The 57,671-nt window shown below is 52.9% G+C and carries 34 protein-coding genes and 1 pseudogene (1 of these 35 running past the window's edge); 28 read left to right on the top strand and 7 right to left on the bottom strand.

Features of this window, described 5'->3' with window-relative positions; genetic code table 11:
• The 14 genes from QJQ48_RS22075 to QJQ48_RS22010 form a co-directional block, all read left to right on the top strand.
• On the top strand, positions 1–2,629 hold the 3' portion of the coding sequence (locus QJQ48_RS22075; RefSeq protein ID WP_346293414.1) for an amino acid adenylation domain-containing protein. The gene continues 752 nt to the left of window position 1, outside the view; the window shows 2,629 of its 3,381 coding nt (coding positions 753–3,381); the start codon falls outside the window, past its left edge; the stop codon is at positions 2,627–2,629.
• A gap of 52 nt (positions 2,630–2,681) precedes the next feature.
• A complete protein-coding gene (locus QJQ48_RS22070) occupies positions 2,682–7,220 on the top strand; it encodes a type I polyketide synthase (RefSeq protein WP_346293413.1) in 4,539 nt (1,512 codons plus the stop codon).
• 82 nt (positions 7,221–7,302) lie between these two features.
• On the top strand, positions 7,303–12,930 hold the full coding sequence (locus QJQ48_RS22065; RefSeq protein ID WP_346293412.1) for a type I polyketide synthase: 5,628 nt from the start codon (positions 7,303–7,305) through the stop codon (positions 12,928–12,930).
• Complete coding sequence (locus tag QJQ48_RS22060) at positions 12,927–16,265, top strand: amino acid adenylation domain-containing protein (protein ID WP_346293411.1); 3,339 nt, start codon at positions 12,927–12,929, stop codon at positions 16,263–16,265. The genes QJQ48_RS22065 and QJQ48_RS22060 overlap by 4 nt, the downstream gene beginning before the upstream one ends.
• The gene (locus QJQ48_RS22055) at positions 16,262–20,806 is read left to right on the top strand and encodes a non-ribosomal peptide synthetase (protein ID WP_346293410.1); all 4,545 of its coding nucleotides are present in this window, start codon (positions 16,262–16,264) and stop codon (positions 20,804–20,806) included. The genes QJQ48_RS22060 and QJQ48_RS22055 overlap by 4 nt, the downstream gene beginning before the upstream one ends.
• A 67-nt stretch (positions 20,807–20,873) precedes the next feature.
• Positions 20,874–21,632: a class I SAM-dependent methyltransferase gene (locus tag QJQ48_RS22050; RefSeq protein WP_346293409.1), complete on the top strand. Its 759-nt coding sequence runs from the start codon at positions 20,874–20,876 to the stop codon at positions 21,630–21,632.
• A 51-nt stretch (positions 21,633–21,683) separates the two neighbouring features.
• Positions 21,684–23,084 (top strand): aspartate aminotransferase family protein, encoded by a 1,401-nt coding sequence (locus QJQ48_RS22045; RefSeq protein WP_346293408.1) that lies wholly within the window; start codon positions 21,684–21,686, stop codon positions 23,082–23,084.
• 38 nt (positions 23,085–23,122) lie between these two features.
• On the top strand, positions 23,123–23,428 hold the full coding sequence (locus QJQ48_RS22040) for a hypothetical protein (RefSeq protein ID WP_346293407.1): 306 nt from the start codon (positions 23,123–23,125) through the stop codon (positions 23,426–23,428).
• 59 nt (positions 23,429–23,487) lie between these two features.
• On the top strand, positions 23,488–23,838 hold the full coding sequence (locus QJQ48_RS22035; RefSeq protein ID WP_346293406.1) for an MbtH domain protein: 351 nt from the start codon (positions 23,488–23,490) through the stop codon (positions 23,836–23,838).
• Between the two features lie 127 nt (positions 23,839–23,965).
• The gene (locus QJQ48_RS22030) at positions 23,966–24,244 is read left to right on the top strand and encodes an MbtH family protein (protein WP_346293405.1); all 279 of its coding nucleotides are present in this window, start codon (positions 23,966–23,968) and stop codon (positions 24,242–24,244) included.
• A complete protein-coding gene (locus QJQ48_RS22025; protein WP_346293404.1) occupies positions 24,174–24,635 on the top strand; it encodes a hypothetical protein in 462 nt (153 codons plus the stop codon). The genes QJQ48_RS22030 and QJQ48_RS22025 overlap by 71 nt, the downstream gene beginning before the upstream one ends.
• Complete coding sequence (locus QJQ48_RS22020; RefSeq protein WP_346293403.1) at positions 24,635–25,216, top strand: siderophore biosynthesis protein; 582 nt, start codon at positions 24,635–24,637, stop codon at positions 25,214–25,216. The genes QJQ48_RS22025 and QJQ48_RS22020 overlap by 1 nt, the downstream gene beginning before the upstream one ends.
• Positions 25,217–25,299: 83 nt before the next feature.
• Positions 25,300–26,490, top strand: a complete 1,191-nt coding sequence (locus QJQ48_RS22015; protein ID WP_346293402.1) for a tyrosinase family protein — start codon at positions 25,300–25,302, stop codon at positions 26,488–26,490.
• Entirely contained in the window at positions 26,471–27,226 is a 756-nt protein-coding gene (locus QJQ48_RS22010; RefSeq protein ID WP_346293401.1) for a thioesterase II family protein, read from the top strand. The genes QJQ48_RS22015 and QJQ48_RS22010 overlap by 20 nt, the downstream gene beginning before the upstream one ends.
• Positions 27,227–27,461: 235 nt before the next feature.
• Here QJQ48_RS22010 and QJQ48_RS22005 read toward each other — a convergent pair whose 3' ends face one another.
• The gene (locus tag QJQ48_RS22005; RefSeq protein WP_346293400.1) at positions 27,462–28,850 is read right to left on the bottom strand and encodes a nickel/cobalt transporter; all 1,389 of its coding nucleotides are present in this window, start codon (positions 28,848–28,850) and stop codon (positions 27,462–27,464) included.
• Positions 28,851–29,386: 536 nt separating this feature from the next.
• A complete protein-coding gene (locus QJQ48_RS22000; protein WP_346293399.1) occupies positions 29,387–30,310 on the bottom strand; it encodes a LysR family transcriptional regulator in 924 nt (307 codons plus the stop codon).
• A 126-nt stretch (positions 30,311–30,436) separates the two neighbouring features.
• On the opposite strand from QJQ48_RS22000, the gene QJQ48_RS21995 reads away from it, so the two are divergent.
• The 4 genes from QJQ48_RS21995 to QJQ48_RS21980 all read left to right on the top strand — a co-directional run bounded on the left by QJQ48_RS21995 (position 30,437) and on the right by QJQ48_RS21980 (position 39,935).
• A complete protein-coding gene (locus QJQ48_RS21995) occupies positions 30,437–31,327 on the top strand; it encodes an aspartoacylase (RefSeq protein ID WP_346293398.1) in 891 nt (296 codons plus the stop codon).
• A gap of 146 nt (positions 31,328–31,473) precedes the next feature.
• Entirely contained in the window at positions 31,474–34,275 is a 2,802-nt protein-coding gene (locus QJQ48_RS21990) for a CHAT domain-containing tetratricopeptide repeat protein (protein ID WP_346293397.1), read from the top strand.
• A 284-nt stretch (positions 34,276–34,559) separates the two neighbouring features.
• Positions 34,560–35,516 (top strand): glycoside hydrolase family 16 protein, encoded by a 957-nt coding sequence (locus QJQ48_RS21985; RefSeq protein ID WP_346293396.1) that lies wholly within the window; start codon positions 34,560–34,562, stop codon positions 35,514–35,516.
• Positions 35,517–35,738: 222 nt separating this feature from the next.
• Positions 35,739–39,935: a CHAT domain-containing protein gene (locus QJQ48_RS21980; RefSeq protein ID WP_346293395.1), complete on the top strand. Its 4,197-nt coding sequence runs from the start codon at positions 35,739–35,741 to the stop codon at positions 39,933–39,935.
• Positions 39,936–40,081: 146 nt separating this feature from the next.
• Here the strand turns inward: QJQ48_RS21980 and QJQ48_RS21970 are convergent.
• Positions 40,082–40,171: pseudogene (locus tag QJQ48_RS21970) on the bottom strand (transposase-like zinc-binding domain-containing protein); the annotation flags it as partial.
• Positions 40,172–40,358: 187 nt separating this feature from the next.
• Between QJQ48_RS21970 and QJQ48_RS21965 the strand changes: the two are divergent.
• From QJQ48_RS21965 to QJQ48_RS21955, 3 genes are read left to right on the top strand one after another with little or no spacing between them, the layout of a single operon-like run.
• A complete protein-coding gene (locus QJQ48_RS21965; protein ID WP_346293394.1) occupies positions 40,359–40,544 on the top strand; it encodes a hypothetical protein in 186 nt (61 codons plus the stop codon).
• A 7-nt stretch (positions 40,545–40,551) separates the two neighbouring features.
• Entirely contained in the window at positions 40,552–40,815 is a 264-nt protein-coding gene (locus tag QJQ48_RS21960) for a Uma2 family endonuclease (RefSeq protein ID WP_346293393.1), read from the top strand.
• A gap of 2 nt (positions 40,816–40,817) precedes the next feature.
• Entirely contained in the window at positions 40,818–41,135 is a 318-nt protein-coding gene (locus tag QJQ48_RS21955) for a Uma2 family endonuclease (RefSeq protein WP_346293392.1), read from the top strand.
• Between the two features lie 6 nt (positions 41,136–41,141).
• On the opposite strand, the gene QJQ48_RS21950 is transcribed toward QJQ48_RS21955, so the two are convergent.
• Positions 41,142–44,723: an NB-ARC domain-containing protein gene (locus QJQ48_RS21950; protein ID WP_346293391.1), complete on the bottom strand. Its 3,582-nt coding sequence runs from the start codon at positions 44,721–44,723 to the stop codon at positions 41,142–41,144.
• Between the two features lie 310 nt (positions 44,724–45,033).
• Between QJQ48_RS21950 and QJQ48_RS21945 the strand changes: the two genes are divergently transcribed.
• From QJQ48_RS21945 to QJQ48_RS21925, 5 genes are all read left to right on the top strand, one after another.
• Positions 45,034–45,210, top strand: a complete 177-nt coding sequence (locus QJQ48_RS21945; RefSeq protein ID WP_346293390.1) for an NfeD family protein — start codon at positions 45,034–45,036, stop codon at positions 45,208–45,210.
• 308 nt (positions 45,211–45,518) lie between these two features.
• Positions 45,519–46,661 carry a pentapeptide repeat-containing protein gene (locus QJQ48_RS21940; RefSeq protein WP_346293389.1) on the top strand — a complete coding sequence of 381 codons (1,143 nt, stop codon included), beginning with the start codon at positions 45,519–45,521 and terminating at the stop codon, positions 46,659–46,661.
• Positions 46,662–46,837: 176 nt separating this feature from the next.
• On the top strand, positions 46,838–48,028 hold the full coding sequence (locus tag QJQ48_RS21935) for a hypothetical protein (RefSeq protein ID WP_346293388.1): 1,191 nt from the start codon (positions 46,838–46,840) through the stop codon (positions 48,026–48,028).
• A 219-nt stretch (positions 48,029–48,247) separates the two neighbouring features.
• Positions 48,248–50,563 carry a hypothetical protein gene (locus tag QJQ48_RS21930; protein ID WP_346293387.1) on the top strand — a complete coding sequence of 772 codons (2,316 nt, stop codon included), beginning with the start codon at positions 48,248–48,250 and terminating at the stop codon, positions 50,561–50,563.
• Positions 50,550–53,399, top strand: coding sequence for a COG1470 family protein (locus QJQ48_RS21925; RefSeq protein WP_346293386.1), 2,850 nt, complete (start codon positions 50,550–50,552; stop codon positions 53,397–53,399). The genes QJQ48_RS21930 and QJQ48_RS21925 overlap by 14 nt, the downstream gene beginning before the upstream one ends.
• Before the next feature lie 359 nt (positions 53,400–53,758).
• Here the strand turns inward: QJQ48_RS21925 and QJQ48_RS21920 are convergent, their stop codons facing one another.
• A complete protein-coding gene (locus tag QJQ48_RS21920) occupies positions 53,759–54,022 on the bottom strand; it encodes a hypothetical protein (RefSeq protein WP_487247703.1) in 264 nt (87 codons plus the stop codon).
• Between the two features lie 160 nt (positions 54,023–54,182).
• Between QJQ48_RS21920 and QJQ48_RS21915 the strand changes: the two genes are divergently transcribed.
• Both QJQ48_RS21915 and QJQ48_RS21910 read left to right on the top strand, forming a co-directional pair.
• A complete protein-coding gene (locus QJQ48_RS21915) occupies positions 54,183–54,482 on the top strand; it encodes a BrnT family toxin (RefSeq protein WP_346293384.1) in 300 nt (99 codons plus the stop codon).
• Positions 54,479–54,688, top strand: coding sequence for a hypothetical protein (locus tag QJQ48_RS21910; RefSeq protein ID WP_346293383.1), 210 nt, complete (start codon positions 54,479–54,481; stop codon positions 54,686–54,688). The genes QJQ48_RS21915 and QJQ48_RS21910 overlap by 4 nt, the downstream gene beginning before the upstream one ends.
• Before the next feature lie 288 nt (positions 54,689–54,976).
• Here the strand turns inward: QJQ48_RS21910 and QJQ48_RS21905 are convergent, their stop codons facing one another.
• Both QJQ48_RS21905 and QJQ48_RS21900 read right to left on the bottom strand, forming a co-directional pair.
• Entirely contained in the window at positions 54,977–56,683 is a 1,707-nt protein-coding gene (locus QJQ48_RS21905) for an eCIS core domain-containing protein (RefSeq protein ID WP_346293382.1), read from the bottom strand.
• 97 nt (positions 56,684–56,780) lie between these two features.
• Positions 56,781–57,671 (bottom strand): ATP-binding protein (locus QJQ48_RS21900; RefSeq protein ID WP_346293381.1); only part of this gene is annotated, 891 nt, incomplete at its 5' end.

The following is a 57,671-nucleotide window of genomic DNA, read 5'->3' as shown; positions in this document are numbered from 1 at the left end:
GCCCAGCGATCGCCCGCGCCCGGCAGTGCCAACGTTTCAGGGGGCAAAGTATCCTATCACCTTCGCCAAGCCGCTATCTGATGCCCTCAAAAATTTGAGTGTGCAGTCCGGTGTCACCCTGTTTACGGTCTTGCTAACCGCCTTTAAGATTTTGCTGCAGCGCTACAGCCATCAGCACGATATTGTCGTCGGCACCGACATTGCCAACCGCAATCGGGTTGAAACCGAAGGGCTGATTGGCCTGTTGGTGAATACGCTGGTGTTGCGCACCGACTTAACGGGCGATCCCACCTGCTTAGAGCTGCTGCAGCGGGTGCGGGACGTGCTGCTGGGCGCGTATGCCCATCAAGATTTGCCGTTTGAGCGTCTCGTTGCGGCCCTGAATCCAGAGCGGAATCTGAGCCAAATGGTGCCGCTGTTTCAGGTCAAATTTGATTTGCAGTTGGCCCCTTTACCACCGTTGTCCCTGGGCGAGCTAACCGCTCAGCCCCTGGCTTTTGACAACGAAACGACGAAGTTTGAGCTACGCCTCAACCTATTCGACTCAGAGGCAGGGCTGCGAGGCCAGGTTGAGTACAGCACCGATCTGTTTGAGCGCTCGACTATCGCCCGACTGGTCGGCCATTTCCAAACGCTACTGGAAAATCTAGTTGCCTGTCCTCAACAGCGCCTGTCTGAACTGTCACTCCTGACGCCCGCTGAGCAGCATCAGCTCAAAATTTGGAACCAAACGGCTACTGAATACCACAGCCTAGACTGCCTGCATCAGCAGATAGAGCGGCAGGTCGAGCAAACGCCCGCCGCGATCGCCCTCAGCTTTGCCAATCAGCATCTGAGCTACCGAGAACTCAACAGCCGCGCCAACCAGCTCGCCCACTACCTACAAGCACAGGGCGTCCTGCCCGATACGCCAGTGGGCCTCTGCTTCGAGCGCTCTTTGGACCTGGTCGTCGCTATCCTAGCCGTCCTCAAAGCGGGTGGGGCCTACGTGCCACTCGATCCTAGCTACCCCTCCGAGCGCCTCGCCTTCATGCTCCACGACAGCCAGGTGCCGCTGCTGCTCACCCACAGCCAGCTCGTTGCAACTTTACCAAAGCATTCAGCCATCACTATTTGCCTGGATCAGGGCTGGCCCGCGATCGCGGCTTTACCTACAACCAATCCCACTAGCGCCGTCACCCCGGCCCATCTGGCCTACATCATCTACACCTCTGGCTCCACCGGCCAGCCCAAAGGGGCGATGAACACCCACGGGGCGCTGAGCAACCGCCTGCAGTGGATGCAATCTGCCTACGGACTAACCACAGCGGACTGCGTACTGCAGAAGACTCCTTTCAGCTTTGATGTCTCGGTTTGGGAGTTTCTCTGGCCGCTGATGGTGGGTACGCGGCTGGCGATCGCTAGGCCAGAGGGCCATAAAGACAGCGCTTACCTGGCAGAACTAATTGAGCAGCAGCAGGTGACGACGCTGCACTTTGTCCCCTCCATGCTGCAGGCGTTTCTCGAAGCACCCGATTTAGAGCGTTGCGCCTGTGTGCGCCGGGTCATCTGCAGCGGAGAAGCGCTGCCGGTGGCGCTGCAGGAGCGCTTCTTGGAGCGGCTGTCAGCAGAGCTGCACAATCTCTACGGCCCGACTGAGGCGGCGATTGACGTGACCGCTTGGCCGTGTCAGCCAGAGCCAGAACTGACGAGCGTACCGATTGGCAAACCGATTGCCAATACGCAGATTTACCTGCTGGACAGAGCGGGGCAGTCAGTGCCGGTGGGCGTGCCAGGCGAGCTGCACATTGGCGGCGTGGGGCTAGCGCGGGGCTACTGGCAGCGGGCGGCGTTGACGGCAGAAAAGTTTGTGCCGAGTCCATTTGCTCAGACTGAGAGTGGGTCCAGGCTGTATAGAACAGGAGACTTGGCCCGCTATCGCCCGGATGGAGCAATTGAGTTTTTGGGCCGTCTGGATTATCAGGTGAAGCTGCGGGGCTTCCGCATTGAGCTGGGCGAAATTGAAGCCGCTTTAGCGCAGCATCCCGAAATTCGAGAGACGGTTGTCACCGCCTCAAACGACAGCTCCGGCTATCAGCGCCTAGTAGCTTATGGAGTGTATGATGCCTCGGCGTTGTCCACATCAGCCCTGCGCGATTTTCTGGCTCAGTCCCTGCCGGACTATATGATTCCGTCTGTCTTTGTCCCGCTCGACACTTTGCCCCTGACTCCCAGTGGCAAGGTTGATCGCCGGGCCCTGCCGCCCCCTACCGAGAGCCGTCCTGACCTCAAGCCAGATTACGTCAAACCTCAGACCGAGCTAGAACAGGCGATCGCCGCAATTTGGCAGGAGGTGCTGCAGTTAGACACCGTCGGCATTCATGACAACTTTTTTGAACTGGGGGGTCATTCCCTGCTGCTGATTCAGGTCAATACGCAGCTCCGGCAGCAGTTGCAGGCAGATCTCTCTGTTCTCGACCTGTTTCGCTATCCCACCATTGAAGCGATCGCGACTCATCTCAACCAGCGCCAGCGAGAGACTACACCATCTGATCAATCTGCTGTGCCCTCCAGTGTCAGTCGTCAGCTAGAGCAGCGCCAGCAGGGCAAACAGCGGATGCGCCAGCGACGGCAAAAACGCCTCAAGTAATCCCCCAACTGATGTCACGGCGCGATTGCCGATTATCTGTTTTTTGTGTTTTATGAGTGACTCAACCTCCCAACCTTTAGCCAGCGCCACTAACGGCCTAGAAATTGCTGTCATTGGTCTGTCTGGACGCTTTCCAGGCGCTCAAAATGTGGCGCAGTTTTGGCAGAACCTGTGCGATGGCAAAGAGTCCATCACTTTCTTTGCCCCTGAGGAGCTAGAAGCCTCTGTTACAGGCACCTCTCCGGTAGAGCATCCCAACTATGTCAAAGCGGGCGGCGTCCTAGCTGATAGCGATCGCTTTGACGCGGCGTTCTTTGGCTTTTCTCCTCGCGAGGCCGAAGTGCTCGATCCGCAGCATCGCCTTTTTCTGGAATGCGCCTGGGAAGCGCTAGAGGATGCGGGCTACGACTCGCAGCGATATGAAGGGCTGATTGGGGTCTATGGTGGTTCTCGCCTCAGCAGCTATTTGCTAGCCAATCTGTTGCCCAATCGCGATCGCCTGTTGCAATCAGTCACGCCTAACCAAATTTTGCTGGGGAACGATCCGGGCAATTTAACCACGCGCGTTTCCTACAAGCTCAATTTAGAAGGCCCAAGCTGCACTGTTGAAACCGCCTGTTCAACCTCTCTGGTGGCGGTACATCTGGCTTGTCAAAGCTTGCTCAATGGTGAATGTGACATGGCTTTGGCAGGCGGTGTGGGTATTTCATCCCAGCAAAAAAGCGGCTATCTCTATCAGGAAGGAGATATTTTGTCTCCTGATGGTCACTGTCGCGCCTTTGATGCTCAAGCACAGGGAACCGTAGGCGGCAACGGAGTCGGGATTGTTGTCCTCAAGCGTTTAGAAGACGCGATCGCCGATGGTGACTGTATTCGAGCAGTGATTAAAGGCTCGGCAATTAATAATGACGGAGCGGCCAAAGTCAGCTATACGGCTCCCCGAATCGATAGCCAAGCCAAAGTGATTCAAGCTGCCCAGGCGATCGCGGAGGTTGACGCCGCCGCGGTGACCTATATCGAAACTCACGGTACTGGGACAACGCTGGGCGACCCGATTGAAGTGGCGGCGCTGACTCAGGCTTTTCAAACTCAGACCGCCCAGACCGGCTTCTGTGCTCTGGGGTCGGTGAAAACCAACGTGGGCCATCTAGGCGTCGCCGCTGGCGTGACGGGCCTGATTAAAACTATCCTATCGCTGCAGCATCAGCAGATTCCGCCTAGCCTGCACTTTCAGCAGCCCAATCCCAAAATTGATTTTGCCAACAGTCCCTTCTATGTCAACACGACCCTCACGCCTTGGGACAGCCCGACTCGGCCCCGGCGGGCGGGGGTCAGCTCCTTTGGCATGGGCGGCACCAATGCCCATGTGGTGCTTGAAGAAGCTCCTCGCCTACCCGCCGGGGGATCTCGATCTCATCAGCTCCTCCTCTTGTCAGCCAAAACCCCCTCGGCCCTAGAGACAGCCACCGCCAACTTAGTGACCCACCTACTGCAGCATCCCCAGCTCCCGCTGGCTGATGTGGCCTATACGCTACAGGTCGGGCGGCAAGCCTTCGAGCACCGCCGGGTTGCCGTCTGTGAGGACAGAGAGACTGCGATCGAGGTCTTGAAACACTCCGATTCATCTGCCATCTGGACGCAGCAGGCGGCCTCTGCTCCGCAGTTGGCGTTCATGTTTCCCGGTCAAGGATCCCAGTATGGGGATATGGGACGGGATCTTTATGCCTCTGAATCATTATTTCGCGAACAGATTGATCGGTGCTGTCAGCTCCTGCGACCTCATCTCGACGTTGATTTACGTCAAATTTTATTCACCGAGCACGCGCTCTTGACCCAAACTCGCTATACGCAGCCAGCCCTGTTTGTGGTTGAGTATGCGCTCGCTCAGCTCTGGATCAGCTGGGGGGTCTGTCCCCAAGTCATGATTGGTCACAGCATTGGTGAATATGTGGCGGCCTGTTTGGCGGGGGTGTTTAGTTTAGAAGCGGCGCTGCGTCTGGTGGCTATCCGGGGACGGCTAATGCAGCAGTTGCCGCCTGGCAGCATGTTGGCCGTCTCGCTGTCAGAGTCAGCAGTCAAACCGTTCTTAAGCGAAGAGATTAGCTTTGCGGTTCATAACGCCCCGCAGCTCTGCGTTCTCTCTGGAGCCGATGAAGCGATACAGGAGCTGAGCGATCGCCTGACGCACCAGGGAGTTCACTGCCGTCGCTTGCAAACCTCCCATGCCTTTCACTCGGCGCTGATGGATCCCATTCTGGAGCCGTTTGTTACCCAGGTGCAGCAGATAGCCCTGCAGCCGCCCCAAATCCCGTTCATCTCCAACGTCACGGGCACTTGGATTACCGATGCAGAGGCGACCAATCCACGCTATTGGGCTAGGCATTTGCGGCAGCCAGTTCGTTTCAGCCAGGGCATAGCCACCTTACAGTCTGCCTCAGCCTCGATTTTTCTAGAAGTGGGTCCCGGTCGGGTCTTGAGTACTCTCGCTCAGCAAACCCTCTCAGATGCCGCCCTCCCCCCACTCTCTTCCCTGCGCCACCCCAAAGAGTCGCAGTCAGATGTGGCCTTTATTCTCCAGACCCTCGGCAAGCTGTGGTCGCTGGGCGTCATCGTAGACTGGTCACGCTTTTCGGCTCACGAACAGCGGCAGCGCCTCCCCTTACCTACCTATCCGTTTGAGCGCCAGCGCTACTGGGTTGAACCTCAGCCAGCAGTTAGCCCTACGCCCGCTGCGCCCCCGATCCCGAAATCCAGCCTGACGGACTGGTTCTATCTGCCTGTCTGGAAGCAAACGCCGCCTCTGGCGCTGCTCAGATCTCAACCTCCGAAACAGCCCCAAACCTGGCTGCTGCTGATTGAGGCCCAAGGCTGGGGACAGGCGATCGCCCGTCAGCTCAGGCAGCAGGGCAAAACCGTGATTACGGTCACCTGTGGCCAGCAGTTTCAGCGTCTCAGGGATGGGGACTATGTGCTGAATCCGCTGCACCAGCCAGACTATGACAGCTTGATCCAGGCGCTGACGAGAGCAGATCAAATGCCTGAAGCGATCGCCCACGGCTGGTGTGAGACGGCAGCGGCTGCTTCAGAGCAGCTCGGCTTTTACAGCCTGCTATTTCTCACCCAGGCTATTGGGCGGCAAAAAATTGCCAGCCCTGTACAATTGACAATAATTACTAACAACGCCTACGATATCACTGGTGACGAACTGCTCTGCCCTGAGGCGAGTACTGCTTTGGGACTGGCGAAGGTCATTCCTCAAGAATACCCCCATATCACCTGCTACAGTGTCGATATTAGCCAGTGTCAGAAAGCATCAGAGCGATCGCTCCTTGAGCAGCTTACGAGTGAACTAACAGCTCCCGCCGATTTAAGCGTGGCCTATCGCGGTCAGCATCGCTGGGTGCAAACCTTTGAAGCCGTTCCCTTTAATGAGAATAATTCACAATATTTTTTAAGGAAAAATGGCGTTTATATAATCACGGGTGGACTCGGCAAGCTGGGATTAATCCTGGCCCAGCACATTGCGCAGACAGCGGCTGCCAAGCTAGTCCTCATCAGCCGCTCTGGCCTACCAGAGCGATCGCACTGGCAGCAGTGGCTTGAAACCCATTCTGAACCAGACTTGACCTCTCACCGGATTCAGCAAATTCAGCGCCTAGAGCAGCTAGGAGCTGAGGTCTTAACGATTTCAGCCGATGTGGCAGATACAGCACAAATGCAGACGGCAGTTACTCAAGCAAAGCAGCAGTTTGGTCAGATTCACGGCGTCATCCACGCCGCTGGTATCGCCAATGAGCGTTACGGGATTCAAGATTTGACCCCAGCAGCTTGTCAGCGCCAGTTCCAGGCAAAAGTGCACGGCTCACGCCTGCTGATTCAGGTTTTGCAGGATGAGGCTTTAGATTTTTGCCTACTCTTTTCCTCGCTGGCGTCGGTGCTGGGCGGTCTGGGGTTTGCCGCCTATGCCGCTGCCAACAGCTTTATGGATGCTTTGGCTCACCAGCAACGCCGTCGGGGCAGCTTCCCTATCCTGAGCGTCAATTGGGATGCCTGGCAGATCGAGCCGCAAGCAGGTCAGGCGATCGCAGGTTCTACCTTAGGACACGGGATTACGCCCACGGAGGGAATGGCGATTTTTGACCGTCTGCTGCAGCTACCGCGACAGGCGCTAGCTCAGATCGTGGTTTCGACTGGGGCCTTGCAGCCCCGAATTGACCAATGGCTCAAGCTAGCCTCTGTTCGATCAGGGACACCGCAGCCAGCGGCAGCTGCTCAGAGCCTAGAGGGAGCGTCCCGCCATCAAATTGAGCGGACAATCGCAGAAATCTGGCGGCAGGTTTTAGGGGTGAAGGCGATTGGACTGCACGACAACTTTTTTGATCTCGGCGGCAACTCGCTCAGCAGTATTCAAGTGGTTGCGCAACTGAAGCAGCGGTTGAAGGCCCAAATTTCGGTCGTCAACCTCTATGAGTGCCCGACGGTGAGTAAGCTGACGGCCCTCCTGAGACAGGACGACAGCGAAAAGACGCCGCTGGCATCGAGTCTGACACGCGGCCAGAAGCGCCGAGCTAGACAAAAACAGCGCCTATAGATGCTTTTTCCAGACTATTGAGAGTCGCGCGGCTTCGCTCACAGATTGATGAGCAGGCCAGGCTGATACTGAGGATTGAGAAATGAACAGGGCTGAGACACTATCTACCGCTATTGACGATTTAGACATTGCCATTATTGGCATGGCCGGACGCTTTCCAGGGGCAAATACGCTGGAGCAGTTTTGGCACAACTTACAGCACGGCGTTGAGTCTATTTCCTTCCTCAGCGAGGAAACTCTGCGGGCCGCTGGCGTCACGCCTGACCAGTGGAATCAGCCTCACTATGTCAAAGCCAGTTCCAAACTAGACGACATTGAATGTTTTGACGCAGGGTTCTTCGGCATTTCTCCCCGAGAAGCCGAAATTATGGATCCCCAGCATCGCCTATTTTTGGAATGTGCCTGGGAGGCTCTTGAAACGGCAGGCTATGCGCCCCAGGGGTCTATTGGGGTCTATGCCGGGGCCAATATGAACAGCTATTTAATCAACCTGTATTCCCATCAGGATTTGATGGCGGATTTAGGGGAACAGATTACCTTCGGCAACAGCAAAGACTTTATGCCGACGCGCCTCTCCTACAAACTCAACCTGCAGGGGCCGAGCCTAAATGTTCAGACGGCTTGTTCCACCTCGCTGGTGGCGGTACACGTGGCCTGCCAGAGCTTACTGAATCAGGAATGCGACCTGGCGCTGGCGGGCGGCGTTTCTGTCAAGATGCCGCAGACGACGGGCTATCGCTATCGAGAAGACGATATTTTTTCGCCGGATGGTCACTGCCGCGCATTTGACGCCCAGGCGCAGGGCACCGTTTTTGGCAGCGGTGTTGGCATTGTGGTGCTAAAACGCCTGACCGAGGCGATCGCCGATGGTGACTGTATCCAGGCAGTCATCAAAGGCTCGGCCATCAATAACGATGGCTCCTTAAAAGTCAGCTATACCGCTCCCAGCGTGGCCGGACAGGCAGAAGTGATTGTCGAAGCGCTGTCCGCAGCGGGGGTGACCCCCGATACCGTCAGCTATATTGAGGCCCACGGCACGGGAACAGCGATTGGCGATCCGATTGAAGTCCAGGCCCTGACCCAAGCCTTTCGCACCGGCACAACCCAGACCGGCTTTTGCGCCCTGGGGTCGGTGAAAACCAATGTGGGTCATTTGGTCTCGGCGTCAGGGATTGCCGGATTGATTAAAACGGTTCTTGCCCTAAAACACCGGCAGATTCCGCCTAGCCTCCACTTCCAGCAGCCCAATCCCCAAATTGACTTCGCATCCAGCCCCTTTTATGTCAATACCCAGCTCGCAGAGTGGCCGTCTAATGGGGCACCGCGCCGGGCAGGGGTTAGCTCTTTTGGCATGGGCGGCACCAATGCCCACGTGGTGCTGCAAGAAGCCCCGCCCCGCCCTGCTGCCGCGCCCTCCCGGCCTGAACAGCTCCTGCTGCTCTCGGCTAAAACGCCCTTAGCCCTAGAAACCGCCACCCAAAATTTAGCGACCCATCTGCAGCAGGCCCAGCCCAACCTAGCGGATGTCGCCTATACGCTGCAGGTCGGTCGCAAAGCCTTCGATTACCGCCGCATGGTGGTCTGCCAGAATACTTCAGAGGCCGTGCAAAAGCTATCGACCGGTGAGCCGCCGCATGTCCTCAGCCATCATCATGCCTCCGGCTCGCCGCCTACCGTTGTCTTTATGTTTCCGGGACAGGGGGCGCAGCATGTGGCGATGGGCCGGGGCCTTTATCAAACTGAACCAGTCTTTCGCCAGCAGCTCGATCAATGCTGTCAGTTGCTCAAGCCCCATCTATGCTTAGATTTGCGGGAAATTTTGTATCCCTCGGCTGAGGTCAGCCAGCAGGCGGCCACCGATACCTTAGGCCAAACCTGCTACGCTCAGCCCGCCCTCTTTGCAATTGAATATGCGCTGGCTCAGTTATGGATGAGCTGGGGGGTGCAGCCAGAAGCCTGCATCGGTCATAGTTTAGGGGAATATGTTGCCGCTACTCTGGCAGGCGTTTTCACTTTAGAGGAGGCGCTGGCCCTGATTGCCGCTAGAGGTCGGCTGATGCAGCAGCTGCCAGCCGGGGCCATGCTGTCGGTGCACGCTTCTCCTCCTGACTTGCAGCCCTTCCTAGAAAAGCGTTTAACCATCGCCGGTCACAATAGCCCTTCCCACTGCGTAATTTCAGGCGGGGCGGCGGCGATCGCTGAGGCTGAGTCAGCCCTGACCCAGGCGGGCATTCGCTGTCGGCAACTGGCGGTGGGACATGCCTTTCACTCGGCTGACGTTGACCCCATTCTGGATGCCTTTGCCGCTGCCCTGCAAACTATTGACTTGAAGACACCGCAGCTTCCCTTTCTGTCGAATGTCAGCGGTACCTGGATTCGTCCGGCTGAAGCCAGCGATCCGGGCTATTGGGTACGCCATTTACGTCAGTCTGTGCGCTTTAGTGAAGGGCTGACCGAAGTGCTGCGCCAACCCGCTCGCGTTTTGCTGGAAGTTGGCCCAGGGCGGACATTGAGCACCTTCGCCAAGCACCACGCTAAAGAGGCTGTGGTTTTAACCTCGATGCGCCATCCCCAGGACGAGTCAGCCGACCGGGCTGTTCTGCTGCGGGCGTTGGGACAGCTCTGGCTGGCTGGCGGAACTGTTGACTGGGCCGGGTTTTATCGCCAGGAACAGCGGCAGCGGCTGCCGCTACCGACCTATCCCTTTGAACGACAGCGCTATTGGATTGACCGTCAGCCTGCCGCTACCGGCGACACCCCTCAGCCGTCACTGGCTAAAAAAGCCGACATTGCCGACTGGTTTTATGTGCCGCTTTGGCAGCAGTCAGTATTGACGCGCCCACAGCCCCTAGAGGCCGGAACTTTCTTAATTTTTGCCGACGAGTTGGGGCTAGGCGACCAGCTAGCCCACCGCCTGCAGCAACAAGGCCACCGCGTCACAATTGCTCAGCTCGGCGAGAAATTTGAGCAGCTTGACCAGGCTACCTACCAGCTCAATCCGACACAGCCAGAGCAGTACGATCGGCTGCTGCAGGAGCTCTCGGCGAGCGATCGCTGGCCGGATCAGATTGTCCACAGTTGGACGGTAACGGCCTCAGTGCCAGCCAGCCTCACCCTCGATGGCCTCGACGATAGCCAAACGCGCGGCTTTTACAGCCTGCTCTTTCTGGCTCAGGCACTGGGCCGACACAGCCTCAATCAGCCCTTGCCAGTGACGGTGATATCGAGCCATCTGCAGCGGGTGCTGGAAACCGACAGCCTCTGTCCAGATAAGGCCACCCTGCTCGGCCCTGTCAGAGTGATGGAGCAGGAGTACCCCCAGCTCAACTGCCGCAGTGTTGACGTCAGCCTGCCGGCGCTAGACAGCCGCCAGTTTCAGCAGCTTGTCAGCACGCTGCTGGTTGAACTACAGGCTCAGCCGCGCGATCGCTGCGTTGCCTATCGCGGTCAGCAGCGTTGGGTTCAGGTCTTTGAACCCCTGCCGCTGCCCGAAACCCAGACGGTTCCCCAACTGCGATCGCAAGGCGTCTACCTAATTACGGGCGGACTGGGGGGTATAGGGCTAGCGATCGCTGAATATCTGGCAAAGACCGTACAGGCGCGCCTGATTTTGCTGGGGCGATCGGCTCCAGCTAAAGCGGACTGGCCTCAGTGGCTAGAGGAGCGAGGGTTAGAGGACGAGACCAGCCAAAAAATACGGCGCCTGCAGCGGTTAGAAGCTGCCGGAGCAGAGATTTTAGTGATTCGCGCCGATGTTACCCATTGGGCCCAAATGCAGCAGGCGATCGCCCAGTCCCTAGCCTGCTATGGCCCGATTCACGGCGTGATTCACGCGGCAGGTCTGCCTAGTGGTGGCGTCATGCAGGGAAAAACGCGGGACGGCGTTGAATCAGTTTTGGCCCCCAAAGTGAAGGGGACGCTGATTCTGCATCAGGTTTGTCAGGACTTACCGCTAGACTTCTTTGTGCTTTGCTCCTCTTTAAATGCGGTGATTGGCGGTGTCGGGCAGGTTGATTACTGCGCGGCTAATGCGTTTCTGGATGCGTTTGCCCATGCCCATGCCGACCCAGACGGGCCGTTGACCCTGTCGCTCAGCTGGGATGCTTGGCAGCAAGTGGGCATGGCGGCCCGGCTGGGCGATCGCTCCCCCCTGACCCAATCAGCCACCCCTGGCAGGGCGGTGGCCCATCCCCTGCTGGATACCTGCCTGCTCGAAGCGGCTGACCAGGCCGTTTATATGACCACCCTAACGGTGGCAGACGACTGGGTGCTGAATGAGCATCGCATTCAGGGAACGGCAGTGTTAGTCGGCACGGCTTACTTAGAGATGGCACGCGCAGCCGTCGCCGATTATTGTCACCCCGTCGGCGCGATCGCCCTGCAGGATGTCTATTTTCTCAGTCCTCTAGAAGTTGCGGACACGGGCAGCAAGCAGGTGCAGCTCCACCTGCAGCGGCAGGGTGAGGCGATGGAATTCGTGATTCAAAGCCGCTTGGCGACGGGGGCAAATCAGTGGCAAGTCCACGCGCAAGGCAAAGCCCGTTGTTTAGCGGCGACCCAGGATTTACCCGCTCAGTCCATCACCGCGATCGCGGCCCAGTGCCAACAGCAAGCGATCGTCATCGCCCCTAAAGCCGCAGAATCCGGCTCAGGGCGACTGGCTGAATTTGGGCCGCGCTGGACGAATTTGCAGCAGATTCAGGTGGGGCAGCACCAAGCCTTAGCTACCTTAGAGCTGCCCGCGTCCTTTAGAGATGATCTAGACGCCTACAGCCTGCACCCGGCCCTGCTGGATTTAGCAACAGGCTTTATGCGACGGGTTTATGGCGGTGTGTATTTACCCTTTTCCTACAGGCAATTAATTGTGAAGCGATCGTTGCCCAGCCGCATTTATAGCTATGTTCAGGCATTTCCTCAGCCAGAGACGCCCACAGAAACATTGACCTTTGACGTGCAACTTTTGGACGAGCAGGGCAGAGAGTTGGTCACGATAAATGAGTTCACGATGCGCCAGGTCAAGCCAGATACTGGCTTTGCTCAGGCAGACCACCGCTTAGTGAAGGCGATTTCTGCTCAGACACTCGCTGGCTCAGCCCCCACACTCGCAGCAACCACCAGCCCCCATTCGCTAGCCCAGCGGGGACTGACGCCGCAGGAAGGCATTGAGGTCTTACGGCGGGGCCTGCAAGCCAATTGGCCGCAGGTGCTAATCTCCACCCGTGATTTAGCCGCGGTCATGGCCCAAAAGCAATCGGCGCACTGGCAGCAGGCTTCTACCCCTGCCCCTGACAGCCAGCAGCCCAGCTATCCCCGACCGCCAGTGGGCACGGCCTATGTAGCTCCCCAAACACCAGTTGAGCAGAAGACGGCAGAGATTTGGCAGCAGTATTTAGGCATTACGAATATTGGCATTCACGATCACTTCTTTGAGCTAGGCGGGGACTCGCTGCTGGCAACCCAGGTGATTGCGGCCATGCGGCAGGCTTTTGCTGTGGATTTGCCATTGCACAGCTTGTTTGAAACGCCCACTGTGGCCCAGCAGTCGCAACAAATTCAGCAGTTACAGATCCAGGCTCCTGCATCTGATAGAACGCCGATTCAAAAGCTCAATCGCCGTCAGGCCGATCCGGCAGCCAATCTTGATCAGCTTTCCGAACAAGAAGTAGACGCCTTACTGAACCAAATGCTAGCGGAGGAGGTCAACTCATGAGCGATCGCCCCATCCATGCCCCCTCTCACTCGCTAGCAGCCAAGCGGCAGCTACTGGCAGAGCTATTGCAAAAGCAGGCGAAAAATGCCAAGGTGCCTTCCCCGATGACGGTGCCGCTCTCCTTTGCCCAGCAGCGGCTCTGGTTTCTCGATCAGTTAGAACCCGGCAGTCCCGCTTACAACATCGCCTTTCAGCTGCATCTGACTGGAACCTTACAGATTGCAGCACTGACCCAAGCATTCAACCAGATTGTGCAGCGCCAGGAGGCACTGCGCACGGCCTTCAACACGGTTGACGGCCAATCCGTTCAGCTCATTTTGCCGACCCTGCAGCTAGCTGTTCCCCTCGTGGATTTGCAGTTATTACCGGTGGCTCAACAAACGGCAGAATTGACCCGATTAGCCACAGCAGCTGCTCGGTGCCCTTTTGATCTCACTCACGCTCCTCTTCTGCGCGTCACCTTAGTGCGGCTAGCGGCGGATCAGCATGTACTGCTGCTAACAATGCACCATATTATCTCTGATGGCTGGTCGATGCAGGTTTTATTTCAGGAACTTGCCGCTCTTTACGGTGCTTTCTCTAGGGGCCAACCTTCTCCCCTAGCTCCTCTGCCTGTCCAATATGCGGACTTTGCCGTCTGGCAGCGGCAGCAGCTTCAGGGAGCACTGCTGGATCAGCAGCTAGCTTACTGGCGATCGCAGCTCCAGGGTTCACTCCCCGTTTTAAAATTACCGATCGCCTCGCCCTGTTTAGCCGACCCAGGATCTCAAGGCGCAATTCATCAGTTCTCACTTTCTCAAGAACTGACGCAGGCGCTCAAAACGTTGAGCCAGCGGGAAAACGTCACGCTATTTATGACCCTGCTGGCCGCTTTTAAGATTCTCTTGTATCGCTATAGCGGACAGTCTGACATTCTGATTGGCTCCCCGATCGCCAATCGCAATCGGACTGAACTTGAGGGCATTATCGGTTTCTTTGCCAACACGCTAGTGCTGCGTACGGATTTAGCGGGCAATCCTACTGTTTCAGAACTGCTAGGCCGGATACGAGCAACAGCGCTAGGAGCCTATGCCCATCAGGATCTGCCGTTTGAACGCTTAGTAGACGAACTGAAGCTACCGCGCGACCTCGGTCACAACCCCCTTTTCCAGGTGCTCTTTGTCCTGCAAAATACGCCCAATTCGGTTGCCCAGCTGCCAGAGCTGACGCTGGATGTTCAGGAAAATGAAAGTGCTTCCGCCAAATTTGATTTAAGCCTAGCTTTCTCAGATACCCCCCAAGGACTGCTCGGCAGAATTGAATACCGCACCCAGCAATTTGATCAAGCCAGTATTGTGCGTTTAGCAGAGCATTTGCAAGTTCTGCTTGCAGGGATGGTGGCTCAGCCGCAACAGCCGATCGCGGCACTGCCCCTGCTCACCCTCTCGGAACGACAGACGATACTATCCACCTGGAACAATACGCGAGTTGATTACCCTCAACGCTGCCCGCATCAGCTCATAGAGGCCCAAGTCGAGCAAACGCCCGCCGCGATCGCCCTCAGCTTTGCCAATCAGCATCTCACTTACCAAGAACTCAACAGCCGCGCCAACCAGCTCGCCCACTACCTACAAGCACAGGGCGTCCTGTCCGATACGCCAGTGGGCCTCTGCTTTGAACGCTCTTTGGACCTGGTCGTTGCTATCCTAGCCGTCCTCAAAGCTGGCGGGGCCTATGTGCCACTCGATCCTAGCTATCCCTCTGAGCGTCTCGCCTTCATGCTCCAGGACAGCCAAGTGCCGCTGCTGCTGACTCACAGCCAGCTTGTTGCTACCCTGCCTGAGCACTCAGCTACCACTATCTGCCTGGATCAGGACTGGCCCGCGATCGCCGCTTTGCCCACAACCAATCCCATCAGCGCCGTCACCCCGGCCCATCTGGCCTACATCATCTACACCTCCGGCTCCACCGGCCAGCCCAAAGGGGCGATGAACACCCACGGGGCGTTGAGCAACCGCCTGCAGTGGATGCAGTCTGCCTACGGACTGACCGCAGACGACTGCGCACTGCAGAAGACCCCCTTCAGCTTTGACGTCTCGGTGTGGGAGTTTCTCTGGCCGCTGATGGTGGGCGCGCGGCTGGCGATCGCTAGGCCAGAGGGCCATAAAGACAGCGCTTACCTGGCAAAACTAATTGAGCAGCAGCAGGTGACGACGCTGCACTTTGTCCCCTCCATGCTGCAGGCGTTTCTCGAAGCACCCGATTTAGAGCGTTGCGTCTGTGTGCGCCGGGTCATCTGCAGCGGAGAAGCGCTGCCGGTGGCGCTGCAGGAGCGCTTCTTTGAGCGGCTGTCAGCAGAGCTGCACAACCTCTACGGCCCGACTGAGGCGGCGATTGATGTGACTGCTTGGCCGTGTCAGCCTCAGGGTGAGTTAACCAGCGTACCGATTGGCAAACCGATTGCCAACACGCAGATTTACCTGCTGGACCCAGCGGGGCAGCCAGTGCCGGTGGGGGTTCCGGGCGAGCTGCACATTGGCGGCGTGGGGCTAGCGCGGGGCTACTGGCAGCGGGCGGCGTTGACGGCAGAAAAGTTTGTGCCGAGTCCATTTGTGCAGGCAGCTTCTGGAATCGGGTCAAGGCTTTATAGAACAGGAGACCTAGCCCGCTATCGCCCGGATGGGACAATTGAGTTTCTGGGCCGCATCGACTATCAGGTGAAGCTGCGGGGCTTCCGCATTGAGCTGGGGGAAATTGAAGCGGCTTTAGCGCAGCATCCCGGTATCCAGCAAACGGTTGTTACCCTCCAGACGACACCACAAGGCGATCGCCTGGTTGCCTATCTCAAAGCTGACTGCCAGCCTCAGCCGTCCAATCAAACGCTACGAACATTCCTCAGTCAGCGACTACCCGGCTACATGATTCCGGCAGTCTTCTGCTGGCTTCAAGCGTTTCCTCTTACCCCCAACGGCAAGGTGAATCGCAAGGCGTTACCACCACCAGAACAGTTGCCTAGCGAAACAGAGGAATCTATCACGTTGCCGCGAACCGCGACGGAAGAAAAGTTAGCAGCTATTTGGCAACAGCTTTTAGGGTTAGAAACCGTCAGCGTCAACCACAACTTTTTTGATCTGGGTGGTCATTCACTCTTGGCTTTGCGCCTAGTGTCTCACCTGCGAGAGAGCTTCAAGCTGGAAATGCCACTGCGTCAGATTTTTGATTACCCCCGCCTGGCCGCACTCGCCGCTCAAATCGAGCGCCTGCAGCAATTACGACAGTTACAAGCGCCTGTTTCAGGGACTGAGGCGGATGCACCGACAGAGCGGCTAAGCCAACGGGAGGAGATTGAACTATGACATCAACGACATCTCTAGATCAGTTACTAACTGACTTAGCCCAGCTCAACGTGCAGCTCTGGGCAGAGGGCGATCGCCTGCGCTGCAATGCCCCCAAAGGCACTCTGACACCGATGCTGCAAACGCGGTTAAAGCAGCACAAAGCGGAAATTTTGTCCCTGCTGTACCAGTCAGCGGCAGCAGATGCGCAAGATGCGATTCAGCCGGTAGCGCGATCGCAGCCCCTGCCCCTTTCTTTCGGGCAGCAGCGGCTCTGGTTTTTTGATCAGCTTCAGCCTCACAGTGCGGCTTACAACATCGCCTTTGCCGTGAGACTGACGGGATCGCTGCAGGTTTCTACACTTGCCCAAGCCCTGACTGAAATTGGGCGGCGGCATGAAACTCTGCGCACCACCTTTAGCACAGCTGCAGGGGAACCTGTCCAGGTGATTGCTCCACCGGCGGCGATACCGATTCCTTTGATAGACTTACAAGCCCTATCCTCTCGACAGCAGGACTTTGAAGTTTCTCAACTGGTGGCAGCCATCCACCGGCAGCCTTTTGACCTCACAACCGGGCCGCTGCTGCGTCTAGGGCTACTACGTCTGAGTGATACCGATCATGTCATCGCCTTGACCCTCCATCACAGCATTGCGGATGGTTGGTCTATTGATGTCTTGTTGCGAGAGCTAGCGGCTCTCTATACGGCCTTTCTGACGGGCAGCCCGGCGCCCCTATCGCCATTACCAATTCAATACGCCGACTTTGCGGTCTGGCAGCGACAGCAACATCAGGCAGCGCGGCTAGAACAGCAGTCGGCTTACTGGCAGCAACAGCTCGGTGGCAGGCTGCCGGTCTTGCAGCTACCCAGCGATCGCCCCCGCCCGCCTAAGCAAAGTTTTCGCGGTGCCGCCCAGCGCTTTTCGCTGCCGCCAGCACTGACCCATCAACTCAAACAGCTCAGCCAGCAAGAGAATGTCACCCTGTTTATGCTGCTGCTGGCCGCCTTTAAGACGCTGCTTTGGCGCTACAGCGGGCAGGATGATGTCTTGGTAGGTTCGCCAATCGCCAATCGTTCCCGGGCGGAGCTGGAAAATTTGATTGGCTTTTTTGTCAACACGCTGGTGTTGCGGACCAATCTGGCTGATAATCCCAGCTTTCGCGGCCTGCTGCAGCGGGTACGAGAGGTGACGCTAGAGGCTTACGCTCATCAAGACCTGCCGTTTGAGCAGCTAGTAGAAAAGCTAACGGTCGAACGCAGCCTCAGCTACCATCCCCTATTTCAGGTGATGTTTGTGTTGCAAACGCCGCCCGCGCCGCTGCAGCTGCCAGATCTGACCCTGAGCCCCCTGCCCCACCAGACTCACACCACCAAGTTTGATCTGACGCTGGCCCTCACTGAGACAGCCTCCGGACTCAAAGGCAATGTGGAATACAGCACCGATTTATTTGAGGCTGACACCATCGCCCGCCTGATCAGTCATTTTCAAATTTTGCTGACCGGCATTGTTCAGCAGCCTGACCTTTCTCTCTCAGATTTACCGCTGCTCAGCCAGCCAGAACAACACCAGCTTTTAGTCGAGTGGAACAGCAGCGCCGCCGACTATCCGGTAGGTCGGTGCTGGCACGAACTGGTCGAAGCCCAGGTGACGCGATCGCCCGACGCGGTTGCCATTGTCTGGCAAGAGGAGCAGTTGACCTATGCAGAGCTGAATCGTCGCAGCAACCAGCTCGCCCACCACTTGATTACCCTGGGTATCCGCCCTGAAGTGCGCGTCGGTATCTGTATAGGGCGATCGCCGGTTCAAATCATTGCCATGCTGGCGGTTCTGAAGGCGGGCGGCGCCTATGTACCGCTTGACCCAGTCTACCCTTCAGAAAGACTGGCCTTTATGGTTGACGATGCCCAAGTATCGGTGCTGCTCACCCAGGCACAGCAGTTAGCGGCGCTGCCGCCAACTCAGGCCCAAGTTGTCTGCTTAGATCGAGACTGGTCGGTGATGGCCCAGGCGTCTGAGCAAAATCCGCGCAGCGGCGTCACCCCTGAGAATCTGGCCTATCTAATCTATACCTCCGGCTCAACGGGAAGGCCCAAAGGAGTGCTAGTGCCTCACGCCGGACTGGGCAATCTGACGGTCGATAAAATTCGTACCTGCGGCGTGAGTGCCAGCAGCCGCGTGCTGCAGTTCTTTTCCTTTAGCTTTGACGCCTCGATTCCGGAAATTGTGATGGCCCTTGGGGCTGGCGCAGCGCTCTGTTTAGGCACGGCAGAAACCCTGCAGCCAGGACCGGATTTAGTTGAGCTGCTGCGGAAACAGGCCATTACCCACATGACGCTGACGCCCTCGGCCCTAGCCGCGTTGCCGTTTGAAATCCTGCCGGCATTGCAGATGATTCTGGTTGGGGGTGAAGCCTGTCCGCCAGAACTGATCAACCAGTGGGCCGAGGGTCGGCTGTTTATTAATGCCTATGGCCCCACCGAAATGACGGTCAATGCCAGCATGGAACCCTGTGGTAACGGCCATTCTCTCTTACCGACTGTGCGGCCTAGCGCCAACAAGCAGCTGTATGTTCTAGATCGACATTTGCAGTTAGTTCCGGTGGGGGTACCCGGTCAGCTTTTCATTGGCGGAATCGGTCTAGCTCGCGGCTACCTCAACCGTCCAATCAAAACAGCCGCCGCCTTTATTCCCAATCCTTTTAGTGGGGTTCCGGGTAGCCGCCTGTATCAAACCGGAGACTGGGTGCGGGTGCGGCCCGGTGGCAGCATTGAGTTTCTCGGTCGGGCCGATCATCAGGTCAAAATTCGCGGCTTTCGGATTGAGCCGGGAGAAATTGAAGCGGTTTTGAATCAAGATGCTCGGATCGTGACCAGCGTTGTCATGGTGCGGGAAGACAGCCCTGGCGAAAAGCGCCTGGTTGCCTATGTGGTGCCTGCGGCTAACGAGAATTTTGCCGTCGGTGAGCTGCGACGAGTGCTGCGCAAGCAGCTGCCGGACTATATGGTGCCAGCTGCCTTTATTCAGCTAGCGGCACTGCCACTCTCTCCTAACGGCAAGGTCGATCGCCAAGCGCTGCCCGGCCCAGAGACCGCTCGGCCTCAGCTAGAGACGCGCTGGACAGCGCCGCGTACGCCGGTTGAGGCGGAGCTAGCTAATCTGTGGCGATCGCTGCTCAAGCTAGAGCAGGTCGGCATCGACGACGACTTCTTTGAGCTGGGCGGACACTCCTTACTGATTGTGCAGTTGCTGTCACGCCTGCGAGAGTCGTTTCAGGTGGACTTGCCGCTACAGATTTTGTTTGCGGAACCTACCATTGCGGGTCTGGCTGAGCAAATTACGCTGGCGCAGCAGGGGAAAGCGCTTTTACCCGGTTCCCCGTCGCCCCCAGTCCAGCTTGATCTCCAGCTCGATGCCAGCATTGACCCGGCTCAGGCTGTCCCCAGCCCCCAAACCAAACCAGCCCATATTCTGCTGACGGGCGCAACCGGCTTTGTGGGAGCGTTTTTGCTAGACGAACTCCTCAATCAGACGGCTGCCACTCTCTACTGCTTGGTGCGAGCTGCTGACGTGGAATCAGGCCGGCAGAAACTGGCTGACGCTCTGGGCGCCTACGGCTTAGCCAGCGATCGCGACTTAAGCCGAATCGTACCTGTTTTGGGAGACTTGACCCAGCCCCTTTTAGGGCTGAGCGCCGCCCAGTTTAAGACCCTAGCCGCCCAGATTGAGGTGATTTATCACAACGGGGCCGCCGTCAATCATACGGCTCCCTATAGCGTCCTCAGGGCAGCCAACGTATTGGGAACCCAGGAGATTTTGAGACTGGCCTGTCAGACTCAGCTCAAGCCAGTTCACTTTGTATCCAGCCTGAGCATCTTGACGCCTGAGCCGTCCTCCTCGGAAGCCCCAGATATTCAGATTGCCTATGAACAGGATGCCTTAGGCGATCGCGTTCCAGCCGGTGGCTACAACCAGAGCAAGTGGGTCGCTGAAAAGCTGATTGCCAGCGCTCGCGATCGGGGTTTGCCGGTGTCTGTTTATCGCTCTGGCCGGATCTCAGGCCACAGTGAAACCGGCGCTTTCAATGCCAGCGACTTTCTCTATAAGCTGATTCAAGGCTGCATTCAGCTCGGCAGCGCTCCGGCGGGCGATATCAGCCTAGATATTGTGCCAATTGACTATATCGCTCAGGCCATTGTTCACCTGGCTCAGCAGCCCCAGATTTTGGGGAAAACGTTCCATTTATTTCATCCGCAGCCCGTCTCCGCGCAGCTGCTGATCGATCAGGTGCGGGCTTTTGGCTTTGATATTGAGCAGCTGCCTTATGACCAGTGGCGATCGCGCCTGCTGCATACGGTTGAGGATTCACCAGAGCACCCGCTCTATCCGCTGATTCCCCTATTTCCGGCCAGAACTGCCGAGTCACCTACCCCCCCAGCCAAGCTGAAATTTGATAGCCGCAATACCCAAAAGGGCCTTGCGGGCACACCCATTACCTGTCCCCCCCTTGATCAAGCTCTGTTGCGCACCTATCTCACCCACCTGCTTGGCCGAGATAGGTAACGAGTTCTCTCAATTCCATCAAACCTTTCTCTGAAATACTTTTGCACGCGTATCTAACAGCAGCCCCATGACTTACGACACCCTCACCTCATCTACAGCAAGATATACGGCCTACGATCCCTGGGCTTGGCTCTATAATCAATCCCTTGGCCCCCAATACTGCCGAGAAAAGCTGCCTTTTTTAGAAAAGCTGTTGCTGCCTGAGCTAGAGCCAGCCGCGCGGATTTTAGATCTCTGCTGTGGTACCGGGCATTTAACCCAGCAGCTAAGGGCTAAAGGCTATCAGATGGTGGGGCTAGACGGCTCTGAGCAGATGCTGCACTATGCCCGCCAAAATACTCCTCAAGCCGAGTTAATTACAGCCGATGCCCGCGATTTTGAGCTGCCAGTCCCAGTGGACGCAGTTTTTTCAGTCAGCGCTTCCCTAAACCACATTTTGAGTCTGGCCGAGCTCAGTCAGGTCTTTGCCAATGTCTATGCCGCTTTGCAAGCAGATGGGGTTTTTCTGTTTGATTTGCGGCTGCAGGGCAACTACGGCAATTATCCGCTCACGGGCGGTGAAGTTAAGGAGGACTATGCCTGGGCTGTGGGCGAAGGCTACGACGCTGACAGCGCTATGGCATTCTTTAAGATCACGATTTTTCACCGGGCTGATCGGGTTTGGCGGCGATCGGATTTAACCTATCAGGCCAAAGCATATGCCTGCACTGATGTGCAAACCGCTTTAGAACAGGCTGGCTTTCGAGCTGTCCAAATCTATGACCGAGCCGGCGATTTAACGCCGCCTGCTGACCAGCAAATGGTCTATTTTTTAGCCCACAAATAATAAAGCGCCTGTCCCTATCTCTGCCTTACTGTCACAGGAATAAAACAGCTCATGATTCAATCTGCCCCTGTCAATCAGAAGCAGCCTCTAGCTGCCTTTATCCAGCGATATACAACCCGCACGCAAACGTCGAAACAGCTAGCTCAAACCTATCGGCCAGTCCTCGCCGATCCCCGTAATGCGTTGGGATTCTTTCCCCCGCTCAAGGAAATGTGCTATCCCATCGTCGGCCAGCGATCGGCGGGGGCGCGCATTTGGGATGTCGATGGCAACGAATATATTGACCTGATGATGGGCTTTGGCGTCAATCTGCTGGGACACAATCCGCCGTTCATCAAGGCAGCGCTCCAAGAGCAGATTGAAAAAGGGATTCAGCTTGGCCCCCAAGCTGAACTCGCGGGCGAAGTTGCTGCTTTAATCAGTGAGCTAACGGGCCTAGAGCGCGTTGCTATCAGCAATACGGGGACTGAAGCGGTGATGACGGCTATTCGAGCCGCGCGGACAACGACCGGGCGACCCAAAATAGCGGTCTTTGCGGGCTCGTATCATGGGCACTTTGATAGCGCGCTGGTGAAAGCCAGCGGTCGTGGGGAACCGGCAGCCACCGCGATCGCGCCGGGTATTGTGCCTAGCCTAGTTGCCGACGTGCTGGTGCTGGAATATGACAGTCCTCAGGCTTTAGAAATTATTGAGGCTCACCAGCAAGAACTCGCGGCGGTTTTGGTAGAGCCGATTCAAAGCAGCCGACTAGAACTCCAGCCCCGTCAGTTTCTGCATCAGCTCCGGCAGATCACCGCCGCTGCCGGAATTGCTTTAATTTTTGATGAAATGGTCACGGGCTTTCGCCTCCATCTAGGGGGAGCACAAGCCTGGTTTGGCGTAGAAGCCGATTTAGCAACGTACGGCAAAATCGTAGGCGGCGGCTTGCCGATTGGCATCATTGCGGGCAAAGCGGCTTATCTAGATAAGCTAGACGGCGGCCAGTGGCAGTATGGCGATGCCTCTGCCCCCCAGGTTGAGACGACTTTTTTTGCGGGCACTCACTGCAAGCATCCCCTAGCGATGGCGGCGGCTAAGGCCATGCTGAACTACCTAAAGCAGCAGGGACCAGACCTGCAAGCACAGCTCAATCAGCGCACAGCTCAGTTTGTCAATCAGCTCAACGCTGTGCTGGCTGCTGCGGGTCTTCCGATTCGCATGGTCAGCGGCGGCTCTCTGTTTGGTCTACCCGGTGGTCGCAGCGGCGGCGATCGCTCGGATTCAGCTAATGCAGCGGCACTGGGTCTGAGCCTGCTGACCTATCACCTGCGCGATCGCGGCATTTTGCTGAGAGGCACCAGCGGTTTTCTCTCCACGGCGCATACCGATGCAGATTTAGCCGCGATCTTAGCCGCGATTAAAGACAGTCTTAGTGAGCTGCACGAGAGTGGTTTGCTAGCGGCTAAATCGTAATTTAATCATTGCTTAACTCATAATTTAAGGAGGTTTTTATGGCAGAAATGGGAAGGTATTGCAAAGCTTATGCAGTAGAGCAGTTGCGTCAGTTTAGCCAATGGCGCGAGCAGACAGAAAATATACGTTTGCAGCCGTCAGATGAAAATGAAAATGCGCCAGAAAAGCGATCGCTAACGCCAGATAGCTTTCTCTATCTGCAAGAAAACTATGTGGTGACTGACGGCATTTTTAAGGATGAAAATATTATCTTTGACGATGTTACGCCAGCCTGGAAAGAGTTTTGTCATACCGTTTTAGAGTTTGAAATTCCTGCTTATGCATCAGCTCCGCTAAAGGCATAAATTGCCTACCCCAAAATCTAGATTGACCACACAGCCTGCATCAAAAAGGAAAATGTTTTATGAATGAATTAGTCCAGCAGCTATCTCAAGGAACCCATCCCGTTGAGGCAGCACTCCGGCCTGAAAAAACTGTCTCAGCCTTTAAAGCCTGTCTCGATCGCGGCTATGTCCATATCAAATTTACCCAAACCCAAGGCGGCACAGAATTAGGCATCCGGCTTGATCTTCAAGCCAGCGATTGGAGCCAGGCTGACTTTGAGCATTCGTCAGGTTCGGTGCATCTAGTCGGCGACCTCACCCTAAATTATGTGCCCGTTCAGTGCATTGCCGATATTGACCTGCAAACCCTAGCCGGTACTGGCCGTTTAGAACCCGTGGCGGCGGCCACTCAAACAGCGGCGGTGCCGTAATCATTAGCTAAAGCTAAAAGACGAGAGATCTTTTCAGTCTTCGTCTTGCCATTGCTGATGGGGAAAAACAGGTTTTCCCAACTGACAGCTTGAGGTCAAAGTTGCTTTCAACCTCTGGAGAATAACCATGAATTACGACTCAGAAGACACCACTTTGTACAAAGTCGTTATCAATCACGAAGAACAGTACTCGATTTGGCCGGCCCATCGTGATAACCCTCCTGGCTGGCGAGACGGCGGTAAAAGCGGCCTAAAACAAGATTGCTTAGACTACATCAAAACTGTTTGGACGGATATGCGGCCACTCAGTTTACGCCAACAGATAGGCTCGAAACATGACCCCAATTCCTCCCCAGCTCTATCTACTGGTACCGTGGGATCTGCCCAGCCAGATGCTGCTGAGTGAAGCCCATCAGGTTCGACTGAGTACAGCGCTTTGTTATTTGTTGCGATCGCTAGAAGAATCTCCCGCTGAAGCGATCGCAACGCTTGAGCAGGCCTTAGCAACTTTGAATAGTAGCCCAGTTAAACCGGCTGAGATCGTCTCGACTCAAACGCCTTTAAAGAGTTGGGAAGTCACAGATTTTGATCAATACTTCAATGTGACTCACGTCCAGTCTCAAGAGCCAGCGACCTGCTTAGTGGCAAGTGTATTGCTCACGTGTCGAACCTTTTTCTTGCTGCTTCAGCAGGATTATGACTTTGAGCCAACTCAAATAGAGCGACAAAAGCGCGGCTTTGTCAGTCAGGCCCATTTATTAGCCAGGGTATTTAATCTCAGTTTGGAAAACGCCTAATGGCCAATCTTAATTCTTATCAAATTTGGAAAGGCTTTCACTGGTCTTTCTTCATCAACATCCAAGGTTTAATTATCTGCCTACGCCGATTTGAGGAAAACTTGCTGGCTGGTAGCCTGTCTAGTGCCAGGATTGAACTGGAAACAGCAGCGGAGTTGATGCTCGCTTCAGGCGCTGCCATGGAGCTGGCTGGTAGCTTTAGCCGGCAGGCTTACGAACATCAGGTGCGTCCCTCAATGATGCCTCCCCAGGTGCGATCGAGCGACTTTAGCGGCCTGATGTCGTGGGAACATGCGGCTCTGGTGCAAATCTGGAAGCGGCTGCAGCCCATTTTTGCCACTTTACCCGCAAGCCTTAAACCGCAACACGAACAGTTTGTGCAGGCGTACCTCAGTTTGGCCGCCTCTCACGGCGCAGTCTGTCAGAAGTTTGGCGGCGAGACTATTGGTAGCCTGCGCTGTGAGAATAAGACGGCTATACAAGTGCTTGATAAGTTTAAGCAGCGCCGCCAAACCCTAATTGATCCCAATTCTCAAACAGCGGGCTGTCCTATGCATCCCCCTGTCGAGTCTCGGCTATGAGCTTTGTGTTCAAACTGTTCGGTCATCTTCAATCTATTGCTAGAACGTTTCCTCGAGCTGCGCTAATGGTCTTAGGGATAGCGGTGGCAGCTGTCATTATTGGCGTTCCCGCTATTCGTCAAGCGCTTGCGCCTTCTCCTTTGGACTACCCTGCCCCTGTCCCTGTTTATCCCCAAGCGCAGGTAACTCCAAGTTCCCTGCGCAAAAGCGTTGTAGACATGACGGCAGCGGAAAAAATTGCCTTCGTGAATGCTGTCAAAAGGCTGCATCAGATCCGGCCTGAGGGCAGTGACCTCAGCCGCTATGAGCAGTTTGTCTTGCAGCACGTCCTGACAATGGGCTTTGACCACAATCCTGACTCAACCGGCCCACAGAAAGTTAATCCAGCCCACGGGCGGGCGGCTTTCTTACCCTGGCATCGCCAGTTTCTATTGCAGTTTGAGCAGGCTTTACAGGCTATTGATCCGACCGTCACTGTTCCCTATTGGGACTGGACTGACCCCGATGCCCTTGAGGTCGTTTTGCAGGCGGACTTTTTAGGCCCAAATGGACGAGGCACCTGGGTTGAGATTCCGGGCGGAGGCCAGTTTGAAGGGGGGCCTGTGACAACAGGTTCGTTTGCTGACTGGCGACTCAATGAAGCCCTTCACTTTGAAGCCTATTCTGGCAAAACTTTCGGCGATCGCCTGTTGCGATTCGTGGGCCTACCCCCGTTTGACCAGTATCCGCTTGAAACTGATACCGACGCCCTCTTAAGCCTTGATCACTACGAGGTGTTCAATGCTCTATTAGAAGGAGCAGCAGCCTTGAATTCGCGCGGTCAATTTGTGCCAGGCTGGAATTTTCATGCCTATATTCACACCCTGATTGGCGGCAGCGAAATTGAGGTCATTGAGTCTCAAGACGTCCCTAAAGAAATTCGCACTCTGGGAACGATGGAAAGCATTCCCTGTTCACCTTACGATCCCATCTTTTGGCTACTGCACGCCAACGTTGATCGGCTTTGGGCGCAATGGCAAGATCAGGGACATACTGGAGAAAGCTTTTTTCCTAACCGGGGCAACCCTTTTGGTCACAACCTCAAGGATCCGATGTTTCCCTGGGATGGCGGCCTGTCAAAACCCGGAAGCTTCGGACCAGGCAATCTCCTGGTTTGGCTACCGACAGTTGCTACCGCTCAAGTGGTCACGCCAGCGGATGTTCTCGATTTTAGATCTCTGGGCTACACCTACGACACTACCCGCTCATCAGTCTATGACTATCACAACCCCTAATCGCTGGGTGACAAGACCTCGGCCTAATCCTCAGGCAAAGTTACGGCTGTTCTGCTTTCCCTATGCCGGCAGCAGTGCGTCTGTTTATCGACCGTGGGTTTTAACTTTACCGGAGCCGATAGAAGTCTGTCTGATTGAGCTACCCGGACGGGGAATGCGCATGAATGAAGCCGCCCTGACTGACTTGAGTGAAATAGTCCGAGCGATCGCGATTGCGCTGCAGCCTTATTTTGATAAACCTTTTGCCTGTTTTGGTCACAGTATGGGGGCTTTGATTAGCTTTGAATTGGCTCGCCGCTTACGCCAAGATCAGCACTGTCAGCCTCTGCGTCTAATCGTCTCAGGGCGGCAGGCTCCTCAGGTACCCGATACAAAACCCCCACTTCACAATTCAACCGATAGCGAACTGCGAGACACGCTGCGCCGCTTCAACGGCACCCCCACTGAAATTCTTGACAATAGCGATCTCATGCAGCTACTGCTCCCCGTGCTGCGTGCAGATTTCAAGGCGCTTGAAAACTATCGCTATGTTCCGGCTGCGCCGCTGCAGTGTCCGATTACGGCAATCGGTGGGCTGCACGACCCGGAAGTTGACGTAGAGTCTTTAGAAGCCTGGCGTGAACAAACAGCGGCTGCTTTTGCCCTTCAAATTTTTCCGGGCGATCATTTCTTTCTACATCATGAGCAGTCAGCTCTAGTTAAAACCCTTACCGAGCAGCTAAGTAGCTTCTTTTAGCCCCCAATATCCTCGTAGGTCTTTGTATCGTAAGGTAAGGCAGCGATCGCGCTGCTTTCTCAATCTGCCTAAAGCTTATGGCTTGGCGTTGCAGGGTTCTTAATCTCTCTGGTGTCCTGTGTTTTTATGTTTGCTGGCAGCGGCGGGTATCTTGTTAGTGTCATTTACTCTTCAAGCCCTCCACCAGCAACGATTTGCAGTAAGTCTCTAGCAGGAAGCAGGGTCAAAAGAGGCTTTAGAAAATTTGCAAGATTGACCGAGTTAAAATACCGAATCCAATCAGAGTAATTCCTATGGCGCTGGCGGTTGGTAACCACTGTATCAACGATTTACCCGGCGTGGGCAAGCGCTTGAAAAGCTGTTTAGCATAAACCAGCAATAATCCGATTCCCGTCAGAACGCTGGCCAGTCCCAAACTAAACACAAATACTAGCATCAAGCCAGAAGCTGGATTGCCCAGTGCAATTGCCCCTAGCAAAAGCACCAAGGCCGCCGGACAAGGGATGAGTCCACCCGATAGACCTAACATCAGCAAATTTTGCCAAGTCACGGGGTTGCCGTTATCGCCTAGGGGTAAATGAGAGTGGACATGGCCGTCATGAGCGTGTAACTCTGCTGCATGACTATGGCTCTGATGGGAATGAGTATGCCCATGAAGATGATCAGGCCCGTGAGTATGGGAATGCCTATGATGAGCTGGCTGAGAATGATGGCTATGGGAATGTTGATGTGGGGCTTTGGCACCGCCTGATTTTTGACGCGATCGCTGCCAGAGAAGATGCAGACCAACCGCAATCACCATACTGCCTGAGATCAGACTCAGCCAGGGATAAAGCTGTTCTGGCAAGACGTAGCGAGCGGCAAATAGGGTAACCAAGCCGAGGGCAATCACTCCCAAGGTATGGGTAACTGTTGTTGTGATCGCCAGGAAAATCGCGTGTAAGGGTGTCGCCCGTTCCCCCACTAAATAAGCGCCGATTAGCGTCTTGCCGTGACCCGGAGACATTGAATGGACCGCCCCCCAAGCAAAGGCACCCACCAGCGGCAGCAACCAAGCCTGCATTCCCAGCCCTATTCCTGCCGATGTCAGAGCCAAAGTTGACTTCTGGGGAGTAAAAACGTGGTTTATCAGTTTCTCTTTGTGCAGGATGGTGGCTAAACAACTCGCTTCGGCGGCATTCGGAACAAATAGATCATAGTCAATCCTTAAGCTGTCAATGGGCTCAGTCCAGGTATAAGCAAGACTTAGGGTTGTATGCGTACTAGGGGCTGCGATCGCTGCGGAGGTGGCAAACTCGTTGCGGGGTTGAACGTTCATGGCTGCTAACCGATTACGACCATCTCGCAGGTGAATGCGACTGTCTAAAAAAGTCTGGAGCGCATCAGCATGGCTTTCAATCTCTTGAACTGAGAGTTGCCCATCTCGGTTATCGTCAGCAAAAGCCGTTAATCCGGTCGGATAAGTTAGAGTCATCTGAACTCTAGCTTCTTCGACAATAATTTCTGCTGTGGCTAAATCAGACCAGTGGGCCGTACTTGGCGCTGCTGTAATCAGACATAGCAGTAGAGCAGTGATCCCAGCGATCAAGCTTAGCCAACGATATCGGCGTAGTTTTTGCATCATGGTTATAGGCTGTGCAATAGTCTCTTATTTGACTGCTTCGCAGAGATAGCAAATCTGTAGTCTTCGCATATTCAGAAAGCTCAAGGATTGGCCAATCAATCAGGGCAGCGTCAAGTTTGAATCTGTAAGTGGGTTAGCGATAGCGTAACCTAGCAAAACCCCTGCCGCTGTTGGGTTTCGCTCCGTTCAACCCAACTTACAATCACTCGCAAAATTAAAGCTGACAGACCATTAGTTTGAGTCCTATGAGCCTGTCGTGAGTGTGAAACTTTAGAGCGCTTTGTAAGCAAGGGTCAGATAAGCTCCAGCTAGCTACACAAGGAGTACGCTTACGGGACAGTCATAGAATCTTTTTTGGCGTAAGCTTTATATTTATTTACAAATGGTGTTGGGTATCAGTGGATTTAATCAACCCCTGGGTTGGGTTCTAACGCAGGTCATCGCCGAGGGAAACTATGCCGAGGAAGCCAGGTTGATCAAGCAATGCCAATCCGACGAAATCGCTTGTGTCGATACTTTGTATAGATGCCGTTGTTTTACAGGTTAATCTGATTCAAAAGATTGAAGAAGTTTTGCACGGTAGGTGAATCGTGATCAATTTCTTTGACCGCTAAGATTTCCAAAATTGGTGAGGTTTCTTCGATCTCGCGATATACGACACCCGATCGCCGTAACTTTTTCGTGTTCGCAGGCAAGATTGAAACGCCCACTTTTGCAGCAACTAAGCTTAAAACAGTGGTAATCCAAGCGGCTTCTTGAACCACGACTGGCTGACAGTTGAACTGCGCGCAGGTTTGCTCGATTTGCTCCCGTAAGCCATTGATCAAGGTTCGGGGCGGCAGCACAAATCGTTCGCCATCAAGCTGTGCCAGTGAGATTTTGGCTTCCTTTGCAAGGCGATGTTTCTCTGGCAAAACGACCAGAAGCGTTTCCCGAAAAATTGATAGTGTGCTGAACGTTTCCGCTAAACCTTCTGGGGTGCGTAAACTATGCTTGTGAAATAGGCCCACGTCAATTTTTCGGGTTTTGAGCTGCTTGATTTGCTCATAAGAGGGCAGCTCATGCAGCATGAGATCAACATTGGGGTAGTGTTGCAGAAAGGTCTCTAAAAGTTTTGGCAGGATACTGTTAGCCACGGATGTATTAATACCAACATCGAGCCGTCCCCAATGTCCCTGCTGGGTTTCGTAGGCAAGCTGAATAGCTTTGTCGGTGCGGCTCAAAATGCGCTCTGCCTCAGCCAAAAACACCTGCCCTGCAGCCGTTATTCCCAGCGGTCGAATTGTGCGATCAAACAGCTCAAAGCCGAGCCTGGCCTCAAGCCGTCGAATTTGTTTACTTAAAAAGCCTTGATCGAGTTTCAAAGCGATCGCAGCGGGAACAAACCCCTGATGCTTTTTAACGGTAATGGCGTAATCCAAGTGTCGTAGCTCAAGTCCATGCCATCTTGCTGATTTCATCGCAGTTATGTCTATTTCGTCATACAACAATGCTGATCATGGTGATCTCACCATATCTATGGCTGAGTACAGTGTAAGTCAACTGGGCTTAAGACCTAGCTACGCCAACTTCAATTCGAAAAATCCATGAATAAAATTAATCGTGTGCTGATAGCCGGAGGCACCCACGGCAATGAGCTTACAGGCATCTATTTAGTCAAGAAATTTGAGCAGAATCCAGAGCTAGCAAAAAGAGCGTCATTTGAAACAGTATTGCTGTTGGGAAATCCTCGCGCCATGACTGCCGGACTACGCTATATCGACCAAGATTTAAATCGCTGTTTTAATCTTGAAGATCGGCAAACTGAAGATGTTGACTCAGCTGTCTATGAAGTGCAACGAGCAATAGAAATACGCGAGCAGTTTGGCTTAGCGGGCCGGACTCCTGTTGATTTCGCCATTGATATCCACAGCACCAGTGCCAATGCCGGCATGATGCTAATTTTGGATAATTTAAGTCAGTTTGTCTTAAGATTAGCGGCTCACCTGAGTACGATAGAACCGACCCTAAAAGTATACAGTTCGGCCCAGTCTGGCCGCGAGCAGGATGCCCTGCGATCGCTAGCTAAATACAGGCTTTGCATTGAAGTGGGGCCGATTTGTCATGGCACCCTTCACGCTGAACTTTTTACTAAGACAGAAGCTTTAATTCAGGCAATCTTAAGCTACTTAGACCAATCTAATCAGGCCGATATTCAGCTTGGTCAACAGCAACTTACAGTTTATCAGTACTGTAGAGCCATTGATTATCCCAGAAATAGTCAAGGAGAAATTATAGCGGCAATTCATCCACAGCTTCACAACAGAGACTACGCCGCGCTCAACCCTGGCGATCCCATTTTTTTGACATTCGATCAGCGAACAATTGTCTATCAGGGCGACTCCACCGTTTATCCCGTATTTGTGAATGAGGCAGCCTATTACGAAAAAGGAATTGCCATGTGCTTAACTACGAAGCGGCAAATTCAGCTTGATTAGAAAGCTTGCAGTGACGTTCATCTACGTTTATGCAGGTCGTTTATTGGTGAAGTTATTGAGTAGATCGCCTTATGTGTTTGAATGCCCAGCTAGCAGAAAATTTCATCAACGCGAATAATCTCTATTAATTAACCCGAAATATAGCAATGACGCCGCTCAATCGTATTTCTTATGCTCCCTTTATAGAGCTACTTAGTCTACTCGTAGCCACGGCTTTACTTGCTTTGACTCCACAGCTACCAGGACGCTCACAAACTACCGAACCGGCTCAATCTCAGCTCGGCTCCACTCTGGCGCAACGCGAGAGGGCGGCCAGTCGTTTAGCCAATGCCAATCGCTTATCCAGCCAGGCTTTTGAGCTTTGGCAGATGAGCCAGCATCAGATAGCCTGGGACAGGTTTCAACAGGCACTAGAGCTTTACCAAGCCCCGGACGTACGTGAGGCATTTCCAGCAGAAAGCTCAATTGGAGAGGCAAATATACTGACTGGACTGGGCTTAATTTCACGGAGCTTTGGGGAGTACCTACGGGCATTGGCATACTACGAATTAGCGCTTGAGCTTCAGCAAGCAATTGGCGATCGCAGTGGCGAAGAGACCACCCTCAATAATATTGGATTGGCGTATCGCATGCTGGGACAATATGAGCGTGCTCTGAGCTATTACCAAGACGCTCTCGTTATTAATCAAGAAACCAACGATCAAGAGGGTGAAGGTATTATCCTTAACAACATTGGATCGGTATACATCAACATAGGACAGTATGAGCGCGCTTTGAGCTATTACCAAGACGCTCTCGTGTTTAGTCAAGAAATCGGCGATCGTAGAAGCGAAAGCTACACTCTCAGCAATATCGGATTGGTGTATTACTATCTAGGTCAATATGAGCGTGCCCTGAGCAATTATCAAGCCGCTCTTGTCATTCGCCGGGAGGTTGGCGATCGCAATGGCGAAAGTATTACCCTCAACAACATCGGCTTGGTGTATGAGGATCTAGGTCAATATGAGCAGGCTCTGAGCTATTACCAAACTGCCCTCGTCATTAGTCAAGAAATCAACGATCAAAATGGTGAAGGGACTACCCTTCATAACATTGGAGCGATATATGAAAAGCTAGGCCAGTACGAGCGCGCTTTGAATCATTACCAAGCAGCCCTCGCTATTCAACAAGCGATTGACGATCGCCAAGGCGAAGGCGCTACTCTCAACAGCATTGGTGGAGCCTACATCAGTCTCAAACAGTACGAGCGCGCTTTGAGCCATTACCAAGCAGCCCTCGCTATCGCTCAAGAGATTGATAACCGCAGCGGTGAAGGTAAAACCTTCAATAACATTGGAACGGCGCGTAGCAAGCTAGGCCAGTATGAGCGGGCCTTGAGCCATTACCAAGCAGCCCTCATTATTGCTCAAGAGATTGGCGATCGCGCCGGGGCAGCAATTGCTTTCAACAACCAAGGCACTACGCTAATCAACCTAGGCAACTTTGCAGAAGCTGTGCCGGTACTGCAGCAGTCTATTCAAATTTTCGAATCTCTTCGGACAGATTTGCCCGACAGTCAGCTTATTACCCTTGCCGATACCCAGAGAGCCGCTTACCGATATTTAGAGCTAGCTCTTGTTGCTCAAGGTCAGGAGGACGAAGCGCTAGCGGTCACTGAACGGGGGCGGGGACGGGCGTTTGTGTTGCAGTTGGCTAGCCGCCTTGCCAGTGAAGAAGAGAGAGCGGCGCTAGAGGCCAGCTCCGTGACCCAGATTCCCACTGTGGCTGAGATTCAGCAAATTGCCCGCGACACCCAGACAACCCTTGTCACTTATTCCCTGCAATTTGACCAAGCGCTCTACATCTGGGTGGTGCGACCCACCGGTGAAATTGAATTTCGCTTCGTCGCCTTTGAGAACGACGATAGCTCCGGCCTAGCCTTCAATCCCCTCACATCCATTAACGGCCCTCTCTACCGCACCGCTGAAGACACCTCCACAATCACTGAACTTGTAGCCAATCTGAGAAATGTCGGAATTCGGGTTTCTCTGGATGACTCGGCTCAGGCCGAACAGCTTCAGCAGCTTTACCAAATTCTGATTGACCCAATCGCCGATCTTCTGCCCACCGACCCGAATGCCAAAGTCGTCTTTGTGCCTCAGGGCAGCCTGTTTCTAGTGCCCTTTGCCGCCCTGCAAGATGCCGAAGGTACCTACTTAATTGAAAAACATACGATTGTGACCGTCCCCGCGATTCAGATCTTGGAACTGGCCGACCGGGTAGGCGCTATTCGCGATCGCCCCTCGTACAGAATGCCTCAGCAAACCAACAACGCTTTGATTGTCGGTAATCCATTGATGCCCAGTATCTGGGTACCGACCGCTGATGGCCTGATTAAAACTCAACTCACTAACCTGCCCGGTGCGCAGAGCGAGGCTGAACAAATTGCCAGCTTCTTCAACACCGACGTGCTCACCGGCAACCAAGCTAGCGAAGCCCAGATTAAACAGCAAATTGAAACCGCCGACCTGATTCACCTGGCTACCCACGGCCTGCTGGAATATGGCGATCCACAAGTATCCGGTGTACGGGACTTACCTGGGGCGATCGCTTTGGCACCGGGCAGCGGTGAAGACGGCCTTCTCACCGCCGCTGAGATTCTGCAGCTTGACCTCAATGCCGACTTGGTAGTCCTCAGTGCCTGCGATACCGGGCGAGGCCGGATCACCGGCGATGGCGTCGTGGGGTTATCGCGATCGCTGATCACAGCCGGAGTCCCTAGCGTCGTCGTCTCTCTCTGGTCAGTTCCCGATGCACCCACCGCTGAGCTAATGGTGACGTTTTACCAGCAATTACAGCAGGGACAAACCAAGGCGCAAGCTCTGCGGCAGGCGATGTTGCAAATGATTGAACAAGGATTGTCCCCGCGAGACTGGGCTGCGTTCACCCTAGTGGGTGCTGCTGAGTAGGCTCGATTGGTTTGCTGCTGTGAATTTTCGACAGGGTTTTCGACTCATGTAAACATTCTCTTGGTTTATCGTTAGTGAGTCTGCTGGCGGCTTTACTGTGGAGCATGCAGGATGCTCTTCTCTGGTTTGTGCCAATTGTTGTAGGGTTAGCAACCTTGCTGGGTAGTCCAATTACCCTCTGATTTAATCTGATTGCGCCCCTAGTCTTACCCGCGATGCGCTTTAGCGACGTTATGCAGGTCGCGTAAGGATAAGAATGAAATGATTGATATGTCAGCAATCTTATGTTGAAAATTAAACTTGCAATTTCAAGCGCTTTAGCGATCGCCAGTTTGCTAGGCTCAAATGCTGCAGCCCGTAGTGCTATTCTTTTCCGAGATGACTTCGATGGGCGTAACACCGTCAGTTCTACTTTTTGGCAACTTCCTCAACTGCCCATTCCCGCACCGGGTCCTGGAGAGCCAAATCCGACCTTTTTGGGTCGTACCCAGCTACGTCTCGATCGATTACCAACAGTTGTAGATGGAATAGCCCGTTTAGAACTTAATACGTTTAACCCGCGCAACAATAGTCTACAGCCTGGCGAAATTCCTTCACTCCTGGGGTCTGAAGTGATTACGCAACAAACATTCAGCCGAGGCAAAGGATTAGCCGTTGAAGCCAGGGTGCGTGTCAACGCGCCTACCCTGATAGGAACAGAAATCCAAAGAGGACTGCTCGCTTCACTGTTTTTATTTGCGAGCGAACCTATAGGATCTAATCAATTTCTATTTAACGAAATTGATTTCGAGTTTCTTACTAATGCCATCAGTCAGACGGCGCAGGGACCCATTCCAACCGTTCTAACCAACGTTTTCGCCAATGAGCCACCGGGCGTAGGTAATCCCAGCTTTGTAGGTGTCGAGAATCTAGATTTAACTGATTTCAATACTTTCCGAATTGAGTGGTTGCCCAATGAAGTTAGATGGCTAGTCAACGACAATCTTGTTTTTTCAAATTCTGTGATTGTCCCAGACAAACCGATGAAATTACATCTCAACTTCTGGGCACCGACCAATAACTTTACGGCTGCTTTTGATAGTTCGTTACAGCCAGCCTTCAGTGCCGAAACTAATCAAGCCTTTTTCTATGAAGTTGATTTTGTCCAAGTAGAGCAATTAGCTCAGTCAATCCCTGAAACAAATTCAGTTTTGGCGCTTGCTTGTGTCGTCGGTGTGCTATGGCTTTGCGCTAAGAGATAGCTTAAGGAAGCTTTACTGATCACCTCATCTGAATTTGCATTCTTTAATAAACTGCCAGTGTCCTTAATATCAGGCTTTGCGGACTTGGGACACTGACGAATTGCGGCAAAACTTCAGCTTGCCATAGCTCTGCGGATAATAAAGCGGTACGCTCTGTAGCAAACGCCTGTTTTTGCAGGATAGCGATACAAATCGTCATTTAGAGTACTGCCACTTGAAATCATGAAAGCACTTGCAAGGATTGTTTTTTCATCTCTTACTGTTTTGGGCTGTCTCAGCAGTTTTGAAGTTTCTGTAGGAATTGCTCAAATAACCTCTGCTGCGGATGGAACTGGAACAATAGTCACCCCTACAGGCGATCGCTTCAATATTGAGGGGGGTACGCAGAGTGGTCAAAATCTCTTTCATAGCTTTCAAGACTTTAATCTTCAAGCTGGAGAAATCGCTACTTTTACAACTGACACTCATATCCAAAACGTTCTAGGCCGCGTCATTGGTGGTGACGTTTCAGTGATTGACGGCTTAATTCGTGCAGTAGGGCATGGCTCGACAAATCTTTACCTGCTCAATCCTGTAGGGATTCTCTTTGGCCCCAATGCTCGGCTTGATCTAGCTGGCTCATTTACAGCTACAACTGCGAGCAGCATAGATTTTGGTAACGGCTGGTTTGAGGCGCTAGGTCGCAATGACTATGTGGCTCTAGTTGGTGAACCAATAGCATTTAGATTTGCAATGGATAATCCCGGTAGCATCGTTAATGCCGGTAGTCTAGCGGTCCCTGTTGGCAAGTCTCTAACGCTTCTTGGCGGAAGCGTCGTCAATACTGGAAGTCTGACAGCCCCAGGAGGGCAAATCATCCTCACTGCCGTGCCTGGTGAAAACTTGGTGCGTCTCAGTCAAGTCAATAGTTTACTCGGTCTAGAGTTTGAACCGCTGACCAACGCTGCTAAACCTAATAGTTTCAATCCGCTTTCTCTACCAGCGCTACTCACGGGCGGCAATTTAGGCAGCGCTATGGGGCTTGAAGTCAACGCAGACGGTACGATTCAGCTCATTAGTAGCCCTGAACCGCTTTTGGTAACACCCGGCACCGCGATCGCTTCTGGTCAAATTGAGGCGAGCGGCGTTTTGGGAGGGAGCGTAGCAGTTTGGGGCGATCGCGTGGCGCTCATCCAGGCCGATATTGCTGCAGCCGGGGATCTCAACGGAGGAACCGTCAGAATTGGCGGCGACTATCAGGGACAGGGAACAGTTCCCCTAGCGCTCCGTACTTACGCAGATAGTGGCTCTGTCATCACGGTTGATGCTCTGCAGACGGGAGACGGCGGTAGCGCCATTGTGTGGGCCACTGACTTGACGGGGTTCTATGGTCAAATCAGCGCTCAGGGTGGCAGTATCAGCGGAAACGGCGGCTTAATTGAAATTTCAGGAGGTCAGCGCCTCATCTTTGAAGGAAAGGCAGCCGTCGAAGCTGCTCATGGTAGCGCTGGAACGCTCCTATTTGACCCGGCTAATATCACCATCGTGGCCGGTACGGGCGTCAACGATGCCCAGCTAGCACCGGGCGTTCCAGCGGGTGCTCCGGCGGGTCAGATTTTATTCGGAGAGGGAGGATCTGCTAACTTTCAAATTGGTACAGCGACTTTAGAGAGCTTGGGGGGCACGCTGCTGCTCCAAGCCACTAACGATATTACCCTGACTCCAGGCGTCAGTCTTAACTTTGGGCCAGGTGGTCCTATTAGCCTAGCTGCAGGCCGAAATTTTTTGATGGATCCAGCGCAAACCATCACTACCAATGGCCGAGATCTGAGTATCACGGCAGCTAGCATTACGGCTGGAACGCTAGATACCTCTGTAAGTGGCCTACTGACGGCGGGCAATATTACCCTCAGTGCCACAGCAGGTGCTCTCAATACCGGCAATCTCAATGCGCTGGCGACGGCTTCAGGCAACGGCGGGCAAGTAAGTCTTAGCGCTATCACAGGGGCCAATACTGGAGAAATTAACACCTTCGCAGAAGCCGCTGTTGGCAATGCGAGTCAAGCAGGCAGCATTACTGTATTGGTTGAGAACGGGGATATCAATACCGGCATTCTGCGCTCGTTTTCTAATGCAGCCCCACCGGCTAGCGGTAACATTGGTCTGTCAGATAATGGTGGGTCAATTACGCTCATTTCCAGCAATGGCAACGTCACGGCAGGCAATCTGTTTTCCTTCACAGTTGGTCGCTTAGGTAATGCAGGTAGTACAGGAGGGGCCATTCAAATCACATCTGGACGTGGCAATATCCAAGTTGGTAGTCTAGAAACCTTTGCCTTTGCCGATTTGGGACTGCCTGGCGACGGCGGCCTAATCAATCTTTCTGCTGAGGGCAATTTAGTTTTGGGTGACATCAATCCCAATTTAGTTCCTGCTAATAGTAATGTTGCTGAAGTCTTGTTGACGAGCGATCGCAGCATCCTAGCTGGAGACATTCGTAATGCCGGTGGGCAAGGAGGAGATGTTAGCCTCCGTGCTTTAGAAACTATCTCAACCGGCCTGTTGGATACTCAAGGCTTAGGCGGACCGGGCGGTAATATTGACATTACAGCGGGTCTATTTTTCAGCTCCCTTTCCACTTTCACTGACCAGAACGGTATAGCCGCTAGCCTTTCAAGTGCAGATACTGGTACTGGCGGTCGGATTACAATCCGGCATGGCGGCGGCCTCGCCAATGTTCCTTTCATAATCGGTGATGCCAGCCGCAACGGTACCGCTGCGGCTATTACGTCTGGCGCAAGCAACGTCGTTGCACCAATTCGCCGTTTTTCAGAAACCTATACGCAAGGCAATATTAGTCTGATTACTTCAGGGCTGACACCACAAATTGAGCAATTTGACCAAATCGTTTCAAATGAGCCACTAGCTCCTAACTTTCTAACTGAAGTGGAAACCGCAGGACTGGTTCACGCATTGGAAGATGCCTTTACTCGCGCCTATGAAGATCATTTCAATAGGCAGGGAGAAACGCAGCTCAAAACGCTTAGTCAAATTCGCCAAGAATTAATTCAAGTCGAAGCGCTTCGCCGCATTCGGCCAGCTCTAATCTATGCCTTTTTTCTCTCTCCTGATATCGATTTAGCTGAACTGAGAAGTCGTATTAATTATTTAAAGCCTTTACTGGTTAGCAATACACCTGATAGCAACCCCATTGAGAACGAACTCATTTGGCGTTTTGTTTCTGATGGAGAAGTGCGAGACTATTCGAACTTATTGGAATATATTGCTTCCCCAGAAGATCGACAGCGCAGTCAACTGGTGCTTCTAGTTGTTAGCGGTCGTCATCCAGCCGTGCTCAGAGCGACAGGCGTTTCCTATCAGGCTATCAGTCACTACATTACTAGTTTGCAAAACGGATTGATGTCGAGCGCTAGCGGCTACTGGATTGCCCCTGCCCAGGCTTTACATCAAGCTCTGATTGAGCCAATTAAAGCTGATTTAGAAGGTCAAAAAATTGACAACTTAGTTTTTATTATGGATACTAAGCTGCGCTCTTTGCCTATGGCCGCAATGAGTGCTGAAAATGATAATCCTAGTAAAAATAATGATTCTAACAATCTAAACATAAAAGCCGATATCGAAATTCTCTTACCAGTCATACAGGACTCAGAGGAGAAGTTTATTATTGAAGATTACAGTATAGGCTTGATGCCCAGTATGAGCTTAACGGATACCCGATATCGAAACATCAATCCGCCTCGACTTTTGGCAATGGGAGTTAGTGATTTTACTGCTTCATCCGAGTCCCTAGACAACCTACCGGGTGTGCGAAGTGAGTTGGATTTTATCGATCGCTGGCTATGGCGCGGTAGTCCGGTTATTTTGTCTGAAGAAAGGTTTACCTTTGATACTCTGCAGAAGAATTTATCAGAGGGCAATTTCAACATTCTGCATTTGGCAACTCATGCTCGATTTGTGACCGGCAATCCCGAAATCTCTCATATCTATGTGGGTGGCAACGAGCGTTTATCTCTCTTGGACCTCTCTCAGCTGAATCTAGCAGGCATCGATTTGCTAACACTCAGCGCTTGCGAAACGGCTTTAGGGGATGAGCAAGCGGAGCTAGGATTTGCCGGTCTAGCCTATCAGACGGGAGTAAAAACAGTTTTAGCCAGTCTGAGGCAGGTGTCTGATATGGGCACGTTTGCGCTGATGAGCCAGTTTTATGGTCATCTCAGGCAGGCACCTATTAAAGCCGAAGCGCTGCGAGCCGCTCAGCTAGCTTTAAAGAACGGTCAGGTTAGAATTCATGCCAATCAGCTAATTGCTCCTGGTATGGAATCCTATCCCCTGCAGCCTGGATCAGGGGAGATATTTGATGTGGATTTTAGTCATCCTTATTACTGGGCCTGGTTTACGATGGTTGGCAGTCCCTGGTAGGTGAGAGAAAATTTTGGCGGGCGTTGCTGAATCAAGGTATGAACCTTGGAGGAGCAGGGACATCGTCAAATTTGAGGTAGTGAAGTAACAATCTGACAGAGTGAGCCAGCACGTCTACGAACTTGGAATAACGAAGCGTTTTGCGGTCGACCACAGGCGACGCAGATGTAATTTTGCTTACCTTTTCTCTTGCCGTTCTTACGGATGTGAGTGGCTCCACACTCCGGACATTGCATCACAGGTTACCCCTAATTCATCTTCTAATTATGCAACGCCCAAAAAGAGATTGCTGAGCAGATTCAGGCGCATGGGCGATGGCGCAGCGCCGGTACCTTAGGACCATCGCCTTCCTCAAACATCAACACTCCTGTAGAAAATTTAACGCTGATTCAGCTTCGCGACTGGTATCGAATTGCCAAAGCCATGGAAACCCCTGACAGTGCCCTTGATGACATCAAAACCGTGGGTCAACGGGTAGCAGCGGGTAAGTCATTGCCTCACAAGCATCGAGAACTTATGCAACAGCAGGTTCAGAGCTACTGGCAGCAGGTCAGCACCGCGATTCAGCAGGCTGGGCTAATTCTGGAAACGGTAGGGCGAATGACATAGCCTTGTCATGTCATTCGCCACGCAACGCCTAACCTTAGAGGACTATCTGACCTATGACGATGGCAGCGACGTTCGCTATGAGTTGGTGAATGGAGAACTGCTGCCAATGAGTTTAGGAACGGGTCGTCATGGAGCCATCATCAAGCGGTTGGAGCGCATCCTGGATGATGAGATTGAGCGTTTGCAGCAGCCCTGGATTGCGCTGGCAGGAACGGTCGGCTTGCAGTCGCCTCGGGGGAAGCCTGGGATACCGTGCGCATTCCGGATGTGACGGTGCTGACACTGACGCAGTGGGAGGCATTGCAAGACCGGGAAGTGGTGATTCGCCTGAATGAGCCGCCGCCGTTGCTGGTGGTGGAGGTGGTGAGCGAGTCTACAAAGAGCACGGATTATCATCGGGCGAAGCGGGCGGAGTATAGTGTACTGGATATTCCGGAATATTGGATATGTGACCCGTTGAAGGAAATGGTGACGGTATGTACGTTGCTGGAGGGGTGGTATGAGGCAGCAGAATATTTGGGTCAAGGGCTGATTGAGTCTCCAGTTTTTTCAGCCTTGAATCTAGCCATTGAGAAGATTTTGCAATGGTAGCCTGTTTTAGTTTCCTGAAAGATTCTCGGAAGAATGGTCAATTGCGCCAAGGGCAAGCATAGAAGCTCTCTCTGCTTCTGTAAATCCTGACGCACCAGTGATATTTATTCCTTCATAGGGCTTCGGAAGTTTCGATAATCCAAGACAAGCAGACCGATTGACATTCCAAACACAAATAGTTCCATTCTCATCACTACTAGCTAATTTTTGATTGTCGGGACTAAATGCCACTTCATAGATTAGACCATTATGACCTCGAAAGTTATTGACACAGTTATATGAATAGCTATCCCAAAGACAAACCACACTGTCATCGCCTCCGGTAGCAATTCTTGTGCCATCAGGACTGAATGCTACTGAACGTATCCCTTCTTTATGTTTATGAATTTTTTTCAATAATTTATATTTCTCAACACTCCAAATAAACAAAGTTTTATCATCACCCACACTAGCTAAGACTTTTCCATCACGACTAAAACTGACCGATCGAACCCTATTTTTATGCCCTCTAAAAACAAAAAAACAGGCACCTGTCCGAACATCCCAAAGGCGTACAGTTAAATCATCGCTGGCACTAGCCAAAACGTTACCTCTAGGAGCAAAGGCTATTGAATTAATCCTGCTTTCATGATCTTGAAAACTATATAAACATTGAAATGAGTTTAAATCCCAAATCCTAATGCTTAAATCGCTACTACCACTTGCCAAGTATTTTCCATCAGGACTAAATACCACGGAACGTACTCCACTAGTGTGGCCCTCTAAGATACGAGAGCATCTGTTAGATTTAATATCCCAAAGATGTATACTTGTATCACCACTACCGCTAGCTATAGTTAGCCCATCCGGGCTAAAGCTTGTTGTATGAATCCAACTACCGTGACCTTGAAAAATTCTGGTACAGTTAAGACTTTCAACATCCCAAAGACGAACTTTTGAATCATCGCCTCCGCTGGCAATAGTTTTTCCATCTGGGCTGAAGGCGATTGAACGAATTTGATTAGTATATCCTTGGAAGCTATGAATGCAGTTACTGGTACGAATATCCCAAAAGCGGACTGTTGTATCTCCACTTCCACTAGCCACAGTTAGTCCATCAGGGCTAAAGATAACTGAATGAATCCAACCTGTGTGGCCACATAAAGTATTAACGCAGGAAAGACTATGAAGATCCCAAATACGAATTGTTGCATCGCCACTTCCGCTAGCCAGATACTTTCCGTTAGGACTGAATGAAATAGAGAGTATCCCCTGTGTATGCCCGCGTAATACGCAAATACACTTTTTACTAGAGAAATCCCAAAGTCGTATAGTTGTATCTCCACTTCCACTAGCGAGATACTTTCCGTCAGGACTGAAAGCTATTGAATCAATCCAGCTTACATGACCTTCAAAACTGTATATACAGGAGTAAGTCTCGAGCTCCCAGATACGTACAGTTCTATCATCACCTGAACTGGCTAACATTTTCCCGTCAGGACTAAAAGCAAGCGAATGAACCCAACTTTTGTGTCCTTCAAAGCTGTGAATACAAGCATGTGTATTAGCATTCCAAAGGCGTACAGTTCTATCATCACCTGAACTGGCTATAATTTGTCCATCTGGGCTGAAGACAACAGAGCGAGTGTCAGTTAGATGACCCTGAAAATCATGGATACAGCTATAACTGCTTAAATCCCAGAGGCGTATTGTTGTATCCCCGCTACCACTAACAAGCTTTTTCCCATCTGGGCTAAAGTTAACCGAAGAAATTATACTAGAATGACCATAGAGCGTTTTCAAAAAGCATTTATCCCCAAAATCTAATAAATGTATATTTCCACTTATATCACCCATAGCTAGATATTTTTGGTCAGAACTAAAAGCGAGTGAGGTAACGACCTTAAATGCTTCATTTAAGAATGGTTTTATGAATTTTGAACTCATGAAACTTACACGGTGATGATCGGTTTTATTAAGATAGCATTGTCTAATTGTTAAGCCTGAAAAATCCAATTCCTTATCCAGCCTTGAAAAGCTTGAATGAAAAATTAGATTTAAAAGATTTCCTGCAGAGTATCCTGAAGAAATATTCTTATCTATTTTTATTTTTTCAAGAGTGATTAAAATAAAGAAATCTGCCTTTTTGATTTGCCTGGAAATCGGAATTAAAATCAAACGAATTTGATTGTTGCGTATATAATCTTTGGCGGTTGCTTTTACGAAGGCATGAGTGTGAAAAAGCAAAAACTGCTGTGTATTCAGCTCTTTGCTAACTCGCTCGACAAAGCGATCAGTGGAAAACTCCATAATCACATTTTGCAAAGTGAACTGTTTGCCTACCGTTTCTATCAAATAGCGATCGCTCAACCCCCTCAACGCACTCCGCACTTCCCGCTTCGTCACAGGCGGCAGCAAGTCTTCCATCAACTCATCCAGCCCCACCGGTTCGCGGTTAATCGCCAGCCAAAACAAGATGGAACGCTCCAAAGGGGCCAGACGAGTCAGGTGCTGATCAAGCAGACTGCGCACATCCTCAACGGCTGCCCCCTCCTCTTCCAGAAAGTCATCGACATCCCCCAAAAACTCTCGCTGAATGGCGGTTGCGACTAGATGCAACGCTTGGGGATTGCCGCTATAACGACGAATCAGCTCCTGGCCTTGGGTATCGGCATCTTCTAATTCCAATCCCTTCGCCTTTAGAATTTCCCGTCCGGCATCAGCATCAATGCCGGTTACCGACCACAGACGTACTGGGAGGCGATCGCCCGCCATCGGCGCTAGTTCTCGTGGACATTCTCGACTGGTCAGCAGCAGGCAACTTTGATGCTCCGCCTCCCCGATGCGGCGAATCAGTTCCCCGTACCCTTCATAGCCATCCCGGAACTGCCCCGTCGATTCCGCCTGCAAGATCGACTCCAGGTTGTCCAGCACCAGCAGGCAACGGTGCTTCCGCAAATAGTGGAGCAGGCGAATGATGCGTTCTCCCAAGCGACTGGGAAGATTGATTTCCGTCTCTTGCTGATCCGAGAGAAACTGAATCAGCCGCACCAGAATCTCATCCAGCGGCGGCGCTTCTCGCAAACTGCGCCAGATCACATAGTCAAACCGCTCATGGGTCTGATCTGCCAGCTTTGCCGTCAATGACGTTTTGCCGATGCCACCCATCCCCAGTAGCGTTACCACTCGGCACTGCTCCTGCATCACCCACTGGCCCAGCGTCGCCAACTCCTCCGTGCGGCCAAAGAAAATCGCCGTATCTGGTTTCTCACCCCAGTCGATTTTGGCCGTTGAGGGCCTTTCCTTTAGGAGTGAGTTGTGGTCTGCTACCAACGTGGACAATTCTGGCAGGCCATAATCAGCGGTTTCCAGTTCCAGCCCAAAGGCCTCAAACAAGGTTCGTACCGAGGTTTCATCGACGGGTGCCGTGCGGTCCCGAATCTTCTTAATAGTCTTGATGCTGAGGTCAGTTCGTTCTACAAGTTCCGCCTGAGTGAAGCGCTTGCCATATTTTTCTTCGTCTTGGGCCATGGCGATCGCGGTTTCGAGGCGATCAATTCCCTGCTGAGTCAGTACAACACCTCGATAACGTTTCGGCGATCGGCTCATAGATTGGGTGGGGGTAGATGACGACGTCAGAAAATCGGGAACTTAACGGAACTTTTTGGCAACTTCTCCGATAGTAAGCGATCTTTCCGAAGCCCGATTTTGGCCTGTAACGCTTGTTTGCACTGGGCTAGGGAGAATTGCATCAAAAATTTTGCCAACTTTCTCTTAAGCCACCGAAGATCCCTCGAATCAAACGGAATGCGCCTGCATAATAAGTCTATCCACCGCATTTGCAGAGACATCCCATACACCGCTTAACCCCTTTTTCTAACAATGACTTCTCAATCTTGGTCGAGGCACGGTCAGCCGCTTGGTCACAACCCAACATCCTGGACGGGTTCATTTTCAGGCTACCTACTGGCCTGCCCGCCTTTCCCAAACCGCCACGCTCAGCGAACTGCAACCCGGCGACCCGGTCGAAGTTGTCGGTCGAGACGGACTGACACTCCTCGTTAACCCCCTGCCCCAACGGAGAGAATCATCATGAGACAACAGCAGCCCCGCAATTAGCTGATGGAGTTAGCCGCCAAAGCGTTGAAGTACTTGATTTTTTATGCGTCTGGCCTAGCACTTGATGCTCGGATTCATTTGTCAGCTATGTTTAATTAACATGCCGTAGTGTGTTCCATGATTGTTTTTGAGTCGCTTTGTTCTTTGAGGCTGATGAATATTTTTATGGGCGCAAGGATGACACCCGCAACTCTGCATTCTGCTTTTTTAGCAACGTTTCTAGGTAGCCTGTCGAGCCTAATTGCTTTCGCAAACGGTATTGCTTGGGCGGAGGAATCAGCTGCTGTGAGGCGTCTGAGAGAAACACGGGAATGTCCGGACTGTAAGCTGCAGGCTGCCAGACTTAGAGGCGCTTATTTAAGAAGCGCCAACTTAAATGAGGCTGATCTGCGCGAGGCCGATTTGAGAAATGCTGACTTACGCAACGCTGACTTACGCAACGCTGACTTACGCAACGCTGATCTAAGGCATACAAATTTGCAAGGGGCCAATCTTGAAGGAGCTGACCTACGCGGCGCTGACCTGAGAGATACCCTGATTGCAGGCGCTAGACTAGCGGAACGGTGGCGCGTGGCTTGGCAGCTTGTGAATACACCGATCGACCAGCGGCAAGTTGATGAACTGCTTACCCAAGAGACTTTAAGCTTGGCCGGTGTCAATCTCAATCACGCTGATTTGAGACAAATCAATTTTTCTGAGCAAAATTTGGTAGGGGCGAACTTTGACAGCTCTATTTTAGAGGAAGCTAATTTAACCCAAGCAAATTTAGAAGGGGCTAGCTTCTTCGCCACCAATCTGGAACAGACGCAGCTATCTGAGGCCAATCTGCGCGAAGCTAACCTGGCTCAAAGCAACCTTGCAGGGGCAGATTTAAGCAATAGCAATCTGCAAGAGGCGAATTTAGCTGAGGCGAACTTAACCGGAGCAACCTTGAGCCAAACTAATTTAGAGGAAGCCAATTTATTGAATGCCAATTTAGAGACTGCCAATTTAGCCGAGGCGAACTTGGAAGACAGCAACCTAAGAGGCGTGAGATTGAACGATACGGCCTTCATCGGTGCTAATCTGGCAGATCGCGATCTCAGCGGCATGGACCTCACTGGCATTGCTGATCTAGCCGGGGTAGACCTGCGGCAAGCTGATCTGAGTGGCAGCAACTTGCGGGGGCTCAAGCTACAAAACGCTGACCTCAGAGATGCCGATCTGTCTGGGGCTGATCTCAGCGGCGCAGATTTATCAGGCGTGAACCTGCAGGGAGCCAATCTCAGGGGGGCTGATTTATCCAACAGCAACCTCACTGATGCCTACCTGCAGCGAGCTGACTTTAGAAATGCTAATCTTCAACAAACAACGCTCAGCGGTATTGAAGTTTATTACACCAACTTCTGTGGTGCCACCATGCCTGATGGAGAAATTCGGGACTGTTAGTGGAGCCGCTAGTCATTGTAGGTTGAGGCTGGCGCAAATCTCGATGTCCTAAAAGTCGTGCTATCAGCCTGCTGCTTTGACAAGCCAGACATTTGTGAGCACCCTTTGTAAGTCAAGCTATGTTTGCTGAGGCACCAGAGATAGCATCCCCTGAAAGTTTAAAGGAGTGGCCATTCGTGAACCGTCAGCCTTTTCCGTTTCCGGCTTTGAGTCCGTTGATGCGCCTAAATGTGCGCGACGATTTGAAGATCAACGCTGAGCGTTGGGCTTTAGCTCATGGTTATCATCGTCAGCGGCAAAATGTGGTGTATCAGTCGCTTTGGGAACCGGGCATTGTCTGTGGTTTGGGTGTCAAGGTTATTGCACAGCCCGAAACAGCAGCAGCACAGTTTCGCGATCGCCGTTGGCTAGAGGTGCAGCCTGGCATTGCTATTGACCTACGGGGCAATCCGATTATTGTCAGCCCGGAAGACGATCGCACCTATCGCATTGCCGCCCCTGTGCCTGACCAGGGTAGTCTAACGATTCATGTGGTGATTCGCTACGTTGATCCAGACGGCTTAGAACTAAACCACGACCGCGATCGCGTTGCCGAACGTTACCGCTTTGATCAGCGATCGCGCTCCCTAGAGCCGGCCGATATTGAGCTTTGCCGCATTGAGCTAGCCAGCAGTCCCAACCAGGGGGGAGATGTACAAATCCAGATTCCGACTGAGCCGCGATCGCCTGCTATCAACGAGTTGGATCTGCGCTATCGCCAGTCAGCCCGGCTGCGCTGTCAGGCCCATCTACAGCTTGGCGTGCTCAGTGAGCTTAGCCATCAAACCTATCAAAATTTAACAGAGCTAACCCGCAGTCTGGCGGTGCTGTATCCCGATTTGACCTGCCAGCTAGAAACGCTAGAAATCACCGCCAATCTGCCAACCGAGACCGCTGCTCAGCTCATCTATTTACCCGCCCAGCAGCTTTTAGACTGGCAAAGCACCCACGATGCTCGCAAGCTGGATGTTCTAGGTCAGTACCTCAAGGCAAAGCGGGGGCTGTTGCTGGTGGAGGCGAGCCACCAGCACGATCAAAAGCTATGGGGGCTGCTAGACAAACTCGCGGAGCATCAGCCGCTAGATCCGGTTAGCGAGCATCATCCCATCATGAAGCAGCCCTTTTTATTCGGTTGCTTACCGCAAATTGCTGCTGACAGCTTAGAACTCTATCAAGGAGGCAATGTACTGCTAGCAATGGGAAATCTTTCAGACCCGTGGAGCGGTCGCCACTTATCGCGCCTAGAAATTCGAGAGGCTCAGGAATTTGGCATCAATCTTTTGTACTTTGCCTGGCAAGAAAATCTGTTCACAAGGCTGCTGCAATAGCCCAGGGGCATTATGTATTTTTGTTGCAAAGCTACGCGCTTTGGCCAAATATCATTAGCCTTTGGTATACGAAATCTGCAAATGCTGTCCTTTGGCAGTCGTCTTCTTTGGGCCAGTATCTGAGCAAACGGCTAGCTAAACGATCTGAGCGTTTCCCGCAGAGGTACGGCTCAGGAGTCAAGCGTTTCAATTGATTGCTTTATACAGGGCGTTTGGGTAATGGCTAGCTCGGTTAAACTTGAACTTCAGCAGCGAGAGATTGACTTTAAACCCAGTGATACAGGCGACTTTACCCGCGCTGCGCCTGCTACTGAAAGCGATTTAGCAGTCACCGTCATTAATACGACCGATCGCTTTGCTAGCTTTCAGCTAGCGTTAGAGGCCAGTGGGGTAGAGCCAACCGCTAGTGCTCAGTGGTACACGGTTGAGCCGGAAATTTGCGCTAAAAAGCCACCCGGCGATCGCACTCAGTTTCACATCACAATGCTGAAAGCGCCCATTCCGGCCTACGATACTCAGCTACCGCTGACCCTTAAGATCCTGTCGCCGGAAATTGAGCAGATATCTACCACTGAAACGGTTTTTCTACGCATTCTGCGGCCCAACAAAACGCTGCGGGTTTATTTGCCTTTTCAAGATCTCCAGGTCTATCCGGGCGATCGCGTCCGCATTCCGGCCCTGGTCTACAATCTCAGCAGCGAGACCAAAAACATCACGCTGAAGCTGACAGGTCTAGACGCGACTCCGGGCTGGCAGACAGATTGGTTTCCAGAAGGCACGGAGCGATCGCTGCGTTTGGGTTCAGGTAGCTCTGAAGACGTCACCTTCTGGTGTGTGCCCCCTGCCACGGCCCAAACCGAAAGTCGCCTTTACCATCTTGGCTTGGAGGCCAGCGACGGTCAGGGAAACACTGCCAGTACGGCAGGTCGCTTGGAAGTGCTACCCTTTGGCAGTGTCAGCTTTCAGTGTTTAAATCCTCGGCAGCAGGTACCCGCCCAGTCCAACTGGCGGCGGCATCAGCGTCTGTATCCCGTCGCCTACGATCTGATTTTCTCTAATCAAAGCAACCTGCTACAGCAAATTCAGCTTTCAGTGCAGTCCTCCTATGGCAGCCGCTGGCAGACAGTGCCTGCCACCCTAGAACTCGCTCCGGAGGTATCCGGCGGGCTGCGTTTAGACGTGGAAAGCCAGCGGCCCTGGTTAGGCACCACCCGCACCCGTTTTTTTGAAGTTTTCCCGCAGCTCGCTTCCCCTGGCTCTGGTGAAGTGGGCAAAGCAGTCAAGGTAAGCCCCGCTAGCCGCATTCTAGAGCTGCGGCTCAAGCCTGTAGTACCGCTGTGGCTGCAGGTGCTGGGGGGGGTAGTGGGGCTATGGCTGCTGTGGCTAGCCTGGTGGCTCAATCCTGAGACGCAGCACACTGCGCCGATTAACTCCATCAGCCTTTTTGCCAGTGGCGACACCATCTTTAGCGGCAGTAGCGATCAGACGGTGCGCCGCTGGCAGGTGAATCAAGACCCCTGGATTATTGATATTCGCCGTCCTAAGTTTCAGCGGGTGATGGCGGCAGGAGAGGCCCAGAAAACTGCCGCCAAGCCGATTCGCGTCATTCAGCACTTACCGGAAGAAAGCGTTGCCCAGATTGCAATTGGCCTAGAAGACGGTGAAATTCAGCTTTGGAACATTGACCCCCCTAATCGACTGCAGACATTTCGCGCCAGTAGCGGCCCCGATCGCATTTTCGATCTAGATTTCACCAGCGATTCGCGCTTTCTCTTTAGCGGTCATGGCAGCGGTCGAGTCCATCAGTGGCGCTTACAAACGGCAGACCCAGCGGCCCAGCCAGAGGTGGAAAAAACTCTGTCCCTCGGCGGGGACTACGCTGTTTCTAGCCTCTCCGTGAGCGAAAGACCTGGTTATAACCTGCTGGTGATTGGCGGCCAGTTTAACCGCCTAATGGTGTGGGACTATGAGCGCCAGTCTGCTTACAATTTGGCCTATAAGCGCGATCGCGTCTTTGCTGAGGGGATTGAACCTGTCACCAATCGCAACAGCTATATCACCAGTACGGCAGCGGCGGCTAAGTCCGCTGTGCTGGCAACGGCTGACAACCAGGGCGTCATTACCACCTGGAATCTAAAGACCATCCGCGACTGCCTACCGCAGACCTTTAAGGCCGAGCGCTCAGCGCGTTTTCTCCAGGAGGACTGCCAGACTGAATTTAGGCTCGACCAGTGGCAAGCCGGCGAGATTAGCAGCCCGGTACGTGCCCTGGCACTATCGAGCAATGGTTGCTATCTCACCAGTACCGGCGATGATGGCCGAGTGATGCTGTGGCCGCTGACGGCTGACGGTAGCCGTGATCCTCGCTATGAAGCTGGCATCGCAGTAAGGCGGTTTAACGACACGCGGCTCAATAGCGTTGATTTACACTACACCACCCAGGGTCAGCAGGAAGTCGTGCTCGTTGCCAGCGACACCCCTGGTAATCGCGTCCAGCTCTATCGCAAACAGTTGAATCCGAATGGTTGTCAGTAACACGCTTCAAAATTTATGGATTGATGTGCAGGGCAGCGGCAGCGGGGCTAAGCCGGGGGGCGAGCCGCTAGAGCGCACGTTGACCATTAGCAATCGCGGCGATCGCGCTGCCAATATTGAACTGTGGCTAGAACCTGCCGATGCTCGCTCGGAACCACTGCTGCGCTGGAGCCAGTTTGACAGGTCGGTGACTGACCTTAGACTCGAACCGGGCGAGTCGGCAGATGTGCGGCTGACCTTTCGGGTGCCGCCCCAGGCAGATCCCGGTTTCTATAGCTACGATATCCGCGTCAGCTCTGACCAGTATCTAGGTGAAGACATTCGGCGGTCGCAGCAGCTTCAGGTACTGCCCTCAGCCCAAGAGCTAGAGCTGCGCAACGAGCCGAAAATTGTCGTCAGCCCTGCCAGCGACTCAGAGCATCCGATTTTGCTGGCTGCCGGTACGACTTTGACAATTAAAGTGATGGTGGAAAATCCCTCCCGCCGCACCGATCGCTTTTCTCTGTTTTGCCCCGATCTACCGGCTGACTGGTATGAGGTGGACTATCCAGAGCGATCGCTGGATTTACCCGGCGTTGTTCGTCAAACGGCCGGACTAGAACTCAATCCCAAACAGAGCGGCGAAATTCTGCTGCACGTTCACCCGCCTGCCTACACTCCCGCCAAAGACTATTTTCCGACGCTGCATGTGCGCTCACACAATCGCAGCAATCTGGCTTTGCTGGAAATTATCTATCTGACGATTCCAGCCGACGATCGCCTGACGATTGAGCTGCAGCCTGAGGGGCGCAAAATTCCCTCTGCAGACGAGTTTTTTGAAATCACGCTGGTAAATCTGGGCAATGTGGAGCGGCATCTAATGCTGTCGGCTCAGGATTTTGATCGGCTATTTAACTACGCCATCGAGCCAGCCCAAATTCAGCTTTTGCCAGGAGAGCAGGCGATCGCCCAGCTTTTACCCTATCCCAAACACTGGTGGCGGAAGATCTGGCGCTTAAATGAGCGAACCTTGACCTTCCAAGTAGATCTGCAGAATGTTTGGCCCTTAGTAGATTTAACTGAGGCGCCGGAAGCCGTTCCTATCGCGCCGCCTCAGCCCCAGTGGCTACCCGGTCTGCCAGAAACCCTGCCCCAGGGCCGCATTGTCTGGCAGGCGCGACGGCGCTGGCTGTTTCACTTACTGATCGCGCTGCTGAGCCTGGGGCTGCTGGCGGCTGTCGTCGCGCTGATTTGGTATTTCTTCTTTTGGCGACCTAGCCTCAGACCCCGCATTCTGGTGTTTGAATCAGCTCAGGAAACCTATCAGGAAGAAACGGATGAAACGATTGAGCTGGACTGGGAAATCACTAATCCCTATGACATTGACCGCATCGTCTTGCTGAGAGGTCAGGCGGATAAGCAGAGCGTTCTCCAGACCCTAGAGACTGACCCCGACGCACTGCAAAACTACTGGTTTAATCGTCCTAATAAGGGCGGTCTCCCTCCCGACCTATCAGCCTCCGACCCAGAAACCCCGACCGCTAGCGCCGAAGCGCTATCCCAGGGTAGCTGTGCCATTGTGGAAATTAGTGAAGCGGAGCGATCGCTTTTAACCCCCCTATTCCGACTGCACCGCCACTTGTTTCGGGCCGAGTCTCCCAATGAAAAGCGGCTACGCTGTACTAACGTGCAGGTACAGGAATTTTTAACAGAAGGTGACGCCCTTACCGAAGGCCAGTATGCCTTTACGCTGATGGTGTTTCAAAAGACGCGGCAATCGGATGCCGACTCGACTGATGAGGTCACTGCTGCCCAAGAACTCGGCCCCCTCTCCGATACGGCTTTTCTAGAAAAAGTGGCCGTCGCCCCTGCCGCGCCGCCGCAGATTTTAGAGTTTTCTGCCACGGCCTCGGAATATCGCTTTGTAGATGAGGCACTCATTCAGCCCCCCAACCCAACGCTGGGCGCAGCCGAACTGCTGGCGGCAGCGGCACCTGAGTCAGAGGAGGCTGAATCAGCAGCGGTGGCTGAGGCTGAGGATACCCCGGTAGGGGTAGAGGGTACGCAGTCCGGTCAGGCGATCGTCCCTGTTTCTGAACCAGACGTGACCCCCACTGTACCCATTCGCCTGAGCTGGACGATCACCAACTTAAAAGACATTGAGGCCCTAAAGCTAGTCAGCCTCGCTCCCGACGGGTCAGAAAATATGCGGCCTATTACGTTTGATGGCTTCGACCTTTCAGCTGCCGTAGACGACTTCAATCGTCTAGATCCTCGCTTGCGCCCCTACTGCCTCAGCCGTGATAATCAGCTAGTGTGTGAAGCCGTTCCTACCCCGGTTACCCAGGTGGGCGAGTACACGTTTTACCTCACCGTCATGCCAAAGCGTGATGATGTGACGGAGGCCATTACTAGCAGTACGCCTACGATTCCCATCAAACCGCCAAAACCTGACATCGTTGAGTTTCAGGTCAATGGCGAGAGTGTGGCTCAAAAGCCTAAGTTTGTCTATGCGGTCAATCCGGCCCGCGAGTCGTTCGATATTCGTCTTAGCTGGCAGGTGGAACATGCCACCCAAGTAGAGCTGCTACCCGCCCCTGGTGAAATTGACCGGCAAGATACCCTCTACACCCTCAGCGCAGCTCCCGGTGCTGAAAAGATTACGCTGCGGGCAGTGAACGAACTGGGTGAGGAGGTGACGCGATCGGTAGTGATTGAAAAAGTGGGGTACAGTGCCCGGCCTAGTGCCCAGTCTGGCAACGGTCAGCCCCCGCCGCTGCCGACGGTCCCTATCCCGTCACTGCCCCCAGCTCCCAGCCGCTTGCCTCCTTTGGAGCTGCCCCCCCAAGCTGACTAAACATCAGTCCCCTTTCAAAATGGCAACCAGTACCCTCAGTCGCGATTCTAGGTCGGCTGGACTGCAAAACAGATTAAAGTCTTGGATAATTTGCTTAGAGTCTGGCTCAAGGACACCAAGCTGTCACATACTTCCAGTTGAAATGGCTCTGTAATCGTTTCTTCTCCAGAAGAATTGGCGCAGCGGCGCGATCGCTCGTTCATACGTCAGCGATTGGCAGAAGAAAAGGTGCTCTATGAGTGTGGAGAAACAACGGCAGGAGGCTCGACGCTGGCATCAGCAGACGAGGGATGATTTGGCTGGCGGCTACAGATTAGACGAAATTTCCTTGAGATGAAATTTGTGACCTTCATTCACCATCACTGTCTAGAGCCTCTATTGCATGTGAATAGTGACTTAGGACGGTTTAGGGCTAAAGCACACTGGCCAGCAACAAGCGTAAATCCAATGTGTCCTAATCGAGTCTTCTGCTGCAATAGTGCTGCTCCTCGACTGAGCGGAGTTTCATGACGCACGGCCTGCATGGCTTGATACAGATCTTCATCTTCTAGGGCGCTCAATAAATGCTGATATTCACTCAGACTCAGAACCACTTTCTGAATTTGGCCGGTATTGTCTGTAATGAATGCTGGGTTTTATGTTTCAACCCAGCCTACGAAGCGAGCGATCGCACTTCTGCCAGAAACAGGATACTTCTATAACTGCAAGCATTACGTTAATTCGCTGATTGCGGTCTGTTGTGTTATCTTACAGCCAGTTTCAGGTGGTCTAGGACATTGAAATTTGCGATATCGCTTCGATTGGGCTCCGGCAAAGGATGCCAGTAATTTTCAGAAACATCGGATTTCTTTTCGCCAGGCCGCTACGGTTTTTCGGGACCCTCGCCAAGTTTCGATTTATGATGCTGAGCATAGCCAGGATGAAGATCGCTGGATTACCCTTGGAGTAGACAGCAGTGGAGTCGTCCGGGTTGTGGTTCACACGTTTGAGCAGATGAGTCAGGAGGTATGTCACATCCGTATCATTTCCGCTCGAAAGGCGACCCGTGCAGAAATCCTTCAGTATCAAGGGGCAGAGGAATGAAAGCAGACTATGATTTTTCAAAGGGTGAACGAGGGAAATTCTACAATGCCCAGGCGGAGTTTAGTTTTCCTATTTATCTAGAGCCGGATGTAAGTGAAATGATCAGTCGTCTGGCAGATGAAAACGGATTAGAGGTTCAGGAACTGGTCAATGAGTGGCTGAGAAGCAATCTCAAGGTAATTTCGAGTGTCCGGCAGGCTGGTTAAGCAGCCTTACTCCTAACAAGGATTGATCGCACTGAGATAACAATGTAGTACTTGATGGCATAAATTGCGCCACCTTTCCAAAAGCTGGAAATGCTGATCTAACGAGGTTTTGCATTTTGCATTCCGCGTAGCGGTAGTAGCCCAAAATCGCAAATGGGTGTAGGCTGTAACGCACTGTTTTGGGGTGAGCGCGTTTCCAAGGAGTGATTGGAGAAGTAACGAGGGGGAATAGCAGAAACGTACCTTACAAGATCTGCGATTGTACTTGAGTTATTTTTTCGTCAATCGTTAACTGCCAGCAAGAGCAGCACCAAGTCCAAGCAGTATAAGAACGCCAGCGACAGCAGCTATCGCCACTTCTAGAGCGGCTACTGTTACTCCCCAATAAAGAACAATTATTGCAATAAGAGCAGCTATCAATGTTGCCAAACTCAACGCTTTTACCTGTTCACGAGTTAGCTCTGGATAACGCTGACGAATTTCTAGGTCAAAACCTACAGTACCCTCAAAATTTATATTCCCAACTTTAAATCTCAGAGAGCTTGGCTGATGCTTAACTTTGTATACTGCTGTTACTAACGGACGAGCACCTTCAATCTTAAGTGAAGATTCTGTTTCACCTAACTTTCCAGAAAATTTGTTCTTCAGTGCTAAAGACGCGTTATCATCCTCGGGTTGAAAAGCATCAGCAAATGTACTAACAGCTTCACTTACCTGTGATTGAAAGTTATCTTTTGAGATAGTAACGCTTTTACCCTTTGAAGAGAAAGTGACACCATCTTTATTAGCCGTGCATACACTATCTCCGATAGTACAGTTTACTTTTCCTGTGAGTTTAAGCTTTATTGAAGTTAGTGGAGTAGGATGAACAGTTATCTCCTCGCTTTTACTAAAATCATGCTCAATAGCACAGGATGGTGAAGCCAATCGTGAGTCATCTGACGCTGATTTCGGTTCACTCGACTTTTGCTTCACACTGCTTGTCGATGCCTGTAGCTTTATACATTTATCTATAACTTGATTCAGTGTTGAAAAAGTCCAGTCTCCGTTTGGCTTTTTAATCGACCATGCTACTTCGTTAGATGGTGTTTCACTGCTGTGCTCTCCTTTGCCCCATACATGAGAGCCATTACTTCTTTGTCCAATTGCTATGCGCTCATAAAAGTGATATCCATAATTCTTTTCTAATTCATCTCGAAGAGATACAAAATCTTTTCCTTCGCTACCGAGCCAACTACCATAGGTTGAATCTCTACTTTTCAGCTGTAGTTTAGAATTGACTTGCTTACTTGACTGCTGTACCACATGCGTCAACTCATGGGCCAACAACTCCTTCCCTCCACTCGACCCCGGGTTGTATTTCCCGGAGTTGAAATAAATATCCTGCCCGTGGGTAAACGCCTGAGCTTGGATCGAATTGGCTAAATCTGGAGACTCATGTACCCGCACGCCGCTAAAATCTGTGCCGAAACGAGGTTCCATAAAAGCGCGGGTCTTATCCGAGAGCGGTCTGCCGCCGCCTCCCTGACTCGCAAGCTGCTGCTCAAATCCACTCGGTACCGCCGCTCCCCCCTCCTTAGCCTGCACGCGCCGCTGCACTGGGGAGAGCTTGCTGCCTTCCTCATCTCCCTCAACCCCCACCTCCGGCATCCGCATCACCTTCGCCGCCATCTGATCTGCTTCTTGCTCATACTTATCCCCTGGCTGCCCTATTGTCAGCTTGGTTTGCACAGGAGCCGCCAGTGTGTCGTCTTCCTCCTCTTCATCCATTGCCTCGCGCTGCAGGTCGGGTTCAGCCGCAGGTGCTTCTGGGTAGAGGGGAATATCCATCAGTTGTACCGCTGGAATTGCAGTGCGGGGCTGCAGATCTGGCGCGTCGTCTTCGTCCTCTTCCTGAGGCTTAGGAAACGGGCGACGCTGGAACATGCCCGTATCAGTTGCGGGCGTAGGAAGAGGAGCAGATTTTTTAGTGGGGGTAGGAATGCGGGTTTGCATGAGGGAAAAGTGCGATCGCGCTTTGTTGCCCCCCATTGTATGTAAGCAGGACTGGGATAAACGCTCTCAGTTAAATTCTTCGTATTCTTTAACCCAATTACTTTACCCAGCCTTTTACCTCAGCCGTGGGCAAAGGCCGCTCCAGCTTGGCGAATTCGCTTTGGGTCGATTGCAGTAGGTGGGCCATTGTTACTGGGGACTGATTCTCCGCTGCCAGAAAAGCGGCAGTCAGGGCGATGTTGCGAATATTGCCGCCGGCAACGTTGAGCTTGGCGAGCTGGCGGTAGTTGAGGTCTTGGGTGGGGAGCTGAGCCGGAAAAATCCGCTGCCAGATGGCGGCCCGCTGCTCCAAGTCGGGGAAGGGAAAGCGAACAATGAAGCGAATACGGCGCAGGAAAGCCGGATCGATGGCGTCTTTGAGATTCGTGGTCAGAATTGCCAAGCCGCGATAGGCTTCCATCCGCTGCAGCAGATAGCTGACTTCCATATTGGCGTAGCGATCGTGGCTGTCTTTAACATCGCTGCGCTTACCAAAGAGGGCGTCGGCTTCATCAAAAAGCAAGATCACACCGCCGGTTTCCGCCGCATCGAACACCCGGCGCAGATTTTTCTCGGTTTCGCCAATATATTTACTCACCACCGAGCTGAGGTCGATGCGGTATAGGTCAAGCTGCAGCTCCTGGGCCAGTACCCCGGCGGCCATCGTTTTTCCCGTACCGCTGACCCCAGCAAACAGGGCGCTAATGCCCAGGCCGCGATTGCTTTTACTGGAAAAGCCCCAGGTTTCATAGACCTGGGTGCGCTGACGGATGTGGGCTACAATTTCCCGCAGCACCCGGCAGGGCTGGTCTGGCAGGATTAGGTCTGACCAGGTTTCGCGGGGAGAGAGGCGTTGGACGAGATCGTCAAGCTGGGGGCGGGCTTGCAGGCGGCTGGCGTGCCAGAGGTGGGGGAGAGAAGGAGATGAGGAAGATGGGGGAGATAAGGG

The organism is Sphaerothrix gracilis Ecp01 (assembly GCF_030405905.1).
GTDB lineage: Bacteria > Cyanobacteriota > Cyanobacteriia > Phormidesmidales > Phormidesmidaceae > Sphaerothrix > Sphaerothrix gracilis.
Note: the sequence above shows the minus strand (reverse complement) of the source record. Positions and strands in the feature narration are given on the sequence as shown.

What these genes read in the sequence shown, in the direction of transcription:
- QJQ48_RS21960 (WP_346293393.1), top strand. Translation starts at nt 40,552, where the DNA reads ATGTCATTCGCCACGCAACGCCTAACCTTAGAGGACTATCTGACCTAT.
- QJQ48_RS21980 (WP_346293395.1), top strand. Translation starts at nt 35,739, where the DNA reads ATGAAAGCACTTGCAAGGATTGTTTTTTCATCTCTTACTGTTTTGGGC.
- QJQ48_RS22055 (WP_346293410.1), top strand. Translation starts at nt 16,262, where the DNA reads ATGACATCAACGACATCTCTAGATCAGTTACTAACTGACTTAGCCCAG.
- QJQ48_RS22020 (WP_346293403.1), top strand. Translation starts at nt 24,635, where the DNA reads ATGGCCAATCTTAATTCTTATCAAATTTGGAAAGGCTTTCACTGGTCT.
- QJQ48_RS21925 (WP_346293386.1), top strand. Translation starts at nt 50,550, where the DNA reads ATGGTTGTCAGTAACACGCTTCAAAATTTATGGATTGATGTGCAGGGC.
- QJQ48_RS22070 (WP_346293413.1), top strand. Translation starts at nt 2,682, where the DNA reads ATGAGTGACTCAACCTCCCAACCTTTAGCCAGCGCCACTAACGGCCTA.
- QJQ48_RS21965 (WP_346293394.1), top strand. Translation starts at nt 40,359, where the DNA reads ATGGAAACCCCTGACAGTGCCCTTGATGACATCAAAACCGTGGGTCAA.
- QJQ48_RS22045 (WP_346293408.1), top strand. Translation starts at nt 21,684, where the DNA reads ATGATTCAATCTGCCCCTGTCAATCAGAAGCAGCCTCTAGCTGCCTTT.
- QJQ48_RS22050 (WP_346293409.1), top strand. Translation starts at nt 20,874, where the DNA reads ATGACTTACGACACCCTCACCTCATCTACAGCAAGATATACGGCCTAC.
- QJQ48_RS22000 (WP_346293399.1), bottom strand. Translation starts at nt 30,310, where the DNA reads ATGAAATCAGCAAGATGGCATGGACTTGAGCTACGACACTTGGATTAC.
- QJQ48_RS22030 (WP_346293405.1), top strand. Translation starts at nt 23,966, where the DNA reads ATGAATTACGACTCAGAAGACACCACTTTGTACAAAGTCGTTATCAAT.
- QJQ48_RS21950 (WP_346293391.1), bottom strand. Translation starts at nt 44,723, where the DNA reads ATGAGCCGATCGCCGAAACGTTATCGAGGTGTTGTACTGACTCAGCAG.
- QJQ48_RS22065 (WP_346293412.1), top strand. Translation starts at nt 7,303, where the DNA reads ATGAACAGGGCTGAGACACTATCTACCGCTATTGACGATTTAGACATT.
- QJQ48_RS22040 (WP_346293407.1), top strand. Translation starts at nt 23,123, where the DNA reads ATGGCAGAAATGGGAAGGTATTGCAAAGCTTATGCAGTAGAGCAGTTG.
- QJQ48_RS22025 (WP_346293404.1), top strand. Translation starts at nt 24,174, where the DNA reads ATGACCCCAATTCCTCCCCAGCTCTATCTACTGGTACCGTGGGATCTG.
- QJQ48_RS22010 (WP_346293401.1), top strand. Translation starts at nt 26,471, where the DNA reads ATGACTATCACAACCCCTAATCGCTGGGTGACAAGACCTCGGCCTAAT.
- QJQ48_RS21985 (WP_346293396.1), top strand. Translation starts at nt 34,560, where the DNA reads ATGTTGAAAATTAAACTTGCAATTTCAAGCGCTTTAGCGATCGCCAGT.
- QJQ48_RS21995 (WP_346293398.1), top strand. Translation starts at nt 30,437, where the DNA reads ATGAATAAAATTAATCGTGTGCTGATAGCCGGAGGCACCCACGGCAAT.
- QJQ48_RS21905 (WP_346293382.1), bottom strand. Translation starts at nt 56,683, where the DNA reads ATGCAAACCCGCATTCCTACCCCCACTAAAAAATCTGCTCCTCTTCCT.
- QJQ48_RS22060 (WP_346293411.1), top strand. Translation starts at nt 12,927, where the DNA reads ATGAGCGATCGCCCCATCCATGCCCCCTCTCACTCGCTAGCAGCCAAG.
- QJQ48_RS22005 (WP_346293400.1), bottom strand. Translation starts at nt 28,850, where the DNA reads ATGATGCAAAAACTACGCCGATATCGTTGGCTAAGCTTGATCGCTGGG.
- QJQ48_RS21930 (WP_346293387.1), top strand. Translation starts at nt 48,248, where the DNA reads ATGGCTAGCTCGGTTAAACTTGAACTTCAGCAGCGAGAGATTGACTTT.
- QJQ48_RS21910 (WP_346293383.1), top strand. Translation starts at nt 54,479, where the DNA reads ATGAAAGCAGACTATGATTTTTCAAAGGGTGAACGAGGGAAATTCTAC.
- QJQ48_RS21990 (WP_346293397.1), top strand. Translation starts at nt 31,474, where the DNA reads ATGACGCCGCTCAATCGTATTTCTTATGCTCCCTTTATAGAGCTACTT.
- QJQ48_RS22035 (WP_346293406.1), top strand. Translation starts at nt 23,488, where the DNA reads ATGAATGAATTAGTCCAGCAGCTATCTCAAGGAACCCATCCCGTTGAG.